Annotated in this window: 53 protein-coding genes, 2 pseudogenes and 1 riboswitch (2 of these 56 only partly in view); of the genes and pseudogenes, 30 read left to right on the top strand and 25 right to left on the bottom strand. The window is 70.6% G+C overall.

Annotated elements, in window-relative coordinates; all coding sequences use genetic code 11:
• A protein-coding gene (locus tag GA0074692_RS25460; protein ID WP_176738572.1) for a class I SAM-dependent methyltransferase crosses the window boundary here: on the bottom strand, positions 1 to 258 show its 5' portion. 357 nt of this gene lie to the left of the window's left edge; 258 of the gene's 615 nt are visible here — the first part of the coding sequence; the start codon lies at positions 256 to 258; its stop codon lies off the left edge, out of view.
• Between the two features lie 84 nt (positions 259 to 342).
• Here GA0074692_RS25460 and GA0074692_RS34975 point away from each other — a divergent pair, with 84 nt between their 5' ends.
• Together GA0074692_RS34975 and GA0074692_RS25450 are read left to right on the top strand one after the other, a co-directional pair.
• A complete protein-coding gene (locus GA0074692_RS34975) occupies positions 343 to 648 on the top strand; it encodes a GNAT family N-acetyltransferase (RefSeq protein WP_176738571.1) in 306 nt (101 codons plus the stop codon).
• 439 nt (positions 649 to 1,087) lie between these two features.
• On the top strand, positions 1,088 to 1,597 hold the full coding sequence (locus GA0074692_RS25450) for a hypothetical protein (protein ID WP_141725406.1): 510 nt from the start codon (positions 1,088 to 1,090) through the stop codon (positions 1,595 to 1,597).
• A gap of 109 nt (positions 1,598 to 1,706) precedes the next feature.
• Here the strand turns inward: GA0074692_RS25450 and GA0074692_RS25445 are convergent, their stop codons facing one another.
• The 5 genes and pseudogenes from GA0074692_RS25445 to GA0074692_RS25430 form a co-directional block, all read right to left on the bottom strand.
• Positions 1,707 to 1,898 (bottom strand): DUF397 domain-containing protein, encoded by a 192-nt coding sequence (locus tag GA0074692_RS25445; protein WP_091648347.1) that lies wholly within the window; start codon positions 1,896 to 1,898, stop codon positions 1,707 to 1,709.
• Positions 1,889 to 1,990: pseudogene (locus tag GA0074692_RS34245) on the bottom strand (XRE family transcriptional regulator); the annotation flags it as partial. The gene GA0074692_RS25445 and the pseudogene GA0074692_RS34245, both read right to left, overlap by 10 nt.
• An 84-nt stretch (positions 1,991 to 2,074) precedes the next feature.
• Positions 2,075 to 2,545 (bottom strand): GNAT family N-acetyltransferase, encoded by a 471-nt coding sequence (locus GA0074692_RS25440; RefSeq protein ID WP_245730748.1) that lies wholly within the window; start codon positions 2,543 to 2,545, stop codon positions 2,075 to 2,077.
• Between the two features lie 118 nt (positions 2,546 to 2,663).
• A complete protein-coding gene (locus GA0074692_RS25435; protein ID WP_091648342.1) occupies positions 2,664 to 2,858 on the bottom strand; it encodes a DUF397 domain-containing protein in 195 nt (64 codons plus the stop codon).
• Positions 2,849 to 3,643, bottom strand: coding sequence for a helix-turn-helix domain-containing protein (locus GA0074692_RS25430; RefSeq protein WP_091648340.1), 795 nt, complete (start codon positions 3,641 to 3,643; stop codon positions 2,849 to 2,851). The genes GA0074692_RS25435 and GA0074692_RS25430 overlap by 10 nt, the downstream gene beginning before the upstream one ends.
• Positions 3,644 to 4,200: 557 nt before the next feature.
• On the opposite strand from GA0074692_RS25430, the gene GA0074692_RS36185 reads away from it, so the two are divergent.
• Positions 4,201 to 4,524 (top strand): hypothetical protein, encoded by a 324-nt coding sequence (locus GA0074692_RS36185; RefSeq protein ID WP_245730450.1) that lies wholly within the window; start codon positions 4,201 to 4,203, stop codon positions 4,522 to 4,524.
• A 43-nt stretch (positions 4,525 to 4,567) separates the two neighbouring features.
• On the top strand, positions 4,568 to 5,050 hold the full coding sequence (locus GA0074692_RS25420; protein WP_141725405.1) for a hypothetical protein: 483 nt from the start codon (positions 4,568 to 4,570) through the stop codon (positions 5,048 to 5,050).
• Positions 5,051 to 5,088: 38 nt separating this feature from the next.
• Here the strand turns inward: GA0074692_RS25420 and GA0074692_RS25415 are convergent, their stop codons facing one another.
• On the bottom strand, positions 5,089 to 6,129 hold the full coding sequence (locus GA0074692_RS25415; protein WP_091654065.1) for a DUF4192 domain-containing protein: 1,041 nt from the start codon (positions 6,127 to 6,129) through the stop codon (positions 5,089 to 5,091).
• Between the two features lie 172 nt (positions 6,130 to 6,301).
• Here GA0074692_RS25415 and GA0074692_RS25410 point away from each other — a divergent pair, with 172 nt between their 5' ends.
• From GA0074692_RS25410 to GA0074692_RS25380, 7 genes are all read left to right on the top strand, one after another.
• On the top strand, positions 6,302 to 7,219 hold the full coding sequence (locus tag GA0074692_RS25410; protein WP_091648338.1) for a fructosamine kinase family protein: 918 nt from the start codon (positions 6,302 to 6,304) through the stop codon (positions 7,217 to 7,219).
• Positions 7,216 to 8,229 (top strand): GTP 3',8-cyclase MoaA, encoded by a 1,014-nt coding sequence (moaA, locus tag GA0074692_RS25405; protein WP_091648335.1) that lies wholly within the window; start codon positions 7,216 to 7,218, stop codon positions 8,227 to 8,229. Before GA0074692_RS25410 ends, moaA begins: the two co-directional genes overlap by 4 nt.
• Positions 8,230 to 8,251: 22 nt before the next feature.
• Positions 8,252 to 8,494 carry a MoaD/ThiS family protein gene (locus GA0074692_RS25400; RefSeq protein ID WP_091648333.1) on the top strand — a complete coding sequence of 81 codons (243 nt, stop codon included), beginning with the start codon at positions 8,252 to 8,254 and terminating at the stop codon, positions 8,492 to 8,494.
• Between the two features lie 12 nt (positions 8,495 to 8,506).
• Complete coding sequence (locus tag GA0074692_RS25395) at positions 8,507 to 9,754, top strand: metallophosphoesterase (protein WP_091648330.1); 1,248 nt, start codon at positions 8,507 to 8,509, stop codon at positions 9,752 to 9,754.
• 144 nt (positions 9,755 to 9,898) lie between these two features.
• Positions 9,899 to 13,093 carry a UvrD-helicase domain-containing protein gene (locus GA0074692_RS25390; protein WP_091648328.1) on the top strand — a complete coding sequence of 1,065 codons (3,195 nt, stop codon included), beginning with the start codon at positions 9,899 to 9,901 and terminating at the stop codon, positions 13,091 to 13,093.
• Between the two features lie 359 nt (positions 13,094 to 13,452).
• Positions 13,453 to 13,956, top strand: a complete 504-nt coding sequence (locus GA0074692_RS36740; protein WP_425413400.1) for an LppU/SCO3897 family protein — start codon at positions 13,453 to 13,455, stop codon at positions 13,954 to 13,956.
• Positions 13,957 to 14,181: 225 nt separating this feature from the next.
• Entirely contained in the window at positions 14,182 to 15,429 is a 1,248-nt protein-coding gene (locus GA0074692_RS25380; RefSeq protein ID WP_091648325.1) for an ATP-binding protein, read from the top strand.
• 65 nt (positions 15,430 to 15,494) lie between these two features.
• On the opposite strand, the gene GA0074692_RS25375 is transcribed toward GA0074692_RS25380, so the two are convergent.
• Positions 15,495 to 16,043, bottom strand: coding sequence for a GNAT family N-acetyltransferase (locus GA0074692_RS25375; protein WP_245730449.1), 549 nt, complete (start codon positions 16,041 to 16,043; stop codon positions 15,495 to 15,497).
• Positions 16,044 to 16,213: 170 nt separating this feature from the next.
• Here GA0074692_RS25375 and GA0074692_RS25370 point away from each other — a divergent pair, with 170 nt between their 5' ends.
• Positions 16,214 to 16,759: a DoxX family protein gene (locus tag GA0074692_RS25370; RefSeq protein WP_091648320.1), complete on the top strand. Its 546-nt coding sequence runs from the start codon at positions 16,214 to 16,216 to the stop codon at positions 16,757 to 16,759.
• Between the two features lie 261 nt (positions 16,760 to 17,020).
• Positions 17,021 to 18,463 (top strand): glycosyltransferase 87 family protein, encoded by a 1,443-nt coding sequence (locus tag GA0074692_RS25365; RefSeq protein ID WP_091648319.1) that lies wholly within the window; start codon positions 17,021 to 17,023, stop codon positions 18,461 to 18,463.
• Positions 18,464 to 18,529: 66 nt separating this feature from the next.
• On the opposite strand, the gene GA0074692_RS25360 is transcribed toward GA0074692_RS25365, so the two are convergent.
• The 4 genes from GA0074692_RS25360 to moaC all read right to left on the bottom strand — a co-directional run bounded on the left by GA0074692_RS25360 (position 18,530) and on the right by moaC (position 21,311).
• The gene (locus GA0074692_RS25360; RefSeq protein WP_176738570.1) at positions 18,530 to 18,970 is read right to left on the bottom strand and encodes a molybdenum cofactor biosynthesis protein MoaE; all 441 of its coding nucleotides are present in this window, start codon (positions 18,968 to 18,970) and stop codon (positions 18,530 to 18,532) included.
• Positions 18,967 to 20,250: a molybdopterin molybdotransferase MoeA gene (locus GA0074692_RS25355; protein WP_091648316.1), complete on the bottom strand. Its 1,284-nt coding sequence runs from the start codon at positions 20,248 to 20,250 to the stop codon at positions 18,967 to 18,969. The genes GA0074692_RS25360 and GA0074692_RS25355 overlap by 4 nt, the downstream gene beginning before the upstream one ends.
• Positions 20,251 to 20,352: 102 nt before the next feature.
• Positions 20,353 to 20,823 carry a MogA/MoaB family molybdenum cofactor biosynthesis protein gene (locus GA0074692_RS25350; protein WP_091648315.1) on the bottom strand — a complete coding sequence of 157 codons (471 nt, stop codon included), beginning with the start codon at positions 20,821 to 20,823 and terminating at the stop codon, positions 20,353 to 20,355.
• A complete protein-coding gene (moaC, locus tag GA0074692_RS25345) occupies positions 20,820 to 21,311 on the bottom strand; it encodes a cyclic pyranopterin monophosphate synthase MoaC (protein ID WP_091648312.1) in 492 nt (163 codons plus the stop codon). The genes GA0074692_RS25350 and moaC overlap by 4 nt, the downstream gene beginning before the upstream one ends.
• 815 nt (positions 21,312 to 22,126) lie before the next feature.
• Here moaC and GA0074692_RS25340 point away from each other — a divergent pair.
• The 6 genes from GA0074692_RS25340 to GA0074692_RS36560 all read left to right on the top strand — a co-directional run bounded on the left by GA0074692_RS25340 (position 22,127) and on the right by GA0074692_RS36560 (position 28,363).
• Entirely contained in the window at positions 22,127 to 24,631 is a 2,505-nt protein-coding gene (locus tag GA0074692_RS25340) for a putative bifunctional diguanylate cyclase/phosphodiesterase (protein WP_091648310.1), read from the top strand.
• 38 nt (positions 24,632 to 24,669) lie between these two features.
• Positions 24,670 to 26,157 carry a glycosyltransferase 87 family protein gene (locus GA0074692_RS25335; RefSeq protein ID WP_176738739.1) on the top strand — a complete coding sequence of 496 codons (1,488 nt, stop codon included), beginning with the start codon at positions 24,670 to 24,672 and terminating at the stop codon, positions 26,155 to 26,157.
• Positions 26,158 to 26,167: 10 nt separating this feature from the next.
• Positions 26,168 to 26,800 (top strand): phosphoribosyltransferase, encoded by a 633-nt coding sequence (locus GA0074692_RS25330; protein WP_091648308.1) that lies wholly within the window; start codon positions 26,168 to 26,170, stop codon positions 26,798 to 26,800.
• Positions 26,801 to 26,823: 23 nt separating this feature from the next.
• On the top strand, positions 26,824 to 27,249 hold the full coding sequence (locus GA0074692_RS25325; protein ID WP_091648306.1) for a TFIIB-type zinc ribbon-containing protein: 426 nt from the start codon (positions 26,824 to 26,826) through the stop codon (positions 27,247 to 27,249).
• A gap of 143 nt (positions 27,250 to 27,392) precedes the next feature.
• Positions 27,393 to 27,480, top strand: a riboswitch (ZMP/ZTP riboswitch).
• Positions 27,481 to 27,501: 21 nt separating this feature from the next.
• The gene (locus tag GA0074692_RS36565; protein ID WP_281199018.1) at positions 27,502 to 27,993 is read left to right on the top strand and encodes a tetrahydrofolate dehydrogenase/cyclohydrolase catalytic domain-containing protein; all 492 of its coding nucleotides are present in this window, start codon (positions 27,502 to 27,504) and stop codon (positions 27,991 to 27,993) included.
• The gene (locus GA0074692_RS36560) at positions 27,929 to 28,363 is read left to right on the top strand and encodes a Rossmann-fold NAD(P)-binding domain-containing protein (RefSeq protein WP_281199017.1); all 435 of its coding nucleotides are present in this window, start codon (positions 27,929 to 27,931) and stop codon (positions 28,361 to 28,363) included. The genes GA0074692_RS36565 and GA0074692_RS36560 overlap by 65 nt, the downstream gene beginning before the upstream one ends.
• 18 nt (positions 28,364 to 28,381) lie before the next feature.
• Here GA0074692_RS36560 and dnaB read toward each other — a convergent pair whose 3' ends face one another.
• Positions 28,382 to 29,770 carry a replicative DNA helicase gene (dnaB, locus tag GA0074692_RS25315; protein WP_425413358.1) on the bottom strand — a complete coding sequence of 463 codons (1,389 nt, stop codon included), beginning with the start codon at positions 29,768 to 29,770 and terminating at the stop codon, positions 28,382 to 28,384.
• A gap of 958 nt (positions 29,771 to 30,728) precedes the next feature.
• Between dnaB and GA0074692_RS25310 the strand changes: the two genes are divergently transcribed.
• Positions 30,729 to 31,157 carry a hypothetical protein gene (locus GA0074692_RS25310; protein WP_141725404.1) on the top strand — a complete coding sequence of 143 codons (429 nt, stop codon included), beginning with the start codon at positions 30,729 to 30,731 and terminating at the stop codon, positions 31,155 to 31,157.
• A gap of 84 nt (positions 31,158 to 31,241) precedes the next feature.
• Here the strand turns inward: GA0074692_RS25310 and rplI are convergent, their stop codons facing one another.
• From rplI to rpsF, 4 genes are all read right to left on the bottom strand, one after another.
• Entirely contained in the window at positions 31,242 to 31,691 is a 450-nt protein-coding gene (gene rplI, locus GA0074692_RS25305; protein WP_091648299.1) for a 50S ribosomal protein L9, read from the bottom strand.
• A 14-nt stretch (positions 31,692 to 31,705) separates the two neighbouring features.
• On the bottom strand, positions 31,706 to 31,945 hold the full coding sequence (rpsR, locus tag GA0074692_RS25300; RefSeq protein ID WP_013289355.1) for a 30S ribosomal protein S18: 240 nt from the start codon (positions 31,943 to 31,945) through the stop codon (positions 31,706 to 31,708).
• 41 nt (positions 31,946 to 31,986) lie between these two features.
• Complete coding sequence (locus GA0074692_RS25295) at positions 31,987 to 32,520, bottom strand: single-stranded DNA-binding protein (RefSeq protein WP_176738569.1); 534 nt, start codon at positions 32,518 to 32,520, stop codon at positions 31,987 to 31,989.
• Positions 32,521 to 32,600: 80 nt separating this feature from the next.
• Positions 32,601 to 32,891 (bottom strand): 30S ribosomal protein S6, encoded by a 291-nt coding sequence (gene rpsF, locus GA0074692_RS25290; RefSeq protein ID WP_091648296.1) that lies wholly within the window; start codon positions 32,889 to 32,891, stop codon positions 32,601 to 32,603.
• 634 nt (positions 32,892 to 33,525) lie between these two features.
• Between rpsF and GA0074692_RS25285 the strand changes: the two genes are divergently transcribed.
• Together GA0074692_RS25285 and GA0074692_RS25280 are read left to right on the top strand one after the other, a co-directional pair.
• The gene (locus GA0074692_RS25285; RefSeq protein ID WP_091648294.1) at positions 33,526 to 34,311 is read left to right on the top strand and encodes a deoxyribonuclease IV; all 786 of its coding nucleotides are present in this window, start codon (positions 33,526 to 33,528) and stop codon (positions 34,309 to 34,311) included.
• Positions 34,308 to 36,641, top strand: a complete 2,334-nt coding sequence (locus tag GA0074692_RS25280) for a hypothetical protein (RefSeq protein WP_245730448.1) — start codon at positions 34,308 to 34,310, stop codon at positions 36,639 to 36,641. The genes GA0074692_RS25285 and GA0074692_RS25280 overlap by 4 nt, the downstream gene beginning before the upstream one ends.
• A gap of 36 nt (positions 36,642 to 36,677) precedes the next feature.
• Here the strand turns inward: GA0074692_RS25280 and GA0074692_RS25275 are convergent, their stop codons facing one another.
• The 5 genes and pseudogenes from GA0074692_RS25275 to GA0074692_RS25255 form a co-directional block, all read right to left on the bottom strand.
• On the bottom strand, positions 36,678 to 38,861 hold the full coding sequence (locus GA0074692_RS25275; protein ID WP_091648292.1) for an ABC transporter permease family protein: 2,184 nt from the start codon (positions 38,859 to 38,861) through the stop codon (positions 36,678 to 36,680).
• Positions 38,855 to 39,526: an ABC transporter ATP-binding protein gene (locus GA0074692_RS25270; protein ID WP_245730447.1), complete on the bottom strand. Its 672-nt coding sequence runs from the start codon at positions 39,524 to 39,526 to the stop codon at positions 38,855 to 38,857. Before GA0074692_RS25270 ends, GA0074692_RS25275 begins: the two co-directional genes overlap by 7 nt.
• 72 nt (positions 39,527 to 39,598) lie before the next feature.
• On the bottom strand, positions 39,599 to 39,940 hold the full coding sequence (locus GA0074692_RS25265) for a hypothetical protein (protein ID WP_141725403.1): 342 nt from the start codon (positions 39,938 to 39,940) through the stop codon (positions 39,599 to 39,601).
• A 104-nt stretch (positions 39,941 to 40,044) separates the two neighbouring features.
• Positions 40,045 to 41,561: pseudogene (locus GA0074692_RS25260) on the bottom strand (glycosyltransferase family 87 protein).
• A gap of 144 nt (positions 41,562 to 41,705) precedes the next feature.
• The gene (locus GA0074692_RS25255; RefSeq protein WP_245730446.1) at positions 41,706 to 44,126 is read right to left on the bottom strand and encodes a transglycosylase domain-containing protein; all 2,421 of its coding nucleotides are present in this window, start codon (positions 44,124 to 44,126) and stop codon (positions 41,706 to 41,708) included.
• On the opposite strand from GA0074692_RS25255, the gene GA0074692_RS36180 reads away from it, so the two are divergent.
• A complete protein-coding gene (locus tag GA0074692_RS36180; protein ID WP_245730445.1) occupies positions 44,110 to 44,679 on the top strand; it encodes a hypothetical protein in 570 nt (189 codons plus the stop codon). The two genes, GA0074692_RS25255 and GA0074692_RS36180, sit on opposite strands and share 17 nt — an antisense overlap.
• Positions 44,680 to 44,815: 136 nt before the next feature.
• Here GA0074692_RS36180 and GA0074692_RS25250 read toward each other — a convergent pair whose 3' ends face one another.
• Positions 44,816 to 45,262 carry a DUF5318 domain-containing protein gene (locus GA0074692_RS25250; RefSeq protein ID WP_091648285.1) on the bottom strand — a complete coding sequence of 149 codons (447 nt, stop codon included), beginning with the start codon at positions 45,260 to 45,262 and terminating at the stop codon, positions 44,816 to 44,818.
• 176 nt (positions 45,263 to 45,438) lie between these two features.
• On the opposite strand from GA0074692_RS25250, the gene GA0074692_RS25245 reads away from it, so the two are divergent.
• A complete protein-coding gene (locus tag GA0074692_RS25245; protein ID WP_091648283.1) occupies positions 45,439 to 46,080 on the top strand; it encodes a PadR family transcriptional regulator in 642 nt (213 codons plus the stop codon).
• 23 nt (positions 46,081 to 46,103) lie between these two features.
• Positions 46,104 to 47,183 (top strand): inositol-3-phosphate synthase, encoded by a 1,080-nt coding sequence (locus tag GA0074692_RS25240; protein ID WP_091648281.1) that lies wholly within the window; start codon positions 46,104 to 46,106, stop codon positions 47,181 to 47,183.
• A gap of 127 nt (positions 47,184 to 47,310) precedes the next feature.
• Here the strand turns inward: GA0074692_RS25240 and GA0074692_RS25235 are convergent, their stop codons facing one another.
• Together GA0074692_RS25235 and GA0074692_RS25230 are read right to left on the bottom strand one after the other, a co-directional pair.
• On the bottom strand, positions 47,311 to 47,892 hold the full coding sequence (locus tag GA0074692_RS25235; protein WP_091648278.1) for a TetR/AcrR family transcriptional regulator: 582 nt from the start codon (positions 47,890 to 47,892) through the stop codon (positions 47,311 to 47,313).
• 88 nt (positions 47,893 to 47,980) lie between these two features.
• On the bottom strand, positions 47,981 to 50,434 hold the full coding sequence (locus tag GA0074692_RS25230; protein ID WP_091648275.1) for a PEP/pyruvate-binding domain-containing protein: 2,454 nt from the start codon (positions 50,432 to 50,434) through the stop codon (positions 47,981 to 47,983).
• Between the two features lie 221 nt (positions 50,435 to 50,655).
• On the opposite strand from GA0074692_RS25230, the gene mads2 reads away from it, so the two are divergent.
• The 5 genes in view from mads2 to mads6 are tightly spaced (at most 9 nt apart) and all read left to right on the top strand, a layout consistent with a single transcriptional unit that may run on beyond the window.
• A complete protein-coding gene (mads2, locus tag GA0074692_RS25225) occupies positions 50,656 to 52,734 on the top strand; it encodes a methylation-associated defense system DNA methyltransferase MAD2 (protein ID WP_091648272.1) in 2,079 nt (692 codons plus the stop codon).
• Positions 52,731 to 54,029, top strand: coding sequence for a methylation-associated defense system AAA family ATPase MAD3 (gene mads3, locus GA0074692_RS25220; protein WP_091648270.1), 1,299 nt, complete (start codon positions 52,731 to 52,733; stop codon positions 54,027 to 54,029). Before mads2 ends, mads3 begins: the two co-directional genes overlap by 4 nt.
• Positions 54,026 to 54,634, top strand: coding sequence for a methylation-associated defense system protein MAD4 (gene mads4 / locus GA0074692_RS25215; protein ID WP_091648268.1), 609 nt, complete (start codon positions 54,026 to 54,028; stop codon positions 54,632 to 54,634). Before mads3 ends, mads4 begins: the two co-directional genes overlap by 4 nt.
• 9 nt (positions 54,635 to 54,643) lie before the next feature.
• A complete protein-coding gene (gene mads5 / locus GA0074692_RS25210) occupies positions 54,644 to 56,068 on the top strand; it encodes a methylation-associated defense system restriction endonuclease subunit S MAD5 (RefSeq protein WP_091648266.1) in 1,425 nt (474 codons plus the stop codon).
• 3 nt (positions 56,069 to 56,071) lie between these two features.
• Positions 56,072 to 56,527, top strand: the 5' portion of a protein-coding gene (mads6, locus tag GA0074692_RS25205) for a methylation-associated defense system protein kinase MAD6 (protein WP_091648264.1). 2,472 nt of this gene lie beyond the right edge of the window; 456 of the gene's 2,928 nt are visible here — the first part of the coding sequence; its start codon is at positions 56,072 to 56,074; its stop codon lies off the right edge, out of view.

Below are 56,527 nucleotides of genomic sequence, written 5' to 3'. Positions count from 1 at the left end.
GTGTGGATGGGCAGCCTTCGCATGGGCGATGAACTCGGGGACCATGTCGATGCCCGTCGCGTCGACGCCCAGCGAGCGGAGGTAGTCGGTGATATGGCCGGGCCCGCAGCCCAGATCGAGCACCGCGCCAGCCCGGCTCGCCAGATGTCGCCCGATGAAGGCGAGGTCGTCGGCGTGTACCTGCTGCCTCGTACCGAACAGCTCGATGTAGAGCTGCGCGACGGACCCGTACGCCTGCCGGACCTGCTCCATCGTCACCGCGCGACTATACGAGCTCTCGGGTTGGCAGAGCAGGTCACGGCAGGGGTCCCGAGGAAGCTGCCTCGCCCTAGCTTCGGAAGGATGCACGAGGCGTGGCTGAGGATATTGAGGGCCTTGCGGCTCTCCAACCCGCCAGAGCATCAGATCCTGCGTCCTGAGTCTTCGGCGCAGGTGCACCCGGTTGTGCTGCCCGACGCCAGAGGGATGGGGGTGGGATCGGCGTTGCTGAAGGCCGCCCAACGGTGGGCAACCGACCAGGGGATCACGTACCTGTCGGCCGGCATCCACCACCGCAACGTTGACACGGTGCGCTTCTACAGCCGGCACGGCTACACCGATGCCGGCTTCTCTCGGGCAGGTGCCTGGTCAACGCGTGGAGGCGGGTGAGCGCACATCCGTTACCGCACCGGGCTGTGGCAGCTCAGCCACACGACACGCCGAGCGGATTACACCTCAGCCAGCCACAAAGCCTCAGACACCCCAGGGCGACATACCCTGCGGCTGCGGCATTGGCAGATCGGCTAGCTCCTGCGGGTCCTGACCGACAAGGCCACCCTCGCCGGTATCACCGTTCACCTCGTGGACGAGCGATGCAGGCTTCTGCCCCAGTTACCGGCGGCCGGACCGCTTGGCAAACAGTGCAACCAGGCCGACGACGAGCGCAGCGGTCACGACGACGCAGAGCAGAACGGCCATGTGCCACGGCTTCAATGCACCCATGCCCGGCACCGTACCGCCCACAGCCACTTGTCGGGTTGGGGCGATTCGGAAATACAACCCAAGCCGCCCCTTCCGGCCACGGCGGTCGAGTGGTCGAATACCGCCCATGATGGTTCTCTCATGGCGGGACGGAGTGAATGAACTGCGCCGACTGGTGGCAGCGGAGGGTGGCGACCCTGATCGCATCCAGGACGTACACCTCGCCTGGCGGGCCTTCCAGGCGTTCCTCGCGGTTCCCTTGGAGGGTCTCTTTGACCGCTGGGAAGGCGAGGTCGAGGCGGACACGCTGGTCATCGAGTCCGGCGTCTTCGAGTGGCCGGACGGCCCGCCTGGGCTGCTGCTAGCCCGGCGATTCGCCATCCCCGCCGTTGGATGGAGCGACGGTATGCCGGACGAACCGTCGGACGAGGACGATCCCAATCTCGCAGATACCGTCCAAATCGAGATGGAGTTGACATTCCCTCACGGCACGGCCGCAGAGGCTGACGACTTCTGGACGGCGGCACGCAGCGGCGAGTTCGACGCGGCGATGCTCGCCGAGGCCGGGGAACTCGTGACTGGGCTCCAGCTCGGTCGGCCGGTCCTCAGCAGGATCGCGTTGACGAACTGCAATTAGGGCATGGCCTGCCGGTGAGGCTTGCCCCGCGCTCGCCCCTGACCTGGTCGCGCCTGCAAGGCAAGCGCCCGATCCCAGCGTCAGGGACGGGCGCTTCGCGTGTCTGCGGTCAGACCCGCTCAGCAACCTGGGTGACGAAGGCACGCCACGCAGCGGGCGAGAAGGTCAGCGCCGGTCCGGTCGGGTCCTTCGAGTCTCGGACACCAACGAGGCCGGGGAGGTTGTCTGCCACCTCGACGCAGTCACCGCCGTTGCCGCCACTCTTGCTGCTCTTGCGCCAGCGTGCGCCAGTCAGATCCATGCTCTCGCCGCTTCTCTGAGGAGTTCCAGGGACCGCGCCCGGGGAAGCGCCTCGCCCCGTATGCGTTCCCACCGATGTTCCAGCGTAGCAACGGAATAGGAACAGACCATCCGAGATGCCACTTTTGTGCATTAAGACAGATTTTTACAAGCTAAGTACGGTCGAAGTCGCTTGGTTCACGTTGCTGTGGTGGTCGCAGGTCGTGCGTAGCTGTAGACGATGTAGCCCCGGTAGTTGGCCACCTTGTCGTACAGCGCGCGAGCGTCGGCGTCCACCTCGGTGTTCCAGTAGAGGCGTGGGGCGCCGTGCTCCTCGGCATCACGTGCTACCCACTGGATCATCGCCGTCGCGACACCTCGCCGCCGCACCTGCGGATCCACGAACAGGTCCGCCATATAACATCTCCCGGCCGACCAGACGCTGGCGTGGAACAGATAATGCGCAATGCCGACCATCTTGTCGTCGAGCCTCGCGGAGATGCCACGTATCTGGTCACCGTCGAGTAGGCGTTGCCATGTCTGTTCGTAGCCGTCATCGTTGACCTTGGTCTCGGGCCGACCCGGCCGGCCAGCGAAGTGCGCGTGGAAACTGCGGGCCAGACCTTCCCACTCATCCCGGTCGAACTCGGTCAGGGGGCCGATTTTCATCACGGTTGACATCCTCCCAACACTGCTTCCCTGTAGACCGAGCACTGCACGGCAGTTCCACTGGCAAGACAAAGCGCCCGCCCCCATAGGAGGGACGGGCGCTCGCGCGTGTCTGGGGTCAGGCCCGCTCGGCAACGTCCGTCACGAAGGCGCGCCACGATTCGCGGCTGAACGCCAGCACCGGGCCGGTTCCGTTGTCCTTCGTGTCGCGGACGTAGACCGCCACCGCGAGGTTGTCGGCGACTTCCACACACGTCCCGCCGTTGCCGCCTGACTTCGTGGACTTGTGCCACCGTGCGCCGGTCAGGTCCATGTCTTCGCCGCTTCCTTGATCAGGTCGAGGGATTGCCTGCGGGGGAGAGCTTCGCTGCGGACCGCCTCCCACGCTTTGCCCAGACTAGCAATGTCCGCAGGTCCTGAGACGATCTGAGCGTTGAGCTGGGTATCGACGTGCGCGACCCGCGAACCGTCCGGCATCTCGGCGAGAATAAAGGCACCGGCCTTTCCCAGGTACAGGCCAGCGGAGGCGGGCACGACGTGAAGCTGAACGGTAGGAAGCTCGGCGCTGTCCACGAGCCGCTGTAGCTGCGCATGCATGAGCCCAGGGCTGTCGGGGCCGCTTCGTAGCACGGCCTCATCGAGCACGAAGACAATGAGTGGCGCGGGCTCGCGGGAGAGCAGCGATTGCCGCTCAAGGCGGGACACGGTTCGCTGCTCGACTTCTTCCGGCGTGAACCGGCCGCCGGCCAGCGTCGCCCGGGCGTAGTCGGGTGTCTGGAGTGCGCCGGGCACGTAGGCGGGCTCGAACCACAGGAGGGACGCCGCCTCGCGTTCGATCTCGATCCACTCACGTAGCCACACCGGAGCGGCGTCGATCGTGAGCACCCTGCGGAGAAGGCGCGTGTAGATACCCCCCGTGCCGAGCGCCTCATCGACCTTTTCGACGTACTCCTTTGTGGGCGCGCGGTTGCCGCATTCGACCGCGCTCACATGCGACCCCGAGTAGTTGATCAGCCTGCCGAAATCGTCCTGGCTCAGCCCCCGTGCGGCCCGAGACTCCCGCAGCTCGCTGAGCAGGAAGTCCGCCATCTCACCCAACCGTCACCCACCCCTTGCCCAACTTTGCCGGGTGCACTGCCCATAACCGCCCATGCACCACGATGCCCACCCAACGCACATCAATGACTTCCGAGAGTAGTGGCCATGTCGTCAGGGTAAGGACATGCCACGATCACGACGCACCGCGTCCGTCTCGTTCGCCCCCGCGCACCGGCCCGTCCTGCGCCGTTGGCGCATCGCGTGTTCCTGTGGGCTGAAGTCCTGGCGGCGCTGCCCGGACCGGCGGATGCCGACGCCGCCAGGACCGCTCGCCCAGCCGCCCCGTCACCGCGCCGAGGACAAACCGGATCGCGAGCCCGAGCGAAAGCCGGCCCCGCGTCCGGCTCCGCCGCCGCCCCCGATCCCGTGGCCGCCGCTGAACCCGATCGGACCATTCAGCCTGCCAAGCCGGGCGGCCGTTCGAGGGCACGACGGCGCGACGCAGATCATCTGGACGAACGCCGCGATGTTCACGACCAGGGCGCAGGACGAGCGGGGGAACGGGGGCCGGCTGTCTCGGAAGGACGCCCGGACGGTGGCGTGGGAGGTGTGGCCGGATGGCCCGTACCCACCCCGGCCGTGACCATGTCGCCGCCCGGCCGTGCTGGCGGTGCCGGGCGTGCGGTGCCCCCTGGCCCTGCGCCCCGGCCAAGCTCGCCCTCCTGGACCAGTTCGCCGGCCACAGCGTGGCCCGCGCCTTCTTCATGGCTGCCCGTCTCGAAGAGGCCATAGCGGATGCCGTCGAACTCGGCCAGAAGCCCGACGTAGCCGCCCTCACCGAACGTTTCACCCAGTGGGTACGCGAGGCCCGCCGAGCCCGATCGGGCGGGGGCGATTCGGACGCGTCGAGCCAGCACACCGCCGCCCCGCGCCTAGATTGAAACCGCCGATGAGCTGCCCGAACACGAAGATCGGAGACGGCAGATGCAGGTCACCGAGGTGCTGGATGCCCTGGCAGCCCTGTATCGGGCATGCGACCACCCGGACGTGGTGGAGGTATCCCGATACGGCAGGGACACCAAGCCGGGTGGCCAGTCTCCGCCGGGTGTGAAGCTCACCTACCAGTCGGGATCCTCGGCGCTGCTCTCGGCCACATCTGAGCCGCGCCCGGTACCCGCGCCGGTATCGCTTCCGGCGGAGATGCCACCCCCTACGCGGCGAGCGATCCGGATGCTCGTCTTCACCACGCAACTTCTCGACTTCGCGCGCCCGCCCATCTTCAAGGGCTGGGAGACGTGCGACCTCCCCGGAGTGTGGTTGTCGCCGTCCGCACTGCGGATCAACTGCGCGGACGGCGCGACCGTCTACCTCCACGTAACCGTCGCGTCCGGTGCCAGCCGTGAGCCGGAGACCGACCCATACCCCGATTACCGGTTCCCGAAGGGGTCCGCACCTGGCCTCCGGTAGTCAGTGCTCAGGCTGCTGCGCCCGAGTAGGCGTCGTACTCAGCGGCCGCCCCGTCGGCGACGGCGACGGCTGGTGCGCTTGTCGTTGAGCATCGGCCAGTCGACGAGCCGGGACGGCGGTACGCCCCGCCGGAGCAGGTCCTCCAGGAGCAGGGCCATCGGGTAGGCGGGATAGCGGGCCAGCACCCGTTCCAGGGCCACCGCCGCCAGGGCGCCCTGCCCGGACCGGAACGCGGCGAAGGCCAGCAGGCAGCCCGGCGCGGCGATCAACTCGGGATCGCTGCGGCGGAACACGTCCGTCCAGAGGGCGAGGTGCTCGTCGTCGCCGTCGGTGCGCTCCCAGACGTCGTCCCGGGCCGGCACGAAGGTCAGCAGTAGGCCGAGCCAGGCGACCTGGTCGTCGGTGAGGCTTTCCCCACGCCGGGCCTGGTCGAGCGCTGCCCGGTGGGCCTTCCGGGTGATGCCGACCATTGGCCGGCCGGCGATCAGGTCCTCCGGGGTCACCCCGTCGAGCAGGTCACCGAGACGTTGGCGGGCGCGATTGGTCGCCTCCCGCATGGCGTCGGCGGCGGGACCGGTCACCGGGGCCACCTGGGCGGTCAACGCCGCCCGGTCGGGGAGGGCGACCTGCCCGGCGAAGACAGCGGCGGCGGTCAACTGGCTGGCCCGGGGGTCGTACGGGGTGCCCTCGGGCGGGCAGCATCCGGGGTCGGGGCAGAGGTAGGACCAGTAGCGGCCGTCCTCCACCCGCAGGGCGTCGAGCACGGTGAGACCGGCACCGTCCAGGTCCGGGCGGAGCACGTCCAGCGTGGCGGTGACCTGGGCGGCCGGGCCGTAGCCGATGACGGTGACCGCGTCGGCGTCCTGGCGGCCGAGCACGCCGGCGAGGTATCGGGAGACGGGTTTCGGGTCGCTGCCGGGTGCCGGCAGGTCGGCGCGTGCGGCAAAGATGATCTGTTTCCCCTGGAGCGCGACCAGCACCATGCTGTCGGCCGGGTGGAAGCCGAGCAGGTACGGCACGGCGGCGATGAGGTCGGCGGGGGAGCGGACGGCGAGCCGGGGCTGGTCGGTGGAGTTCATGTCGGCAGCCTGCGCGGCGGACGGGTCGGCGGGCAGTCCCTGTGGACGACACACGCCTTGTCCACAGGCCGTGGACAGGCTGGCCCAGGTCAGCGCAAACGTGCAGTCAGTGCAAGTCTCACCAGCGTCCCGTCCGTCACCATGCCGCCCACCGACCGGCTACCTTGCGCTCATGGACCTGGCCTACCTGCGGGCACACCCGGCGCACCTGCCGACCTTCCTGACCCACCAGCGGATCCGGGAGACGCCGGTGTCCGGGGGCAGCATCTGCGCCGCCTCCCGCCTCACCCTGGACGACGGCCACTCGATCTTCGCCAAGAGCTGGCCCGAAGGAAGCGGCCAGCCGGTGCCGACGGGTTTCTTCGCCGCCGAGGCGGCCGGGCTGCGGTGGCTACGCGAGGCGGACGCGGTGGCCGTACCGGAGGTGCTGGTGGCGCTGCCGGAGCTGCTGGCGCTCGACTGGATCGAGCCCGGCGAGCCGACGCCCGAGGCCGCCGAGCGGTTCGGCCGGGAGCTGGCCGCGCTGCACCGCTACGGCGCGCCGGCCCTCGGGGCCGACTGGCCCGGCTTCATCGGCGCGCTCCCCCAGGACAACACCCCCGACCCGGGCCCCTGGTCGGCCTGGTTCGCGCGGTGCCGGCTCCTGCCGTACCTGCGCCGGTCGGTCGACGGCGGCGCGCTGACCGGTACGGAGACCGCGCTGGTGGAGCGGGTGATCGACACCATCGGGGAGTACGGCGGCGACGAGCCGCCCGCCCGGATCCACGGCGACCTGTGGCCGGGGAACGTGATCTGGGGTCTGGACGGGCGGGTCTGGCTGGTGGACCCGGCCGCGCACGGCGGCCACCGGGAGACCGACCTGGCCCAGCTCGCGCTCTTTGGTGGCGCACCTCACCTGGACCGGATCCTGGCCGCCTACCGGGAGGCGTGGCCGCTGGCCGACGGCTGGCGGGAGCGGGTGCCGTTGCACCAGCTCCACCTGCTGCTGGTGCACGCCGCCATGTTCGGCGCGAGCTGGCGCGATGCGGTCGGCCGGGCCGCGCGACAGGTGGTCGAGGGAGCCTCCGGCCGCGCTACCGTCGAGCGATGAGCGCGGACCAGCCGAGCGTGGGCGGCCTCGTCGACCGGTACGGCCGCACCGCCCGGAGCCTGCGCGTGTCGTTGACCGACAAGTGCAACCTGCGCTGCACGTACTGCATGCCGGCGGAGGGGTTGCCCTGGCTGGCCGGGCCCGACCTGCTCACCGACGACGAGGTCGTCCGGCTGGTCGACGTGGCGGTCCGCCGGCTCGGTGTGACCGAGGTGCGGTTCACCGGCGGGGAGCCGCTGATCCGTCCCGGGCTCACCCGGCTCGTGGCCGCCGTGGCGGCGCTGGACCCGCGCCCCCGGATCTCGCTGACCACGAACGGGATCGGGCTGGACCGGGTCGCGCCCGCGCTGGCCGCCGCCGGGCTGGACCGGGTCAACGTCTCCCTGGACACCCTGGACGCCGACCGGTTCGTCCGGTTGACCCGGCGGCCCCGCCTCGCGGACGTGCTCGCCGGTCTGGCCGGGGCGGCGGCGGCCGGGCTCCGTCCCGTCAAGGTCAACGCGGTGCTGATGCGCGGCGTCAACGAGGACGAGGCACCCGCTCTGCTCCGGTTCGCCCTGGCGCACGGCTACGAGCTGCGGTTCATCGAGCAGATGCCGCTGGACGCCCAGCACGGCTGGGACCGCTCCGCCATGGTCACCGCCGACGAGATCCTCGCCACCCTGACCAGGGAGTTCGACCTGCGTCCCGACCCGACCGCCCGGGGCGCGGCCCCGGCGGAGAGCTGGCTGGTCGACGGTGGTCCGGCCCGGGTGGGGGTGATCGCCAGCGTCACCCGGCCGTTCTGCGGCGACTGCGACCGCACCCGGCTCACCGCCGACGGGCAGGTCCGGTCCTGCCTCTTCGCCACCCAGGAGTCCGACCTGCGCGGGGCGTTGCGCGCCGGGGCCGACGACGCCGAACTGGCCGACCGCTGGCGGCGGGCGATGTGGGGCAAAGCCGCCGGACACGGCATCGACGATCCGGCCTTCCTGCAACCGGCCCGGCCGATGTCGGCGATCGGAGGCTGAGGTGGGAGTGGACGCTGCGACAATGGTCACCATCCGTTACTTCGCCGGGGCTCGGGCCGCCGCCGGTCGCGCCGAGGAGCACACAGCCGCCGGGCGTACCCTCGACGAGGTCGTCGACGAGCTGGCCGCGCGGCACGGCGATCGGCTCGTCCGGGTGCTCCGGGCGGCAAGTTTCCTGGTCGACGGCGTGGCCTGTCATGATCGTCGTGCCCCGCTCCCGGCCGGGGCGACAATCGACGTCCTACCCCCGTTCGCCGGGGGCTGAGGGAGGCACGGCGTGTTGGCGGTCCTGGGCTTCGTGGGCACCCTGGCCCTGGTCACCGGTCTGATCCACCTCTACCTCTGGAAGCGGCTGGTTCGGGACGCCACCCGTCCCGGCCGCTGGCGGCGGATCGGCACGGTCAGCGCGGTGGTGCTGGCGGTGCTCGTACCGCTGACCATGGTCGGCACCCAGGCGGGCCTGTACTGGCTGGCCTGGCCCGGGTACCTGTGGCTGGCGGTGATGTTCTACCTGCTGGTCGTCCTGGTCGCCCTCGAGGTGCCGATGCTGGTGGGCCGGCTGGTGCTGCGCCGCCGGGTCGTCGCCGCCGAGCCGACCGCCGCCGCGCCCGAACCGGTCCTGGTGGGGGCCACCGGCTCCGCCGACCCGCCGGCCGCCGACGCAGTCGGGCAACCCGACCACGACCCGTCCCGCCGGCTGCTGCTGGCCCGGAGCGCGGCGATCTTCGCCGGCCTCACCGCGACCGGCGTGACCGGGTACGGCATCCGCACCGCACTCGGCCCACCCCAGCTCGACCGGGTGCAGATCCCGCTGGCGAAGCTCCCCCGCAGCATGGACGGCCTGCGGATCGCCACCGTCTCCGACATCCACCTCGGTCCGCTACGCGGCCGGGCGCACACCGAGCGGATCGTGGCCGCCATCAACCGGCTCGACGCCGACCTGGTCGCGGTCGTCGGCGACCTGGTCGACGGCAGCGTCGCCGAACTGGGCGAGGCCGCCGCGCCCCTGCGCGGCCTGCGTTCCCGCCATGGCAGCTACTTCGTCACTGGCAACCACGAGTACTACTCCGGGGTCGAGGAGTGGGTACGGGAGTTGGACCGGCTGGGCCTGCGGGTGCTCCAGAACGAGCGGCTGGAGATCGCCGCCCGGGGTGGTGTACTCGACCTGGCCGGGGTGAACGACCCGTCCGGCGAAGGCGGCACCGGCCTGGCCGCCGGGCCGGACTACGCGGCGACGCTCGGCGACCGGGACACCTCCCGGCCGGTGGTGCTCCTGGCCCACCAGCCGGTGGCCGCGATCGAGGCCGCGAAGTTCGGGGTCGACCTGCAACTGAGCGGGCACACCCACGGCGGGCAGATCGTGCCGTTCAACCTGGCCGTCAAGCTCCAGCAGCCGGTGGTCTCCGGCCTCGGCGAGGTGGACGGTACGAAGGTCTACGTGACCAACGGCGCGGGCTTCTGGGGTCCGCCGGTACGGGTCGGCGCCGAACCCCAGATCACCCTGGTCGAACTCCGCTCCCGCTGACCCGCCCGGTAACCGGTCCGCCGCGTCCCGGCCCGGTCGTGGGATTGACCGGTCCACCACGTCCCGGCCCGGTCGTGGGATTACCCACGTCACCGCAGAGCGTGGCGGGAAGCGGGCGTCCAGCCGGGCGTGACAGGATGCGGCGTGTCTCCGTTCAGCGCCGTACCCTCCGGTGGCCCCTCGCCGTTCGTCGCGGACCTGCACATCCACTCGAAGTACTCGCGGGCGTGCAGCCGCGACCTGACCCTTCCCAACCTGGGCTGGTGGGCCCGGCGTAAGGGCATCGGCGTGCTCGGCACCGGCGACTTCACCCACCCGGCCTGGTACGACCACCTGCGGGACACCCTGCACCCGGCGGAGCCCGGCCTGTACCGGCTCAGTCCAGAGGCCGAACGGGACATCGCCCGCCGGCTCCCGCCCCGGCTGGCCGACGCGGCCGAGGCGGACCCGGTCCGGTTCATGCTCAGCGTGGAGATCTCGACGATCTACAAGCGAGGCGACCGGACCCGCAAGGTGCACCACCTGATCTACCTGCCCGACCTGGAGGCGGTGGGCCGCTTCAACGCCGCCCTCGGCCGGATCGGCAACCTCGGCTCGGACGGTCGACCCATCCTCGGACTCGACTCCCGGGACCTCCTGGAGATCACCCTCGAGGCGAGCCCGGATGGCTACCTCGTTCCCGCGCACATCTGGACGCCGTGGTTCTCCGCGCTCGGCTCGAAGTCCGGCTTCGACGCGATCGCCGACTGCTACGCCGATCTGGCCGACCACATCTTCGCGGTGGAGACCGGGCTCTCCTCCGACCCGGCGATGAACTGGCGGGTGGCCAGCCTCGACGCGTACCGGCTGGTGTCCAACTCGGACGCGCACTCGCCGCCCGCGCTGGCCCGGGAGGCGACGGTCTTCGCCACCGGGCGGGACTACTTCGCGATCCGGGACGCGTTGCGGACCGGCGACGGGCTGGCCGGGACGATCGAGTTCTTCCCGGAGGAGGGGAAGTACCACGCCGACGGGCACCGGCTCTGCGGGGTGAACTGGTCACCCGAGCAGACCCGGGCCGCCGCCGGGCGCTGCCCGGAGTGCGGCAAGCCGCTCACCGTAGGCGTACTCAGCCGGGTCGAGGAGCTGGCGAACCGGCCGGACGGGCACCGTCCGGAGCGGGCCCGCGACGTCACCCACCTGGTGCCGCTCGCCGAGGTCCTCGGCGAGATCAACAAGGTCGGTCCCCGGTCGAAGAAGGTCGAGGGGAAGCTCAACGACCTGGTCGCCGCGCTCGGCCCGGAACTGGAGATCCTCACCACCGCGCCGCTCGACGAGATCCACCGGGTGGGTGGAGAACTACTCGCCGAGGGGATCGGTCGACTGCGTCGGGGCGAGGTGCGCCGGGTGCCGGGCTTCGACGGCGAGTACGGGGTGATCACCCTCTTCGACCCCGCCGAGCTGGGTTCCGGCGGTTCGGCCGGGCAGGAGACGCTGTTCGACGTACCGGTGCCGAAGCAGCGGTCACCGAAGGAGCCGGCAGCCGCGCCCCGGGCCAAGAGCCCGGCGAAGGCCGAACCGAAGCGGCGGCCGACGCGCGATACTCCGCCGCCCGCGCCGCCGATCGTGCCAGCGCCCTCGCCGCACGAGCCGTTCGAGCCGATGCTCGCCGGCATGGAGGAGGTCGGCACCGGCCTGCTGGACCGGCTGGACGCGATGCAGCGGGTGGCCGCCTCCGCACCGGGCGGTCCGCTGTTGATCGTCGCCGGGCCGGGCACCGGCAAGACCCGGACGCTGACCCACCGGATCGCGTACCTCTGCGCCGAGCTGAACGTCTTCCCGGAGACCTGCCTGGCGATCACCTTCACCCGGCGGGCCGCCGAGGAGCTGCGGCACCGCCTCGACGGGCTGCTCGGCCCGGTCGCCGAGGACGTCACCGTCGGCACGTTCCACTCGCTCGGGCTGACCATCCTGCGGGAGAACGCCGAGGCGGTCGGTCTGCCCCCGGACTTCCGGATCGCCGACGACGCCGACCGGACGGCGGCCCGCGCCGAGGCCGGCGAGGACCTGGCCGCCTACACCAACCTGCTGCGCAAACAGCAACTCGTCGACCTCGACGAGTTGCTCACCCTCCCGGTCGAGCTGCTGCGCGGCGACCGGAAGCTGACGCAGCGGTACCGGGAGCGGTGGCGGTGGATCTTCGTGGACGAGTACCAGGACGTCGACGCGGTCCAGTACGAGCTGCTGCGGCTGCTCAGCCCGCCGGACGGGAACCTCTGCGCGATCGGTGACCCGGACCAGGCGATCTACTCGTTCCGGGGCGCGGACGTCGGCTACTTCCTCCGTTTCTCCGAGGACTTCACCGACGCGCGGCTGGTCCGGCTGAACCGCAACTACCGTTCGTCGGCGCCGATCCTGGCCGCCGCGGTGCAGGCCATCGCGCCGTCCTCGCTGGTCCGGGGCCGCCGGCTGGACCCGGCCCGACTCGACCCGGAGGCGCCGCTGGTCGGCCGCTACCCGGCGGCCACCGTCGCCGACGAGGCCGACTTCGTGGTACGCACCATCGACGGGCTGGTCGGTGGTCTGTCCCACCGGTCGCTCGACTCCGGACGCATCGACGGGCGGGGTTCGAACGTCTCGTTCTCCGACATCGCCGTGCTGTACCGCACTGACGCCCAGGCCGCCCCGATCCTGGATGCCCTGGCCCGGGCGAACATCCCGGTGCAGAAGCGCTCGCACGACCGGCTGCGGGACCGCCCCGGCGTGGCGGCCATCGCCCGCGAGCTGCGGCACGCCGACGGGCTCGACGGCGGCCTGCCGGCCCGGGTACGCCTGGTCGGGCAACTCCTCGCCGACCGGTTCGCCACGCCCACCCTGGACTCCACCGCCTCGGTCCGCCCCGAGGACGTCCGGACGGCGGTCGACCTGCTCACCCCGCTGGCCCGGCGCTGCGGCGACGATCTGCCGCTGTTCCTCTCCCAGCTCGCCACCGGCGCGGAGGTGGACGCCCTCGACCCGCGCGCCGAGGCGGTCACCCTGCTCACCCTGCACGCCGCGAAGGGCCTGGAGTTCCCGGTGGTGTTCCTGGTCGGCTGCGAGGACGGACTGCTGCCGCTGCGCTGGCCCGGTTCGACGCCGGACGAGGACGACATCGCCGAGGAGCGACGGCTCTTCTTCGTCGGGCTGACCCGCGCCCAGGACCGGCTCTACGTCAGCCACGCCGCCCGGCGGGCCCGGCACGGAGCCGAACGCGACTGCCGCCCCACGCCCTTCCTCGACGTGATCGATCCCGGCCTCTTCGAGCGGCTCGGCGGAGAGGAGCCGGCCCGGCCGAAGAGCCGTCAACTCCGGCTGATGTGAACGCCGGGTTTCCGGCCGTCCCACCCGGACGGCCGGAACCGGTTGGACGACGCACCCGGGTGCGGCGATGCCCACGCGGGGCACCAGGGAATCGGGTCGCCACGCTACCGTGACCAGGGCGGCGGCGTCCTGTGCGCGGGTTCCGGCCGCCGACCGATCGCGCCCGGGAGGCGAGCATGGCGAACTACGGACCACCGGGTGCTAACCGGCCGGAGCCGTGGCAGGAGCAACCGCCGAACGGGGCGCACCCCTGGCGCGGTCGACCGGCGGACGAAACGGGTCCGTGGCACGGGCACGGGGCGTACCCGCCGGGCGAGGCGTACCTGTCGGGGCCGTACCCGGCCGAGGAGCCGGCCTACCTGGGGGGCGAGCCGGGCCGGCATCCGGCGCCGCCGACGGACGAACCGAGGTCTGCCGGCGGGCGGGGCCGGCTGGTCGCGGTGCTCGCCGTGCTGGCGTTGCTGGTGCTCGGCGGTGGCGCGGCGCTGTTCTACCTCGCGCGCACCGACACCGACCCGCCGGCCACCGCGCTGCCCTCGGCCACCGCCGACTCGTCCGAGCAACCCGCCACCCAGCCGGACGTCCCGCCGAGCGCCCTCGCGCCCGAGTCGTCGGCCGATCCGCGCTTCGCCGCCGTGGGGGAGTGCGTCCGCAATGAGGGGCCGGCCGGTGGACGGCCGAAACTGCTGGTCACCGAGTGCGTGCCAAAGACCTACGAGGTGCTGCGCCGGTTCGACGGAGCGACCAGCGGCGAGAAGGACGCCGAGGCGAAGTGCGCCGAGGTCGACGGGTACACCGACTGGTACTTCTACAACAGCGAGCTGGACACCCTCGACTTCGTGCTCTGCCTGAAGCTGCGCTGACGCTGCTCCCGGCGGCAGGGCCGACCGCCGGCGGCGTGACGCCGGGCTGGTCAAGGCCGACGTGCCGTCCGCCGCCCGACATCCGCTATCCGAATCTAGGGCTGTCTGGCGTGGACGCTAGACAGCCCTAGATTTCGCTCGATCCCCCGGCCCGGCGAGACACGCCGATGGCGTCCTCTACGCACGTCTAGCTGCGGCGCTAGACGGCCCGATACGGTGCGAGACGTGGATCCGGTCCGCAACCCGTACGCCCCGGGCGCGGGGCAGCGTCCCCCCGAGCTGGCTGGCCGGGGGCGGGAACTGGACGTGTTCGACGTCGTGCTGGAGCGGATCGCCCGGGGCCGCCCGGAACGCAGTCTCATGCTCACCGGACTACGCGGGGTCGGCAAGACGGTCCTGCTCAACACCCTGCGCTCGCAGGCGATCGGCCGACTCTGGGGCACCGGCAAGATCGAGGCCCGGCCGGACCAGTCGGTGCGCCGCCCGGTGGCGGCGGCCCTGCACATGGCGGTCCGGGAACTCGCGCCACGACACCGCGCCCCCGAGCGGATCGACGCCTTCCTCGGTGTGCTCAAGGCGTTCGCCCAGCGGGGCGCGGCCACTCCCACCGGCCGCCGGGGCACCGCCGCGCCGCGCCTGCGGGACCGCTGGCAGCCGGGGATCGACGTGCCGGCCAGCAGTGGCCGGGCCGACTCCGGGGACATCGAGATCGACCTGGTCGAGTTGTTCACCGACGCGGCGAGCGTGGCCGCCGACGTCGGCACCGGCATCGCGGTCTTCATCGACGAGATGCAGGACGTCGGCCCGGAGGACGTCAGCGCGCTCTGCGCCGCCTGTCATGAGCTGTCCCAGATCGGTGCGCCGCTGATCGTGGTCGGTGCCGGGCTGCCGCACCTGCCGGCGGTGCTCAGTGCCGCCAAGTCCTACTCGGAACGGCTCTACCGGTACCAGCGGATCGACCGGCTCGACCGGCTCGCCGCCGACCAGGCGCTCTGCGCGCCGGCCGCGCGCGAGGAGGTCGAGTACGAGCCGAAGGCGCTGGACCTGCTCTACGAGTCCTCCGGCGGCTACCCCTACTTCGTGCAGGCGTACGGGAAGGCCACCTGGGATCACGCGCCCCGGTCGCCGATCACCGCCGCCGACGTCCGGGTGGCCGCCCCCGAGGCCGAGGCGGAGCTGGCGGTGGGCTTCTTCGGATCCCGGTTCGAGCGGGCGACCCCGGCCGAGCGGGAGTACATGCGGGCGATGGCGACGCTGTCCCGGGTCGACGGTGATCCGGCCGAGTCCCGGGACGACATGGACGCGGCGGTGCCGACCGCCGAGATCGCCCGGTCCCTGGAGCGGAAGCCGGCCAGCCTCTCCCCGGCCCGGGACGCCCTGATCAAGAAGGGGCTGATCTACTCCGGGGAGCGGGGCACGGTGGCGTTCACCGTCCCGCACTTCGGCCGCTACCTGCGTACCCAACCAGGCTGACGGTCACCCGAACTGCCGGCGTGGACCCCGCCGAAGCCGGGCGCGGCGCGGGAGCCGTTGACGGGTCAGACCCGGGACCAGGGAGGCGGGAAGACCACCTCGCCCCGGGGCACCCCGGCCTCCCCGCTGGCGCTCGGCGGCAGCACCAGGGCCTGCCACGGCTCGCCCAGCCCGGACCACGGGCTGGACAGTCCCAGCCGGTCCGCCCGGTCGAACCCGAACCGCCGGTAGTACGCCGGATCACCGAGCACCACCACCAGCCGCTCACCGAGTTCCGTGGCCGCCTCGATGGCGGCCTGCACGACGGAGCCGCCGAGGCCGATCCGCTGCCGGTGCGGGGCCACTGCCACCGGCCCGAGCACCAGGGCGGGAAACTGGCCGGGGTCGACGCGTACCCGGGTGAGCAGGGCGTAGCCGACGACCTCGCCGCCGTACTCGGCGACCATGGCCAGTTCCGGAAGCCAGGCGTCGCTGCCGCGCAGCTCGTCGACCAGCCCCACCTCGGGCGGGACCGGCACGTCGGGGCGGGCGAAGGCTCCGGCGAGCACCCGGCGGACCGGGTCGACGTCGGCGGGGCCCTCGGGTCGCAGCCGCAGCGTGGTCACCCAGGGCACGTTACCCGGCCCCGGGCAGGTCCACCCGGGACCGACCGGACGATCGGCGTGGCGGGTCCGGCCTGGTCGCCGACGGCCGGTGACGCGGCCCGACGGCCCGGGACCGCCCGTTGGGGTCAGATCGACGGTTGACGCCATGATCGTGGCCGGCACGGGGTATGACTAAGGCCATGAAACCCGTACGCTCCCTCGCCCGTGTTCTGATGAGCGGCATCTTCGTGGCCAGCGGGATCCGGCAGTTACGCAACCCGGAGCACTTCACCGAGCACGCCAAGCCCGTCACCGACCACATCACCAGCCTGCTTGAGCGGACCGGCGGTCCGGTGCCTGGCAACGCCGAGACGTTGGTCCGGACCAACGGCGCGGTGCACGTGGTCGGCGGGTTGCTGCTCGCCACCGGGCACCTCACCCGCCCCGCCTCGCTGATGCTGGCCGCCTCGCTGGTGCCGACCACTGCCGCCGGGCATCCCTTCTGGACCTACGACGACCCGGCGGCGCGCACCAACCACCAGGTGCACTTCATGAAGAACCTCGGGTTGATCGGTGGGCTGTTGCTCGCCGCGGCGGACACCCAGGGCCGGCCGAGCCTGCGTTGGCGCGCTGGGCACCGGATCGGCCACTCCCGACGCTCGGTGCAGCGGGCGGTCCGGACCGCCCGGCGCGAGACCCGACTGGCCGTACGGACGGCGGCAGCGGCCCGTCGGCTCCCCGGCTGACGGGTCACCCCACTGCGACGAACGACGGGCCACCGCCCGGCTGACCTGGCCGGGCACTCCCTCGTCAAGGGCCTCACCCCCGCTCCAAGGCCGCTAATCACCTGAACCCCCCGCGAGGCGTTAACGCGGTTGAAATGTCAAAAACTGGTGTGGGATCGGACACGGTCGCATAACGCGGGAGGCATCAACGTGAGGCACCGTTCTAGGCTCCGTGCGGGACCTGGACGGACAGGACGAAATTGGTACGGGGGTGGCCACACCATGCCGGCGACCGTCGGGAGACGGACGGACCGTCTTGCCTCCATCCGTCGCGCGGTCCGTGGGGTCGATCGCCGCACGGCCGTACGTCTGGGCATCGTGGCCGCCACGATCTATGCCGCCTGGATCGCGATCGGCTCGTTCGGCCGGCCGTACAACTTCTTCGACATGAAGATCTACCACGGCGCGATGGTGTGGTGGGTCAACGGCAGCGAGCTGTACGACTTCATCGCGCCCGACACCACCCTCGGTTTCACCTACCCGCCCTTCGGCGCGCTGGTCATGGCGCCGATGGCGCATCTGCCGGTCGCGGTCGCCGGGTGGGTCAACGCGCTCGGCAGCACCGCCGCGCTGGCGGTCGTCCTGACCGCGCTGCTCCGGCCGGTCGTCGATCGGCTCGGCCAGCCGCTCTGGTTCGTGGTCGCGGTCGCGGTGCCGCTCGCCGCCGCCCTCGAGCCGGTCCGCGAGACGCTCGGCTACGGCCAGGTCAACCTGCTGCTCTTCGGGCTGGTCATGGCCGACCTGATCGGCCTGCGCTGGCGGTCTCGCCGGGGCACCCGGTACCGCCGGGACGACGGCCCGCTGCGCCGGTTCGTGTTCAGCGGCGTCTGGGCCGGCGTGGGAATCGGGCTGGCCACCTCGATCAAGCTCACCCCGGCGCTGTTCATCGTCTACCTGCTGATCACCCGGCAGTGGCGGGCGGCGGCCACCGCGATCGGTACCGCGGCCGGCGTCACGCTGGGCATGTTCTCGGTGGCCGGCACGGAGTCCCGCGCCTACTTCATCCGGGTGCTGTGGCAGACCGAGCGGGTCGGCGCGGCCGACATGACCCCCAACCAGTCACTGGCCGGACTGCTGGCCCGGCTCTACGACTCGATCGAGACGCCCGGGTTGCTCTGGCTGTCGTTCGCGGTGCTGGTGCTCGCCCTCGGTCTCTCCCGGGCGTCCACCGCCCGCGCGGAGGGCGACGAACTGACCGCGTTCACCCTGGTCGGGCTCACCACGAACGTGATCAGCCCGATCTCCTGGACGCATCACCTGGTGTGGGTGATCCCGGCGATCGTCGTCCTGGCCGACGCCGCGGTACGGCGGCGGGAGGCGAGCCGGGGCCTGACGCAGCGCTCCGCGCCGGCATCGTCGTACGGCGGCCCGCCCGGGGTCAACGGCCTCCGCCCGCCGATCTGGTACCCGACCATGACCGGGTTCCGGCACGGGGCCGCCGCCGTCCTGCTCTACCTCGTCTTCCTGGTCTCACCCATCTGGCCGTACGAGCACCAACTCCCCGAGGTGTCGCACTACGCCGACGGCCTCTTCGGCGCGTTGATGGAGAACTCGCTGGCCCTGGCGCTGATCGTGCTGGTGGCTGCCCTGCCGTGGCGGCCGGGTGCCGAGCCGGCGTTCTACGCCGACCGGCTGGGCCGGCCCGACCTGGTCGCCCGCCGCTGACCGTCGCCCCGGCGGCGAGATCCTGCTCGTAGTCCCGTTCGCCAAGCCGGCGGCCAACCGACGCGGTCAGGGGCAGTTGACCCATTCTTCGGTGCCGTCGGCGAAGACCTGCCGCTTCCAGATCGGCAGCCGCGCCTTCACCTCGTCCACCAGCCGGGCGCAGGCGGCGAAGGCGGCAGCCCGGTGGGCGGTGCTCACCGCCACGACCAGGGCCGCCTCTCCGATCTCCAACGGCCCGATCCGGTGCGACACGGCGACCGCGTACACGTCCGGGTCGGCGGCCACCTCGGCGGCCACCGTACGGAGCACCTCGGCGGCACCGGGATGCCCCTCGTACTCCAGCGCGCGTACCGATCGGCCGTGGTCGTGGTCGCGGACCACCCCCTGGAAGGTGACCACGGCGCCGGCCCGCCGGTCGACGACCGCCGCCTCGTGCGCGGCGACATCCAGCGGCGCGGTGGTGACCTCGGCGATCACCGTACGGTCGGCGGTCGGCTGGACGGTCACGACGTACGCTCCCCGGGCAGCAGTGGCAACGGCACGACCGGTACCCGCGCCCCGGTCTCCCCGGTGGTGTCCGGCCGGATCACCGCGAACCCGTCGGCGCCGGCCAGTCCGCGCAGCATCGCCGAGCCGACGTGCCGTACCGGGTGGGCGGTGCCGGTGGTGGCGTCCAGCCGGACCAGGGCCAGGTGGGTGTAGGAGCCCCGGCCTCGGATCGGCGCGGCCAGGGTGGCGTACGGCAGCACCGGCATCGGTCGGCCCTGGAGGCCGGCGAGCAGCGGAGCCACCAGCGAGACCAGCGCGACGATCGCCGACTGCGGGTTGCCGGGCAGCCCGGCGACGAAGCGGGCCCGGCCGTCGTCGCCGACCAGCCGGGCCAGAAGCATCGGGAAGCCGGGCCGGACCGCCACGGTGTTGACCACGTAGTCGGCGCCTAGGGCCTGGAGGGCGGGGTGCAGGTGGTCCACCGGTCCGTGCATCGTCCCGCCGGTGGTGCAGACCAGGTCGGCCCCTGTCGGATCGGCGCCGGTCAGGGCTGCCCCGGTCGGATCGGTCCCGGTCAGGGCGGCGCGCAGGGCGGCCACGTGGGCCGGGAGCGTGTCGGCGACCGGGCCGACCACGTCGGCGGGACGCACCTGGCAGCCGTACCGCCGCAGCCAGGCCGGCACGGCCGGGCCGAGCGCGTCGCGGACCCGGCCGGCACCGGGTGGGCCGGCGGTGAGCAGTTCGTCGCCGAAGACGATCAACCCGGCCCGGGGTGGCCGGCGCAGAGGTAGGGAATCGTGGCCGCAGGAGGCGGCCAGCCCGATCAGTCCCGGGTCGACCGGGGTGCCGGCGGGCAGGAGTTCCTCCCCGGCCCGCGCCTCCTCGCCGGTCGGACGCCACTCGGGGGCCGGCCGGGGCGTCCCGGCCACCCGACCGTCGGCGGTACGCGTGGACTCCTCGATCCGCAGGATGGCGGAGGTGCCCTCGGGCACCATCGCGCCGGTCGCGATCTCGACCGTCGTGCCGTCCCCGGTCAACGGCTCCGGGGTGCTGCCGGCGAGCACCCGGCCGACGATCCGCCACGGTCCGGGGCCGCGTACCGCCCAGCCGTCCACGCTGGAGGTCGGAAAGGCGGGCAGGTCGGTACGGGGGGTCAGCGGCTCGGCGAGGGTGTGCCCGTCGGCCTCGGCGAGCGGTCGGGTGACCACGGAAAGCGCGGCGTCCCGGCCGGCCGCGTAGACCCGGGCGCGGGCTTCCTCCCAGCCGACCGGCAAGGTCGCGCCGGCCGGGTCCTCCACGGCGGCAGCGGTCCCGCTCGGCTCACGTGTCGCGCTCACACGGACCACCCTATCGGGGCCGTGGGGTGCGCTTTTCCCGCCTTGGCCCGGCTGCCGGGCCGGTCAGTGGTCGCCGCCGCGCAGTTGGTCGACGGTGTGGGCGAGGATCGGGCCGAGCACGGCCAGCCCGTCGCGGGCCCCACCGGTGGAGCCGGGGAGGTTCACCACCAGGGTCCGCCCGGCCACCCCGGCGAGGCCCCGGGAGAGCACCGAGGTGGGTACGGTGCCCCTGCTGTACGCCCGGATCGCCTCCGCGATCCCGGGAATCTCGTAGTCGAGCACAGCGCGGGTGACGTCCGGGGTCCGGTCGGTGGGGGTGACGCCGGTGCCGCCGCTGGTCAGCACCACATCCAGCCCGTCGGCGACCGCGCTGCGCAACGCCTGCCCGACCGGTTCGCCGTCGGGCACCACCACCGGGTCGTCGACCGCGCAGCCGAGTTCGCGCAGGCCGCCGACGAGGATCGGGCCACTGGTGTCGGCGTACACCCCGGCGGCGGCCCGGTTGGACGCCACGATCACGCGGGCCCGGATCACGGTCGGTCCGCCGGCCGCAGCCAGTCGCCGGTCTTGCCGCCTTCTTTGCGGAGTACGCGTACCGCATCCACGGAGGCCGCCGGGTCGACGGCCTTGACCATGTCGACCAGGGCGAGCCCGGCGGTGGCGACCGCGGTGAGCGCCTCCATCTCGACGCCGGTCCGGTCTGCGGTCCGCGCGGTCGCGGTGATCTCCACCGTGTCGTCGGTCAGCTCGAAGTCCACGGTCACCCCGTGCAGGGCGATCGGGTGGCAGAGCGGGATCAGCTCCGGGGTGCGCTTGGCGCCCATGATGCCGGCGAGGCGACCCACGGCGAGCGCGTCGCCCTTGGGTAGTCCGTCCCGGCGGAGCAGCCCGATCACCTCGGGGGTGGTCCGCAGCCGTCCGGCGGCGACGGCCCGGCGGCCGGAGACCGGCTTGGCGGAGACGTCGACCATGCGGGCCGCGCCCGCCGGGTCGAGGTGCGTGAGCTGGGCGGGTTCGGTCACGCCCGTGAGCCTATCCCCGGTACGACGTCCCGGTGCGGCCCGGCAGACCCGTCCCGGGCTCCGGCATCGGCCGGCCAGGGTGGGACTGCGTCGGCCTGGCCTGGATGGTCCGGTGGCGGCCTGGCCTGGATGGTCCGGTGGCGGCCTGGCCTGGATGGTCCGGTGGCGGCCTGGCCCGGGTGGGACGGTGGCGGCAGTGGAGAGGGTCACTCTCGTCGCTCTTTCCCGATACCGGGTTATTGGCCGAAGATACACGGCAACAGGTGTCCCGAACCGGGTCGCTGTGACCGTCCGCCCACTCCACACGATGACCGTACTGGCGATTACTCTCCGCTTCCCGGGCAATTCCGGAGGATCATGGAGTATCCCGCAATGACCGCCATTGACGAGTTGGGTCGACGCTTCTCTGGCCCTCAGTGTCCGGACGGTTACCGATGGTCCGCCACAAGGTGCGGCGCACTCACCCGACCCGCCGGTGTGCATTCGGCAGCATCGGGCGACAGTTTGTATGCGGAGCGAAAGCGGGCGGCCCCGCTCCGCTCAGGGCAGATGGACAGAAAGTAACAAAAGGCCAGACTCTTAACTAATGTTGCATATAGCGACATTTATCGTACCTAACTTGCCATACCCTCCCCTAAGCTGCTGGTAGAGCAGGCAGAGCCGGCACCCCACCAGGGGCCGGAGGGCAGAAAGGGTCGGAGCCATGCGTGGCAGCGAGTGGGAGTGAATTAGACCCGGGAAGCGAAGATTCCCTGCGGTACGCTGCACAGGCCAGCGAACCCCGGGGAAGTACTGTGGCTGTTCTCAGGCGACACATGAATGAGACCGATCGGCAGCTTCGACTGCTTGTCGGTCTCGTCGTCGTGCTGGCGGCAGGGACCGAGGTGGCGGCGGTCTGGGTCGCCGTGCTCACCCGACTCCCGACGACAGCCGGTGACGTCGCGATGCTGGCGATGCTGACCGTGCTGATCTTCCTCAGCGCGTCGACGAAGGCACGAATTCGTATCCGGTCGACCACCCATTCGATCAGTTGGAACGAAATGGCAATCATCATCGGTGTGGCGGTCGCCCCCACACCGTGGGTGATTCTCTGCACCGGTCTCGGCGTCGCCCTGGGTTCCCGCAAGCTGCCCGCCATCAAGATGGCCTTCGGCATCGGCAAGAACGTGCTGGTCGCCGGGACCGCCGGCCTCGTCCTCGTCGCGTTCGACTGGTCCTGGCCCCCGGCCGGGGTCGCCGGCCTCGTCGTCCCGGTGGCCGTCGCCTACCTCGCCGCCGCCCTCGTGGACGACCTGCTCGCCATCCCGGTCATCGCGCTCGCCTCCCGCACCCGCATCTCCCGCCAGTTCCGCAGCAACCTCGACCTGCGCCTCGTCGGCTTCGCGGTGCGATTCGCAGTCGCCCTCTGCACCCTGGTCATCCTCCAGGCCGACACCCGGCTGCTGCTGGCCGTACCGCCGCTCGTCCTCAGCCTGCACCTGGCCTACTCACACCGCATCCAGACCCGCACCGAGCAGCAGGCCTGGCAACGGCTCGCCCGCACCACCGACGCGCTCAACTCGGTGGACCTCGACCGGGTGCTCACCACCGCGGTCACCCAGGCCGCCGAACTCTTCTCCGCCGACGAAGTGGAGGTCGAACTGCACGACGGCCCGCGCAGCGTCCGCGGCAACAGCCACACGATCACCCACGACGGACCGATCGGCGAACCCACCACCGTCGACGGCGCGGTCGTCCCCATCCCCCTCGAAGGACACGAGCGAGGCCTCGAGGTCGGCGTCCTGCGGCTACGCTTCCGCGGCCCGGTACGCCTCACCGAACGCGAGCAGTACACCCTGCGCACCTTCGCCTCGGCCCTGTGCACGGCCGTCCGCAACGCCCAGGCGTACGCCGAACTGGCCCGCGCCGCCGCCGACCACGCCTACGCCGCCACCCACGACGCCCTCACCGGCCTGGCCAACCGACGACACCTGCTCGACCAGGGCAGCGCCCAGCTCAACGGACGCCACGCCGACGGCGTCACCGCCCTCGCGCTGATCGACCTGAACCACTTCAAGGAGATCAACGACACCCTCGGCCACGCCGCCGGCGACCGGATCCTGGTGCAGGTGGCCGCCCGACTGCGCGAGGCGACCCGGGACGACGACCTGGTGGCCCGGCTCGGCGGCGACGAGTTCGCCGTCCTCCTACGCGGCCTGCCCGCCCCGGCGATGGCCGCCCACCGCACCGAGGCCCTGCTCACCGCCCTGCACGAACCCTTCGACCTCGACGGCATGCGGATCAGCGTCGAGGCCAGCGGCGGCATCGCCGCCGCACCCAGCACCGGCGGCATGGCCGAACTGCTCCGCCGCGCCGACGTCGCCATGTACCAGGCCAAACGCAACGGCCAACGAATCGCCAGCTACACCCCGGCCCGGGACACCGCCGACCTCGGTCGGCTCGCCCTCGGCGGCGACCTGCCCCGGGCCGTCGCCGACCACGAGTTCGCGGTCAACTTCCAACCCATCGTCGACCTCGCCACCGGCGAGGTGGTCGGCGCCGAGGCGCTCGCCCGCTGGCACCACCCCACCAACGGCACCGTCGACCCGGCCCGCTTCATCGAAGCCGTGGAACGCTCCGGTCTCCTTCCCGCCTTCGCCGAGGCCGTCCTCGACCAGGCCCTCCTCGCCCTGGTGAGCTGGCGGGAAGCCGGCTTCGACATCCCGGTCGCGGTCAACGTCTCCCCACGCAGCCTGCTCGACGCCCGTTTCCCCGGCTCGGTCCTCGCCCGGCTACGCGCCCACGACCTCCCCCCCGACCGGCTGATGCTGGAACTGACCGAGAACCTCACGCTCAGCCAACTCGACATCGTCGACCGGGTCCTCGGCCGGCTCCGCGACGAGGGCGTCCGCCTCGCCCTGGACGACTTCGGCACCGGCTACTCGTCGCTCTCCCTGCTCTCCCGGATCCCGGTCCACGAAATCAAGATCGACCGGACCTTCGTCACCGACATGGAGAGCTCCGCCGAGGCGACCGCCGTCATCCGTTCCACCCTCGACCTCGGCCGCAGCCTCGACCTCACCGTCGTCGCCGAGGGCGTGGAGAGCGAACCGCAGCGCCGCGCACTCTGGGAACTCGGCTGCCTCGCCGGCCAGGGCCACCTCTTCGCCCGTCCGATGCCCGCCAGCCGATTCCTCGCCGCCCTGCACCGGGGGGCCGGCGGCCGCCCCGGCACCCTCGCCCCACCCCTGCACGACGCCGGCGCGGTGATCCGCCTCGCCCCCGGCCGCCGAGCGAACGGACGGAACCGGACGGACCGTCTGCCACACTCACCCGCGTGACCAGTCGGCCCGTACCCCGCAGCAGCCCGGTGCCCACCATCGGGCCGCCACCGCCGCCCGCCCCACGCGCCCGACGGACCTGGCAGACGATCGACGGCGTGGCCGGCGGACTCCCCCTCGACCTCGGCTTCTACGCCGTCTCGGCCGCCTTCGCCGGAATCACCGCCGTCACCTCCACCCTCTCGCCCCACCGGGCCTGGGGCGCGGTAGCCGGCATCGGCTACCTGGTCGCGGCCCTCCTCGCGGCCGGCCAGCTCCTCGCCCGCCGACGCCACCCCGACAGCCCCCTGGCCGGTACCTCCGCCCGCGCGGCCCTCACCGCCCTCACCTGGACGACCACCACCCTCCTCCCACTCGGCTGGCAGGCCGTGCAACGAGCAGCCGGCCGGACCGACCGGGCCCAGGAAGAGGTCGTCGTCGTCGAACACTCCGGCGCCCGGCTGGTCCACGAGGGCACCCCCTACCTCGGCCACGACGCCATCGCCGCCCTGCCCCCCGGGGAACAACTACTCGGCTACACCCCGTACCAGCCCGGCATGGCCGTATTCGGGCTGCCCCGGGCCGCCCTCGACGTCTGGTGGACCGACGCTCGACTCTGGTTCGCCCTGGCCACCGCGCTCACCCTCGCCCTCGCCGTCCGCGCCCTCCGCACCAGCGCCTCAACCGGCGGCGGACTCGCCGGTAGTGGCACCCTCGCCGGCGGCGGCGCATTCACCAGCGGCGGTACCGGGCACCGCGCCACCCGCCTGACCCGCCCGCGCCTCGATCTCCGCCTCGACCCCGCTCTGCTCCGCGCCGTCCAGGCCGCCACCGTCCTACCGGTCTGCGCCCTCACCCTCGCCACCGGCGGCGACGACCTACCCGTACTCGCGCTCTGCCTGCTCGCCCTCGCCTACGCCGCCACCGGCCGACCGGGCGCCGCCGGCCTCGCCGTCGGCCTCGCCGGGGCACTCAAGCTGCTCGCCTGGCCGGTCGCCCTCGTCCTGCTCTTCTGGGCCGCCACCCACCGCGCCACCGGACGCTTCGCGGCCGGCGCGTTCGGCTTGCCCGCCGCCGCCCTCCTACCCGCCCTCCTCGTCGACCGGGACGCCCTGGTCGAGAACGTGCTGCGCTTCCCCCTCGGCCACGGCCTCGTCACCAGCCCGGCCGCCTCCCCGTTCCCGGGCTATCTCATCGCCAACGCCTTCCCCTCCGGCCGGGCCGTCGCCGCCATCCTGCTCGTCGCGGCCGGACTGGCCATCGCCGTCCACCTGCTGCGTCACCCACCCCGCACTGCCGCCACCAGCGCCCTCGTCTGCGGGTACGGGCTACTCGCCGCGATCGCCCTGATGCCGGCCACCCGCTTCGGATACCTGCTCTACCCGCTCGCCCTCCTGGTCTGGGCACCCGCCCTCCGACTCGCCATTGCCGACGACGCCTCGTCCCTCCGACCCACCACGACCAACGGCGCCTCTTCTCTCCGACCCACCACGACCAACGGCGCCTCTTCCCCCGACTCCGCTGCGAAAACGACCAACAAGGCGTAAACCTGAGGGTATGACCACATACCGCGACCGCACCGAGGCAGGCGAAGCGATCGCCGACCGGCTCGGCGGGCTCGTCGGCCAACCGGACGTCACCGTGCTCGGGCTCGTCCGAGGCGGCGTCCCGGTCGCCCAGCAGGTCGCCACCCGGCTCGGCGCGCCCCTGGACGTCCTGGTGGTCCGCAAACTCGGCATGCCCTGGGCACCTGAGGTGGCATTCGGCGCCCTCGGCCCCGGCGGCGTCCGCGTCCTCAACGAACCGATCGCCGGCCGCCTCGCCCCCGACGACGTCACCGAAGTCGTCCGCCGCGAACAGGCCGAACTGGACCGCCGGGAACAGCTCTACCGAGCCGGCCGCGCACCCGTCGACCTCACCGGCCGTACCGCCGTCGTCGTCGACGACGGCCTGGCCACCGGCGCGACCGCCCGCGCCGCCGTCCAGGTCGCCCGCCACCTCGGTGCCCGCCGCGTCGTGGTCGCCGTCCCGGTCGGCTCCGAAGAGGCGTACGAAATGCTCGCCACCGAGGCCGACCAGGTGGTCTGCATTCAACGGCCCCCCGACTTCGGCGCGGTCAGCCGCTACTACGACGACTTCCACGAGGTCTCCGACGAAGAAGTGACCGAAGCGCTCGCCACGGCTTCCTGACATTCACCAGGTACCGTCGAAACATGCAGCTCACCTGTCCCAAGTGCCACGGAGACATGCGCCAGTACGAGCGCAGCGGAGTCATCGTCGATCAGTGCGGCGAGTGCCGGGGAATCTTCCTCGATCGCGGCGAACTCGAAAAGCTGTTCGAGGCGGAGGCCAACTGGAACAAGCAGCAGGCCGCCGCCCCAGCCGCGCCGACGCCCCCCGGCCAGGCCCCGGGGCACGCCCCCGGCCAGCCCGGCGGGTACGTCCCCCCGCCGCCGCCCCCGCCCGGTGCCGCCCCGCACCAGCCCGGGTACGGCACCGTGCCCCCGCCGCCCCCGCCGCCCGGCTACCCGGCCGCGCCCGCACCCGCCTACGGCAGCCACGGCCACCAGCACCACGGCTACCACGGGCACTACCGCCGCAAGAAGCAGCACGGCTTCCTCGGCGACTTCTTCGGCTGATCCACCCGGCACTCCTCCGCCGAACCGGCCTCCGGCCAGCCCGAACTCCCTCGGGCTGGCCGGACCGGTGCGCCCCCGCCCCCAAGCCGCCCCCGGCCGGTTGGCTGGACAGGGCTGGAGCCAGTCCACGGCGACTACACTGTGGATCGGGCCGCGACTGGCGTTGAGGTGGAGCACCACCGGGGAACGGCCCGGCACCTGCCGTCGATGCCGTACGCCTGGGCAATCCTCCACGTGAACTCGGAGTGACCCATGGCCCAGACGCGTCCAGCTCGGCTGATGGACGGCCGTGACATCGCCCGTCGCATCGTCGACACCAGCTCCGCCGCAGCCGCCGACCTCCAGCGGCGCACCGGCACCGCACCCTGCCTGGCGACCGTGCTGGTCGGCGAGGATCCCGCCTCCGTGACCTACGTCCGGATGAAGCGCAACCGCTGCGAGCAGGCCGGCATCTGCTCCCGGCACGTCGCCCTGCCCGCCTCGACCACCACGGACACCCTCGTCGAGACGATCAGTGCACTGTCCCGGGATCCCGAGGTACACGGCATCCTGCTCCAACACCCGGTCGGGGCACACATCGACGAGCGCGCCGCGTTCGAAGCGATCGCTCCGGAGAAGGACGTGGACGGCGTCACCATGCGCTCCTTCGCCGCGATGTCGTTCGGGCTACCCCGGCTTCGTGTCCTGCACGCCCGGCGGCATTCTCCGGCTGCTCGACGAGTACCAGGTCGACCTGGCCGGTAAGCACGCCGTGGTGGTGGGCCGGAGCGCCATCCTGGGCAGGCCGGTTGGGCTGCTCCTGTTGGCACGGGACGCCACGGTCACCTACTGCCACTCCCGTACGGTCGACCTCCCCGCGATCACCCGGAAGGCCGATGTCCTGGTCGCGGCGGTCGGTCGGCCGCGTTTCCTCACCGGCGCGGACATCAAGCCCGGTGCGGTGGTGATCGACGCCGGATACAACCCGGGGAACGTCGGTGATGTCGACTTCGCGTCCGCCCGAGAGCGGGCCAGCCTGATCACCCCGGTCCCGGGCGGGGTCGGGCCGATGACCATCGCGGTCCTGCTGGCCCAGACGGTGGACGCGGCGACGCGTCAGCTCGCCGTGCGCTGACCGGACGAGCCCAATCCGTCAGACGATGGCCATGTCCACGAACCGCGACAGGTGCAGTTGTGCGGCCACGGTGACGGTGTCGGTCGGTCCATTCCGATGCTTAGCAACAATAAAATCCGCCTCCCCGGCCCGGGGGGACTCCTTGTCGTAGTAATCATCTCGGTGCAAAAGGATTACTACGTCAGCATCCTGTTCAATTGACCCAGATTCGCGCAAATCGGACAGCTGTGGGCGCTTGTCCGTACGCTGCTCGGGGCCACGGTTCAGCTGGCTCACCGCGATGACCGGGCACTCGACCTCCTTGGCGAGGAGCTTGAGCCCTCGGGACAGGTCGGCGACCTCCTGCTGCCGGCTCTCCGTACGCTTCGGCGAGGTCATGAGCTGGAGGTAGTCCACCACGATCATCTTGAGATCGTGCCTCTGCTTGAGCCGCCGCGCCTTCGACCTGATCTCCATCAGGTTCATGCTCGGGGTGTCGTCGACGAAGAGCGGCGCCTCGCTGATCTCGCCCATGCAGCGGGCCAGTTTGGTCCAGTCGTCGTCGGAGAGCTGCCCGCTCCGCAGCACGTGCAGCGGTACCCGCGCCTCGGCCGAGAGCAGTCGCATGACGATCTCGACCTTGCTCATTTCCAGCGAGAAGATGGCGGCAGCCTGATTTGCCCGAATTGCCGCATTTCGGGCAAAATCCATACTTGCTGTTGATTTGCCCAAACCAGGTCTTCCAGCAACGATGACGAGTTGCCCCGGGTGCAGGCCGTTGAGCAGGCGGTCCAGGTCGGAGAAGCCGGTCGGTACGCCGGTCATCACGCCGCCCTGCGCGCCCACCGCCTCGATCTCGTCGAGGGTGGGCTGAAGCATGTCGGCGAGGATGGCGAAGTCCTCGCTGACCCGCTTCTCGGTGACGTCGTAGACGGCCTGCTGGGCGAGGTCGACGATGTCGTCCACGTCGCGGCTGCCGCCCTGGGCGGTGCCGTAGCCGAGCTGGACGATCCGGGTACCGGCCTCGACCAGTCGCCGGAGCACGGCCCGCTCGCCGACGATCCGGGCGTAGTAGGCGGCATTGGCGGCCGTCGGCACGCTCGCGATCAGGGTGTGCAGGTAGGGCGCGCCGCCGATGCGGACCAGGTCGCCGGAGTCGGCGAGGGCTGCGGCGACGGTGATCGAGTCGGCCGGTTCGCCGCGCCCGTAGATCTCCAGGATGGTGTCGAAGATGGTGGCGTGGATGGGCCGGTAGAAGTCGGGCGACTTCAGGATCTCCACCACGTCGGCGATGGCGTCCTTGGACAGCAGCATTCCGCCCAGGACGCACTGCTCGGCGGCGACATCCTGGGGTGGCGTCTTCTCGAACTGTCCGTCCCGCTGGGCCGGAGCGGGTTGTTGCCCGTTGGCCCGTGGTTCCGTTCGCATGTCGTCGGTGACCGACACCGGCTCCCCCCTCCGCTGCGTCGGATCGCGTCCGGCCCGCCGCTGTGACGGCTCGCCGCCGACCGGTCCGGCGATCGGGGGCCATCGCGGGCCGGTCGGGGGCCAACCATACGGAACCCGAGGTGACGGGCTCAAGCAACCCGGTGGACGATCCTCGGGACAACCTGTGGACAGTCGACCCCAGGGTGTGTGCAGCTTGTGCACAACCTGTGGATAACTAGCGGGCAATCCGCGCCGCGACGGCTCTGAGCTGCGTAAACGCTGCCCACAGCTTGTGGAGGAAGATTTTCCTGGCGATTCGGGGCGCGTGTCGTGCCGTACTATCGCGAGCATCGGCTCCGGCTGGCATCGGAGCGCATCGCACTTCGGTGGGGAGGGTCACGCTCCGGCCGTGAGTAACCGGGATTGGGCGCACGAGGAGGTCGGCTGGCGCGAGCGTGCGTCGAGTTCCCGGTGGGTTGGTCCGGTCGAGCCGGGTTCGCCCGCTTTCATGGGCCACCGTACGGGCAGCCGACGCGGCGCCGTGGAGCCCGACCAGCCGGTGCCGGGCGGCGACCGTGTGCCCCGGTGGACGCGGGACCGGGCATCGGACTCGGGTGGTGGTGGTCGGCACCGGCACGAGGCGGCGCATGACGACCGTGTCCTGCTCGGGGCTGACCTCGGCTGGCAAAGCAGTGGGCGTGGGGGCACCGAGGTGACGGGTTGGCCCGGCCCGGTGGGCGGGGAGGTGTCGGCTCCGACACCGACACGGCGCCGTCGACCGCCGTCGCCTGGCCCAGGTCGCCATTCGTTCCACAACCAGCCTCGGGAGGCGGACCCGCACCGACCGGCGGGGCGGGTGTCCGCGCCGTCGCCGCACCCCGTTCCCGTACCGTCGCCGTATCCCAGTTCCGTACCGTCGCCGCGTCCCGCCCCTGGGTCGTCGCCGCATCCTGTTCCGGTGTCGCGGCGGCGCGCGGACCGAATGGGGACGGTGGCGCCGGCCGGGTGGCCCCGAGCAATCGAGGAGGACCTGCGCGACGGGGATCCGGACGGTGGGATCCGTCCGCTGCTCTACACGGTTGCCTGTTACGTGCTGCCGGCGCTGGCGGTTTTCGTCTGGCTGCTGACGTTCAGCGGTCACGTGCCGGCCGACTGCGTCACCGGGTTCACCGGTTGCGATTCGCCGAGGGCGCAGGCGATCGACTCGTTCGTCTCCGGGGCGCCACGGTTCGGGCTGGCGCTGGCGACGAGTCTGCTGGTGGCGGTGGTGCTGCGGGGAATCGGGACGACGTGGCGAACGACGGCGCTGGCGTTGGCGTCGTCGGTGGTGGGTGGTGGTCTCTCCACTGTCCTGATCAGCGTGGTGACGGGCGAGCCGATCGGTTGATCCGACCGCCGTCGGGGCACGTGGTCCGGATGCGGCGAGGGGCCCGCACCTGTCGGTGCGGGCCCCTCGGCGTTGGTGCCGTGGTTACTTGCTCTGGGTCACGTTCAGGTCGAACTTGGCCGTGACCTCGGGGTGCAGCTTGATCCGCACCGGGTACGAGCCGAGCGACTTGATGTGGCCCGGCAGTTCCAGCCGACGCCGGTCGAGGGCCGGGCCGCCGGCCGCCTTGACGGCGTCGACGATCTCGGCCGGGGTGACCGAGCCGAAGAGGCGGCCGCCGTCACCGGCGCGGGCCTTCAGGTTGACCTTCAGGCCCTCGAGCTGCTGCTTCACCTCGTTGGCGTGGCCGAGGTCGCGGATCTCGCGGGCCGAGCGGGCCCGCTTGATGACCGTGACCTGCTTCTCCGCACCCTTGGTCCAGGCGATCGCGAAGCCCTGCGGGAGCAGGTAGTTCCGGCCGTAGCCGTCCTTGACCTCGATGATGTCGCCCGGGGCACCGAGACCGGACACTTCCTGAGTCAGGATGATCTTCATTTCGGTGCCTCCTCTCAGCGGGTGGTGGCCGTGTACGGCAGGAGCGCCATCTCACGGGCGTTCTTGACCGCACGGGCGATCTGGCGCTGCTGCTGCGAGGTGACGCCGGTCACCCGCCGAGCGCGGATCTTGCCGCGGTCGGAGATGAACTTCCGCAGCAGCGCGGTGTCCTTGTAGTCGATATAGGTGATCCCGTCCTTGTCGAGCGGGTTCACCTTCTTCTTCGGCTTGCGCAGTGCCGCAGCCTTGGCCATTGCTCGTGCTCCTGGTTTGCGATCGCGGGCGCTCGGCGCCATTAGAACGGGGGCTCCTCGTCGAAGTTGCCGCCCGAACCGCCGCGGGAGGGGGCCGGGGCAGCCGAGGCCCAGGGGTCGTCGAAGTTGCCTCCGCCGCCACCCTGGCCACCACCACCACCGCCGCCGAAGCCGCCGCCACCGCCACCGGAGCGGGACATCTTCTGCACCTTCGCCGTGGCGTAGCGCAGCGACGGGCCGATCTCGTCGACCTCCAGCTCGATGACGGTGCGCTTCTCGCCCTCACGGGTCTCGTACGTCCGCTGCCGCAGCCGGCCGGACACGATCACCCGACTGCCCCGCTGGAGCGACTCGGCGACGTGCTCGGCGACCTGCCGCCAGACGGTGCACGAGAGGAACAACGGCTCGCCGTCCTTCCACTCGCCGGAGGCCTTCTCCAGGAACCGGGGCGTCGAAGCGACCCGGAACTTGGCGACCGCCGCGCCGGAGGGGGTGAAACGCAGCTCAGGGTCATCGGTCAGGTTGCCGATGACCGTGATGGTGGTGTCTCCTGCCATGACCTTCTCCTCGCACACTCGTCAGTTCCCGTACAGGCTCACAGAGCCGTATGACAGAGAGCCGACGAGTTCGATCCGGGCGAACCGGGGCTGAATGCTTAGCGCATCTCCGGCCGGATGACCTTGGTGCGCAGCACGGACTCGTTGAGCCGCAGCTGACGGTCCAGCTCGGCCACCGCGGCAGGCGTCGCCTGCAGGTCGACGACGGCGTAGATGCCCTCGGTCTTTTTGTTGATCTCGTACGCGAGGCGCCGGCGGCCCCACACGTCGGTCTTCTCCACCGAGCCACCCGCGGTCCGGATCACGTTCAGGTACGTGTCGAGCGACGGGGCGACGGTGCGTTCCTCGAGGCTGGGGTCGAGGATCACCATGACTTCGTAGTGACGCAAGACGTGCTCACCTCCTGTGGGCTAGGCGGCCACGGTCCTTCCGTGGCAGGAGGTCGTGCGTCGTGCCCGGTCCGGTCTGAGGGAACCCAGCCGGCTGCGGGCAACCGGGCAAGGATACCCGGTCCCGACGATCATGCCGGCGACGCCCGGACCGGCCGCGTGGCGCGGACCCGGGAACGGAACCAGGGCCCTCTCCCGCTCGTCGCACACGACGGGAGAGGGCCCTGGTTCACCGGGCCGCGGGGCGCTCCGTCCGCATTCCTTGGGTGGGACCTGGGGAGGAACGACCACACCGACGAGGTTGGACTGGGAGCGCCCCGCGGAGCTATATCGTGTTGTTACCTGACGTTACATCAGTTCCTGTCACCTGTTGAGGTAAATGCCCTTATTGCCGAGCCGGGTCCAGTGGCTCCGAAGCCGGGTGGTCCCGCCATCCCGGCGGGTCACGTGACGGAGGGCGCCCCGGCCCGCTGCCCGCTGCCCCGTCGGCGGTTCATCGACTCTCACCAGGTCAACGACCACTTTGGGGCGGGGTAACGCGACCCGGTCCGGCCCCGGGACGGCCGGGGAACCAGCGCGACAACGCCCCCTTGCCGACACCCGACGGCGACGACCGCCACGTAGGCTCGCCTGCATGCGTATCGGAGCCCACGTCGACTCGGCCGACCCGCTCGCGGAGGCGGCGTCCCGAGCCGCCGACGCCGTGCAGTTCTTCCTCTCCGACCCGCAGGGGTGGAAGGCACCCAAGCCGAGGGAGGACGCCGACCGCCTGCGTGCCGCAGAGGTCGACCTCTTCGTCCACGCGCCGTACGTCGTCAACGTCGCCACGACCAACAACCGGATTCGGATCCCGAGCCGGAAACTGCTGCTCGGGCACGCGGCCGGCGCCGTCGAGATTGGCGCGAAGGGGCTGATCGTGCACGGTGGCCACGTCAACGCGGGCGACGACCTGGCCATCGGCTTCGACAACTGGCGTAAGACCTTCGCGTACGCCGCCGAGCACGGCGGGTTCGGCGTCCCGGTCCTGATCGAGAACACCGCCGGCGGGGAGAACGCCTGTGCCCGGCGGTTGGACGCGTTGGCCCGACTCTGGGACGCGGTGGGCGAGTACGACGTCGGGTTCTGCCTGGACACCTGCCACGCCCATGCCGGTGGCGAGGAACTGCTCGACCTGGTGGACCGGGTCAAGGCGGTCACCGGCCGGATCGACCTGATCCACGCCAACAACTCGAAGGACGCCTTCGACTCCGGCCGGGACCGGCACGACAACCTGACCGGCGGCACCATCGACCCGGAGTTGCTGGTGGCGATCATTCGGGCAGCCGACGCACCGGTCATCGTGGAGACTCCGGGCGGCGTCGACGGGCAGGGCGCCGACATCACCTTCCTGCGGGAACATCTCGGCGGTACGAAGGCATGAGCAGCGGAACGTCCGACACGACCCGAACCGGCCCCGGGCCGGAGACCGACGGCGACCAGGTCACGGGCGGCGCAGCCGACGGCGTCCAGGTCACGGGCGATGCGAGCGGCGGAGACCGGGCTACGAGCGACGGCGACCGGGCTACGAGCGGCGCGACCGGCGCGACCGGCGCGACCGGCGCGGAGCCGACGGCCACCGGAGCGACCGGGTCCACTGCCGGTGTGACGTCCCCGGAGGCGGGAGAGCCCTCCGCTGCGGCGTCCGGCGAGATGGACAAGACCACGGACGCCCCCGATGGCGGCGGGAAGCCCACAGACGCCACTGACGGCGGCCAAAAGTCCACGGACTCCGCCAAGGGTGGCGGCGGGAAGCCCACGGAGGGCACGGCCACCGGAGACAGTGACGGAGCGGCAGCCGACGCGGGTGGCAGCACCGCAGGTCGGACCGGCCCCGACGACGCGACGAAGAGCCGCAGCAGGTGGACCAGGTTCGGCCGGAGGAGCAAGGGCAGCGCGGCAGAGCCCAAGCCGGCCAGCACCGCCGACGGTGAGGTGGCGGACCCGTTCGAGGCGTTCGGCCCCGCGCCGGAGCACAAGCCCGGACGGCTCGGACGGGTGATCCGCGCGGTCGGCCGGTTCCTGGTCCACGAGTGGACCCTGGCCACCGTCGGCTCACTCGTGCTGGCCGTCCTGTTGACCTGGCCCACGCTGCGCTACCCGCTCTACACGATCCCGCAGGACTACTACGACCCGGCGCTCCAGGCCTGGCAGGTTGCCTGGTCGGGGCACATCCTGCTGACCGACCCCGCCCAGTTGTGGCAGGCGAACACGTTCTACCCGGAGTCGTGGAGCTTCGCCTTCTCCGACACCCTTCTCGGGTACGCCCCGGCCGGGATGATCGGCACCGGGCCCGAGGCCGCGTTGCTCCGCTACAACATCCTCTTCGTACTCGCGCACGCGCTGGCCACGCTGGGGGCGTACGCGTTGGCCCGGCAGCTCGGGGCGGGGCGGATCGGCGCGGCGGTGGCCGGGGTGAGCTTCGCGTACGCGCCGTGGCTGCTGTCGCAGGCCGGCCACCTGCACGTCATCTCCAACGGTGGTATCCCGCTGGCGCTGGCGATGCTGGCCCGGGGACACGGCTGGTCGCTGCGGTACGGCTACCGACCCAGGCGGCGGCACGCCGGGTGGGCGCTGGCCGGCTGGCTGGTCGCCGCCTGGCAGCTCAGCCTGGGCTTCGGCATCGGGCTGCCGTTCGCGTACGTGCTGGGCGGGATCGTGCTGGTCGCGACGCTCACCTGGTACCTGCGGCGGTACTGGATCCGGCCGGTCAAACACCCGTTCGGCTGGCGGCTGCTCGTGACCGACGTGGTCGGTGGCCTGGTCTTCGCGGCGACCGGCGCGCTGCTGGCCATCCCGTACTTCATCGTGGCGGAACGGCATCCGAACGCCCGGCGCAGCATCGGCGACCTCGACATCTACTCCCCGCCGGCCTCCGGTTTCCTGACCGCGCCGGCCGAGTCGCGGATCTGGGGTGGCCTGCACGAGGGAGCACGGGGGGCGCTGACCCAGGTTCCCGAGATGACCCTGCTGCCGGGCTTCGTGCTGTACGCGCTCGCCCTCGGCGGGTTGTTCTTCTCGGTGTGGCGGCTGCGCCACCGGCTGCTGCTGCTCGCCGGGGTGCTGGTCAGCATGGTGCTGTCGATGGGCACCCAGTTCTTCGACGGCACCTTCAGCTACGTCCTGCTCTTCGAGCACCTGCCCGGCTGGGACGGCATCCGGACGCCGGGCCGGCTGACGATCTGGACCACCCTGCTGCTCGGGCTGCTCGCGGCCGGCACGCTCACCGCCTTCGCCATGCGGGTACGCGAGATCGCCGCCCAGCGCGTCCCGCCCTGGCCCGGCCCGTGGCTGCGGACGGCGACCCTGCTGCCGCTGCTGCTGGTGATCGTGGAAGGGCTGAACGCCACGCCGCACCCGGTGGTGCCGGCGCAGCCGGCGGCGATGCGGAGCGTAACGGGACCGGTGCTGGTGCTGCCGAGCGGGATGAGCCTGGACCAGCCGGCGATGCTCTGGTCGACCAGCAGGTTCCAGGACCTGGTCAACGGCGGCAGCGGGTTCACCCCGCTGAAGCTGACCGAGACGCGGGAGGCGACGCAGACCTTCCCGGACCCGACCAGCGTCGACTACCTGCGCCGGCTCGGGGTGCGGACCGTCGTCGTCCCTCGTGGCCACGTGGCGGGCACTCCGTTGGAGACCAACATCGAACTGCCGGTCGACGCGCTCGGCCTCCGGCGGGAGGAGATCGGCGACACCGTGGTCTACCACTTCTGAGGTTGGGCGGGTGACTGACCCGGGCTGTCGCTCAGATCAGTCACCCGTGGGCCGCCACCGCCGGGCCGACCCAACGGCCACGGCAGCAGCAATCAGGCCGGCGCCAATCCCCGCCGACGTAACCAGGAGCACCGCTGCGAGAAGCAGTCCGGCGGCGAACGAACCGGACCCCCCGAGGCGGATCAACAGACCACCCAGTACGGCTGCGGTGACTGCGGCGAGTATCCCCACCACAACCGTTGGCAGCGTCAGATTCCACCAGGTCACCCGGACCAGGAAGTTGTAGCGCCCGGTGTACGAGGCGAGGGCCCCGACACCGTGCGCCTGGTTGACGAAGGAGCCAGCGGCACCCAACCCGGCCGCTGCGGCGAGAAGCAGCAGAGCCAGCAGGCCGAAGTCGTAGATCCACCAGGAGAGCCGAGCGCGGCTGGCCAGACCGCCCAGGATGCCCTCCGCCGGGGTCCGTACGATTGGCATCCCCGTCGTGGCCTGTGCCACACGCTTGATTTCCTCCACGCCCGCCCGACCAGACGGATTCAAGACGAAGAAGCCCTGCAGTTCCCCCTCGGGTCTGACAGTGGAAAGGAAGAGCGACCCCGGCGAAACCGCTGTTCCATGCGCTAGGACGGCCCCCGCTGCGGTCAGCGGTGACCCTTCGGTGGACGTTGTCGTTAACCCGCACCGGCCATCCTGGGTGAGCTGTGCGAGGGCCACGCAGTCCCCCACAGCAACGAACCGGCCGTCGTGCGTCGCCCAGCCCTCGACGACTCGCTGCGGACCAAACGCGTTGCGCAACCTTCCGCCGTCCTCGATCCCACCAGTGCTTCTGACCAGGACGGCACTGTCGTCCATCCGGCCGGCCTGTGCCTGTGCGGCCCGCTCCACGCCGGTGAGCTGGGTGGTGAGGATCTGTGCCTGCACCAGCAGACCGAAGCCGATCAGGACGGCGGCCGTGACCCTGGCGAGGGTTCCCGGTCGGGCCGCCAGCCAACGACCACCGACGAGCGCAGACGGCCACCCCCGGCTGTCGCCGAGCCCGGCGATACGGTTGCCCAGCATGGTGGCGACGCGGGTGGCTACCGCAGGCGTGCCGGCGAGTGTCGCCAGCAGGCCGAGGGTGTACGCCCACCGTCCCCAGTCACCACGGACCGTGCTGCCATACACCGCGAGGAGCAGGCCCACCAGGAACACCGAGACGAAGATCGGACGGCGGACATCGACCCGCCCACGCCGCAGTCTCTGGCTGGTGGCAGGGGTGCCTACCGGGCGCAGGCTCGCAGCGATCGCCGACAGCGACACCACAACCAGCAGACTGGCCAGTGCCAACGCGGGTAACCAGCCCCGCCTCGTCGCCAAGTCGTCGGCGGCTATCACGTACCCGGTGGCCGGCAGGCGTAGGTCGACCACGGTGGTGGTCAGAGCGAGCGCGCCTCCGACCAGCACGCCGGCGAGGGTCGACAGGAGTGCCTCGCCAAGGATCACCATGGCCCGCGCCCGCCGGCCGGCACCGAGGACATCCAGAGTTGCCACCCGACGGTCGCGTCCCTCCGCCGCGCCCGTTCCCGCCACCAGAATCAGCGCCACGAGCGGCAGGATCCCAAAGAAGACCAACAGTAGGTATGCGTCGGAGACGGGTCGGCCGCCCGGCAGCACGGTGCGCGACCGTGCTCCGTCAGCTCCGAAGCCGCTGACCAGGGTGGTACGTCGCTCGACGTTCCCGAGAGCGTCGGTAAGTGCGGGTCGGGCGTACACGAGCAGTTCGTTCGGGCTGCGTAGACCCGACGGAGCAATCTCCCCACCGAACGTCCCGTACCGGTTCGCGACCGCCCCGGAGGGGTCCAGCCGCAGCAGCCCGGGGGAGAGAAACGCCTCTCCGCGCTCGGGCCAGCGGGGCAGGCCCGGTGGTGGCGGTGCTTCCGGCTGGATCGGCGCGACGTAGAGCACCAGGTACTGATATGTGTCGACGGTGTCGGGCCGCTCGACCCAGCGGGCCGTGGCCGCCGTGCTGTCCGTGGTGAACACCGGGGCCCGCCCGGCGACCCGTTCCTCACCGCGTTCCTGCAGGGCGTCGATGCCGACGATCAACCAGGTGACGAGGACCAGCGCGGTCGCGCTGAGAAACAGGCCGATCCGATGCACGCCGCCGCGCCAGCCGTCTCGTCGGCCGACCCGGTGGCCGAGAGCGATCAGAATTCCGGTACGCGTGACCATGGTCAGCACGCCACTTCGGTGAGCGTGCCGTCGCTCAGGCTGAGGCAACGTTTCGCGCGACGGGCGACGGCAGTGTTGTGGGTGACCAGCACCAGGGCACAGCCGAAGTCCACCGGCAGGGAGAAGAGCAGATCGGCCACCGAATCTACGTACGCCGGGTCGAGCGCCCCCGTCGGTTCGTCGGCGAGCAGCAGAGCCGGCTCGTTGATCAGCGCACGGGCGACTGCCGTCCGCTGTCGTTCCCCACCGGAGAGGACCGCTGCGGACCGGTCGGCCAGCCCGGCGAGGTCGAGGCGGTCGAGCAGGGTGGTGGCCCGGTCCCGCGCCGAGGCGCGGGGCCGCCCGGCCAGCAGCGCCGGCAGGAGGACGTTCTCCAGGACCGTGAGTTCCGGAAGGAGCTCACCGAACTGGTAGACGAAGCCAACGGCGGAGAGCCGGATTTCGGCCCGCCGCTTCTTGGGCACCGACGTCACCGGCTGGCCGGCCACGGACACCTCGCCAGAGTCTGGCTCGACGAGCCCGGCGAGACAGGAGAGCAGCGTGGTCTTGCCCGAGCCGCTCGGGCCGATGACGGCGACCGACTCACCGGCCTGGACGGTCAGGTCGACTTCGTCCAGCACCGTCTGGTTGCCCATGGCGAGCCGGAGGCCGCGGGCGGTAAGAATTGAGGACATCCCCCGAAACTCCTCAGAAAAAGGGTGTTCCCTCTGCCAACGGCAGAGGGAACACTCATCGACAACTGCCGGTCACCACTCCCACTGGGAGCAGATGTCGGGGCGAAGGCTCAGATCCTGGCAGGCCCGGTAGTCGTTCACCAGGTTGGAGTGGTTGGTGCCGCTGTAGGCGGTGGTGCCGCAGCCCGTGGTGTCCCATCGGCTGTAGGTGCCGCTCTCCCGGTGCAGCTCGCCGTAGCCGACGTTGCCGTCGCAGTCACCGTCGTAGGTCTTGGCCCCGTCCCAGCCGCTGTAGAGGCTGGTGCAGGTGTTGTAGATGCATGCGGGATCGGCTGCCTGCGCGATCCCCGGAGCGGCGAAACCACCCACAGCCAGTAGACCTGCGATCGCCAGTAGGCGAGTTCGCTTGATCATGATTCCTCCCGTGATAGCCGTTGGGGTTCGCCAGCGCGCTGACCAACCCTTGCCACGGGGGACCATATCGATGACCACCACAGTTACGCAACATCACTTCTCGGTTATCGAGAGTAATCACTGGTTGTGGTGGGAAAATTTTTTCGCTGGACGAGCGACCGCCGTAACCGCGCGGCCCAGGATGCGTCCGGGGCCCCGTCGAGCGGGCCGCCGTCCGGGTCGTCCGGGTAGGTGGCCCGGACCGGGTCACGCTCGGGGTGCAGTACGTCCCGGACGACCAGGACGCAGAGCAGCACCACCGTGGCCAGCCGGAGCGTCGCGGCCAGCACGAAGACGCCCTCCGGGAAGACCGGACGGCTGGTCGCCGAGCCGAGCAGCTCACCGTAGAAGGCGGCGAAGTAGCAGATCTCGGCGGCCTGCCAGGCCAGGAACGCCCCCCAGCGGGGCCGGGCCAGCACGGCCAGGGGCAGCAGCCAGAGCACGAACTGCTGGGACCAGACCTTGCTGAAGATCAGGAAGGCGGCCACCACCAGGAAGGCGAGCTGGGCCAGGCGGGGTCGGCGTGGAGCCAGCAGCGCCAGCCAGGCCACCCCGAGGCAGGCCAGCGCGAAGAGGGCGTACGAGAGGTAGTTCAGGGTGGGGATGTTGACGTTCAACCACTCGAACGGCCCCTGTCCGGTCGGGCTGCCCAGGTTGATCTTCCCGTCCAGGTACCGGCCGATGTACCAGAGCGTGCCCCAGTCGATGGGCCGGGTGCTGTTCAGCTCGAAGAAGCGGTCCCAGTTCTCCCGGTACGGCACGGCCGCCGGCAGGTTCACCGCGACCACGGTCAGGACCGCCGTGCCGAGCGCGGTGAGGGCGGCGCGCATCTTGCCGGCCCGGAGGGCGAGCACCAGGATCGGCCCAAGGACGAAGAGCGGCCACATCTTGGCCGCGCCGGCCAGGCCGAGCAGCACACCGGCGAGGGCCGGCCGGGTACGGGCCCAGGCCAGCAGCCCCAACGCGCCGAGGCCGATGGCGAGCAGGTCCCAGTTGACGGTGGCGGTGAGCAGCAGGGCCGGGGCGAGTGCGAAGAGCGCGGCGTCCCACGGTCGTCGACGGCGCAGCGCGAGGATGACGGCGACCGTGACGACCGCGAGCGCGCCGAGCACCAGCACGTTCAGGTTGTAGAACCACATGCCCTGGTTGATGTTCGGGTTGTCCGTGCCGAGGGCGTGCACCGGCAGGCCGAGCGCCCCATGAAGTATCCGGTCAGTACCGGGTACTCGACCGGGTGGTCCCGGTAGGGGACCTTGCCCTCGTTCAGGCCCTCCGCGTAGTAGAGGGCGAGCACGTCGGTGTAGCAGAACCGGGTGTACTGGATGTTGTTCTGCCAGGCGCCGTCCTGGCAGGGCGACTTCTGCACCCAGTGCAGGGCCAGGGTGAGGCAGGTCAGGGCGAGCACGATCCGGACCGCTGTCCAGAAGCGCCGCTCCGAGCCGGCGGGCCGGTCCAGGGCGGTCGCATGGTCGCCGAGGGGCCCGCCGATGAGCTGGGATGTGCCCCGGACGAACCCGTCGGACCGGGACGGATGGTCGCTGCGCTCGGCGTCGTCGATGCCAGCGGTCGCCTGCGTGCTCATAACCAGGCATCCTGCCGTACCCGGTGGTTCCCCGTCCCGCTCATCCGGGGCGTCGTCCCGACCGGCGGAAAACGCTCACGGCGGCCGGACTCCGTCCGGCCGCCGTGAGCGGTGTGCTGTTTCAGTTGTCAGCGGGTTGCTGTCTCACTCGTTGTCGCTGTACCGGGTTGGTGGCGTGGTCCGTTCGCCGCCACCACCGTCCGGAGGGGGCGGGTTACCCGGTCCGCCAGGGGTGCCCGGTCCGCCGGGGTTACCGCCCCCGGGGTTCTGGCAGAGGACGTTGAACGGGTCGAAGCAGGGTTGGCCGGGCTGTGGGGTGGTCGGCGGCGGCGGGGGCGGCGGCTCGATACCGTTGCCCTTGTTCGGGTCGCCGAGGCCGGTGACGTCGGGCAGGGCGCGCTTGTTCATGCTCTTCGTCGCGGCGTTCATGAACCGCTCCCAGATCTCGCCGGGGAGTCCGCTACCGCCGACGTCCTTGCCGGTCTTGTCGCGGATCTGCGGCTTCTCCGAGTCCCGGCTGCCGACCCAGACGGCGGTGGCGATGTCCGGGGTGTAGCCGACCATCCAGGCGTGCGCGTTGTCCTTGCTGTCGTACTCCCAGGTACCGGTCTTGCCGGCCGCCTGCCGGCCGCCGTCGAGCCCTCGGCTGTTCTTGCCCGGGATCTCCTTGAGCACCGCGGTGACCTCCCGGGCCACCTCCTGCTTGATCAGCTGCTGGCCGCCGGACTTGTTCAGCTTCTCACCGGTGCCGGTAACCTTCTCCCACTTGCCGGTCGCCTCGTTCTGCTTCTCCACCGAGATCACGAAGTGGGCCTTGTTGTACCTGCCCTCGTTGGCCAGGGTGGCGAGGCCGTTGGCGTGGTCGAGCACGGTCACCGGGTACTGGCCGTAGCCGACCACGTGGAAGAAGGGGCTCGGCGCGATCTCCTCCGGCTTCTCCTTGGTCAGGTCGATCGGCTTCGCCGGGTTGTCGGAGGTGGTCCACATCGTGGTGACGCCGGCCCGCCGGGCGATGTCGACGATCTTGTCGGGGCCGATCTCGCTGCTCACGTGGTAGAAGGGCACGTTGTACGACTCGACGGTCGACTCCTGCAACGTGCACCACCGGTTGCAGCGTCCGTTGGCGCTGACGTCCCGGCCGGCGTTCTGCACCGGGTTGTCGAAGCCCTCTGGCTTGAACGGCTTGGCGTCCCAGTGCGACTTCACCGAGACGCCGGCGTCCACCGCGGCGGCCAGGGTGTAGACCTTGAACGACGAGCCCGGGGGGTGCCCGCCGGTCAACACGCCGTTGAGCGTGTTCTTGCCCGCGTAGTCGAAGCCGGTGCCGTCGTCACCGCCGTAGTAGGCGAGGACCCGACCGGTCTTCGGCTCCACCGCGACCGCGGCGCCCATCAGGTTCTTCGGCTGGCCGTTGAGGACCGAGCCCTTCACCTCCTGCCGGATGACCTTCTCCAGCGAGGCCTGCATACCGCTGTTGATCGTGGTCTTGATCCGGTAGCCCTCGGAACGGAGGAGGCTGGCGCAGGTCGGCTTGGGGCCGACCGGCTCGGGGGTGTCGGTGCAGAGGCCCCACTGGTCCAGTTCCGCCCGGACGTAGTTGACCACGTTGCCCTTGGGCGTCTTCACACTGAAGGAATTGTCAATCTTCTCTGGCAGCATCTTCGGGAACTCGGTGGGGCGATCGGCGGGCTTCAGCCAACCCTTCTCCACCATGCCGTCGAGCACGTAGTTCCACCGGCCCAGGGCGGCCTCGGCTGCCTCGGCGCCCTTGGTCGGGTCGTATCCGGGGTGGCCGCCACCGGCGACCGGTTGTCTGATGACGCCGGCGAGCGCTGCGCCCTCCCCCGGGGTCAGTTTGTTCACCGGCTTGTTGAAGTACGCCTTCGCCGCCGCCTGGATGCCGTACGCGTTCCGCCCGAAGTAGATCGTGTTCAGGTAGTGCTGCATGATCGTCGGCTTGTCGTACTTCTCGTTGAGCTTGGAGGCGAGGATCGCCTCCTTCACCTTCCGGGCGTACGTGTCGTCCTTCAGGCTCTCGTAGGCGTTACGGGCGTACTGCTGGGTGATGGTCGAGGCACCCTGCTTGTCGCCGCCGGTGAAGTTGTTCCAGGCGGCCCGCGCGATGCCCTTGTAGTCGACGCCGGAGTGCTCGTAGAAGTTGCGGTCCTCGGCGGCCGCGACCGCCCGCTGGACGTGCTCCGGAATGTCGTTGATGGTGACGAACTCGCGGTTCTGGTTACCGAGCCGCGCCACCACGGTCTTCATGTCGCTGGTGTAGACGGTGGTCGCCAGCGGCATCGGAAGCTGGTCCGGGACCGGGACGTTGGTCGAGTAGTAGGTGAAGCCGACCACGCCGCCACCCGCGAGCATGATCAGGACCGCGAAGCTGGCGATCAGGATGTTCGCCCGCTTGCGCTTCTTCGCCCGCCGCGTGGCGTCCGGGTCCTGGTTGCGGCTGCGGCTGCGCCGGCCGGGACCGGTCGGTCCGCCGGGGCCGCCCAGGTCCGGGCCGGATCCGCCCGACGGGGAGACGCTGGCCCGGGCGACGGTGGCCCGGCCGGCCATCCCGCCGACTGCCGCACCACCGACGGCGGCCGAGCCGACCGAGGCCCGGCCACTGGAGGCGGGGCTCACCGGGCGGGCGGACCCGACCGAGGCCCGACCGCTGGAGCCGTTCCCCACCGAGGCCCGACCGGCCGGGGCGGACCCGGAAGCCGGGGACACCGACGCCCGGCCGGCACCGTGGCGGCCGACCGAGGCCGAGCCGGACGGCGGCGGGCTGACCGGAGGGGCCATGCCACCACGGGGTACGGAGGCGCCACCACGGGCCACCGAGGCGGAGCCGGACACCGACGCCCGCCCGCTCGGCCCGGCCGCCCGCGCTGTCGGGGTGGCCCGGCCGCTGGGTGTCGTCCCGTCGTGTCCGGAAGACCAGCCGGTTCCCCGGGCCTCCGCACCGGGACGGCGGTACGTGTCGTCCACCCCCGGGTCGGGGTCACCGTTCGGGCCCGGAATCCGGGCCCGCCCATGTGGGGAACTGGGATCGCCGTACGAGTTCATTCCTCACACCCTGCCGGTCGCGGTGGTACGCGGGTGCGTCACCACCGGTTTGCCGTGAGCTGTGCCACGCGGTCTCGTCACCCAAACACCTCGGAACGCGAGCCGCGGCATCTGTACCGACCGGGGCAATCCGGCCAAATAGCTGCCGACTGCCCCGTTCGTCGTCATTGTCGGCGGCCGCCGAGGCGTTGGGTTCACCGTTGCGCCTCTCGCCTCCGCCATACGGCCGGGCCGCCGACCGCGTCCTTTTCCTGCCCGTCGTCCACACCCACGACCAGTCCGTCCCGACCGAGCAGGAACTGCTCGACGAGATGGTTCCAGTCGCAACCGAGGCACACCTCCACCACGAAGACCTGGAACTCACGCAGCGTTATCGCCAGGGCGGGCAGTTCGGCCCGCGTGCGCGCCTGGCCGGCGGACTGCTTCAGTTCGTCCCCGTAAATGTAATGGACGTGGGTCAGGTTCTCCCGTCGGCAGATCGGGCACCGCTGCTCGGTCGGTTCGCCATGAAACCGAGCCGCATTCTTCAGGTACGGCGACGCGTCGCAGACGTCGTACGTGCCGACCCGACCGGAGAGAACCTCACGCAGCACCGCCCGCCTCTGGAGCGAGTAGTCGACCACCTGGCGCTGCGTACGCATGCGGCAAAGGGTACGCGCTCCGACCGGACGGGGCGACCGCGCTCACTTTCCGTCACGACACGAATCCGCGAGCGGGGTTTGCCCTGATAGGGGTCAACCGCTAACGTGCGATGTATCGGTCCGATACATCGCGTCGACGATCCGGTCCGCGGCCACGGGGAAAGAGAGGATGGTCGGTGCTCGAGTTCGCCATCCTCGGCCTGCTTCAGGAGTCCCCGATGCACGGCTACGAGCTCCGCAAGGAGCTCACCGCCAAGCTGGGCGCGATCCGGGCGGCGATCAGCTACGGCTCGCTCTACCCCACCCTGCGGCGGTTGCAGGCAGCGGGGTGGATCACCGAAGCCGACGAGGCACCGCCGACGGCGGAGGAGGTGCCCGCGCTGACCAGCCGACGCGGTCGGGTGGTCTACAAGATCACCGCTGAGGGCAAGGAACGCTTCGCACAACTGATCGCCCAGGCCGGTCCGGAGACGTACGACGACACCGGTTTCGGCGTGCACTTCGCGTTCTTCGCCCGCACCGACCAGGCCACCCGCCTGCGGATCCTGGAAGGTCGGCGCCGAAAGATCGAGGAGCGTCGCGAGGGTCTGCGCGACGTGCTGGCCCGGGCGGCCGAGCGTCTCGACGCGTACACCCTGGAACTCCAACGCCACGGCCTCGACGCCTGTGAGCGGGAGGTCCGCTGGCTGGAGGAGCTCATCGCCAACGAGCGCTCCGGCCGGGCCCCGACCGGCCCCGACAGGGGGACGGCCGCCGGCCCACGAGAAGACACCAGCCCGCCTCCACCTGGAGAGTCCAGGAAAGAAGAGCGGCCGTGATGAGGAAGAAGGAGGCAGACGCTATGGGCTCCGTCCGCGTCGCCATCGTCGGTGTGGGTAACTGCGCCTCGTCCCTGGTACAGGGCGTGGAGTACTACCGGAACGCCGACCCGAACGATCGCGTCCCGGGTCTCATGCACGTCACCTTCGGCGACTACCACGTCTCGGACGTGCAGTTCGTCGCGGCGTTCGACGTGGACGCCAAGAAGGTGGGCATGGACCTCGCCGAGGCGATCGTGGCCAGCGAGAACAACACCATCAAGCTGTGCGACGTGCCGCCGACCGGCGTCACCGTGCAGCGCGGCCCGACCTTCGACGGTCTGGGCCAGTACTACCGCGAGATCATCGAGGAGTCCGACGTCCAGCCGGTCGACGTGGCGCAGGCGCTGCGGGACGCGCAGGTCGACGTGGTCGTCTCCTACCTGCCGGTCGGCTCCGAGCAGGCCGACAAGTTCTACGCCCAGGCGGCTATCGACGCCGGCTGTGCGTTCGTCAACGCCCTGCCGGTCTTCATCGCCTCCGACCCGGAGTGGGCGAAGAAGTTCGAGGACGCGGGTCTGCCGATCGTCGGTGACGACATCAAGAGCCAGGTCGGCGCCACCATCGTGCACCGCGCGCTGGCGAAGCTGTTCGAGGACCGTGGGGTCGAGCTGCTGCGCACGTACCAGCTCAACTTCGGCGGCAACATGGACTTCATGAACATGCTGGAGCGCAACCGGCTGGTCTCGAAGAAGATCTCGAAGACCCAGTCGGTCACCTCCCAGGTGCCGCACGAGATGGCCAAGAGCGACGTGCACATCGGCCCGTCCGACCACGTGCCGTGGCTCGACGACCGCAAGTGGGCGTACATCCGCCTGGAGGGCCGTTCCTTCGGTGACACCCCGCTCAACGCCGAGCTGAAGCTCGAGGTGTGGGACTCGCCGAACTCGGCCGGTGTCATCATCGACGCCGTCCGGGCCGCGAAGATCGCGCTGGACCGGAAGATCGGTGGCCCGATCCTGTCGGCCTCGTCGTACTTCATGAAGTCCCCGCCCGTGCAGTACGCCGACCACGACGCGCACGCCTCCGTCGAGGCGTTCATCAAGGGCGAGATCGAGCGCTGACGCGTCGACCACCGCACACCGTCGAGGGCCGGGTCCAGCTGGACCCGGCCCTCGGGTCTGTCGTCACCGCCCAGACACGCGTCGCCGGATCAGATCCGCGTCGCTGGCTCAGATCCGCGTCGCTGGCTCAGGCTGGCGTCGACGGGCCGAAGAGCAGGTCGAGGTGGGCGTCCAGCACCCGGATGGCCTGCTCGCCGGTGTAGTGCCCGCCCAGCAGGTAGACGCCCAGCCCCTCCATCAGCGCCAACAGGCCGGCAGCGGCCTCGGCGGCGTTCGGGCCGGGCAGGACACCGGCCAGGAAACCGACCATCTGCGCGGTGTCCTCGCGCAGGCTGGCGGCGGCCGCCGGGCGTACCGCGGTGTAGGCGAGGAACGCCAGGGCGACCCGTCCGTCGTCGCGGGTCTGCGCGTCGAGCGGCAGCAGCGCCGTGATCATCGTCCGCAGCAGCAGCCGTGGGGACGGATCGGCACCGAGCCGGGCGACCGCGTCGGTGACCCGGACCTGGTTACGGTCACGGACGACGGCCAGCGCGAACGCCATCATCTCGTCCTTGGTACGGAAGTAGTGCTGCACCATCCCCGCCGAGACGCCGGCCTCCGCCGCCACGTGGCGCAGGCTGACCGCCTCCAGGCCACGATCCGCCGCAACCCGCATCAACGCGTCCGCGATCAGCGCGCGTCGCTCCTGGTGGTCGACCTTCCTGGGCACGACACCGATGGTTCCACAGTGCAGTCGCACTGACGTGCGCGGATCGACCCGGCGGTTGCCCCCACCAGCGGGGGCCTGGCTGTCCCGCTCAGTCGAGGGTGACGGTTCCGGCCGCGCCGTCCACCGTGACGATCTGCCCGGTGGAGATCCGCCGGGTGGCCTCGGGCACGCAGATGACGGCGGGGATGCCGTACTCCCGGGCCACGGTGGGGCCGTGGGCCATCACCGCGCCGGTCTCGGTGACCAGGGCACCGGCGGTGAGGAAGAGCGGGGTCCAGCCGGGGTCGGTGGTCGCGGTGACCAGGATCTCGCCGGGTTCGACACGCGCGGTGCCCGGATCGTGGACCACCCGCGCGGGCCCCGTCACCCGTCCCGCCGCCGCGCCCACGCCGGTGAGCGTGCCCTCCGCCGGGGGTGCCGACAGGACGGCCTCGACGTCGGTGCCGTCGGAGAGCAGCGCCACCGGTACGTGCCCCCGGGTCAGCTCCCTGCGGTGCACCGCCACGCGGGCGACGACCGTGTTCCGGTGGTCGTCGTTGCGGTGGACGGCGCCGTGCACCTCGTCGAGGGTCAGGAACATGATGTCGTCGGGCTGGTCCAGCAGCCCGGCGTCGGTCAGATCGGCGCCGACGAGCAGCAGTTGCCGGCGCATCTCCCGCAGCCGGTACAGGCCGGCGAACTTGCCCGCCTCGCGCAGCCCGGCCAGCGACCGGGCCCGACGGAGCAGGAAGCCGGCGAGCCGGCCGCGCACCGGCCGGCGGCGACGGGCCCGTACGACGAGTTCCCGCAGGGTGTCCTCGGCGGTGGCGGCGGCGCGCTCGAACCGTAGGTCGGGTGCCTGCTCCGGGTCGGTGACCCGCAGATAGTTGGCGATCATGGCGAAGACCGGCGCGGGATCCTCGGCCCAGCGCGGCACGCCGAGGTCGACCTCGGCCACGCCGCGATGACCGTAGGCGTCCAGGAACGCTGCCAGCCCGATGTCCGGGAGCGTCCCCCGCAGGTACCGCCCGGCCAGTTCGTCGGGTGGGGTGTCGAGCAGCAGTCGACGATGTTCACCGACGCGTCGGGCGAGCCGCCACAGCGCCAGGTTCATCTCGATGGTGACGTTGTGCGGCATCCCGCCCAGCACGGCGTGGATCTCGCCGGGGCCGGCGACGCCCTTGAGGAGCTGGGCCGGCAGCGCGGCGGCGAGCATGCCGGCCACGATCGGCCAGACGATGTCGTCCGGGCTCTCGTTCGTCTCAAGTTCCCGCACGAAGCTCAGCCGTTCCGCTGCGGTTGTCAGGTCGGGCGCGACCGAGGCGAACCGGAGCCGTTCGACGGCGTCGAACAGCCGGGTCCGCGCCGCGTCGGGTCGGGCCAGCGACCGGACGATCCCGGCCACCGCCCGCGCCGCCGTCCGCAGCGGTGCGCCGTCGGTTCCGCGTACGGTGCTGCCGTCGGCTCCGGGTGCGCGCTGCCGGTCCGCCTGCTGCGGGGTAAAGCGGGGGTCGGTCAACACGTGCCGCATGGCCGCCTGGGCCCGTGGGCCGAAGTCCACCGCCAGCAGTTTGACCAGTCGTCGGCGTCCGGATCTGCTCCGGGCCATGTCCGTCAGGTCGCCGTAGAGGCGGCCACCGATGTCGACGATCTCGGCCCGTACGCCGAGCGGGGCGAGCATCGCCGCCACCAGCGCTTTCAGCGTGGACATCCCCATCGGGGTGACCGGCTGCCGCATCCCCTGCACGTGGCCGAACTCGAGGTAGACCCGGGGAAGGGGCCGGCTGGGGGCCGGGGGCAGAGGAAACAGTGTGGTGATCGGCCGGGACTGCACCAACCACAGGGTGCCCTGCCGGTCGACCACCCACTCCACGTCCTGCGGGCAGCCGAACTGGCCCTGGAGCCGCTCACCCGTGGCCCGCAGCTCCGCCAGGCGGGCCGCCGTCAGGCACCCCGCCCGCTGCTGGTCGGACCCGTCAAGCACGTAGTGGTCCACCGCGCTGGCACCGTCGAGCACGTAGTGGTCCACCGCGCCGACGCCGTCCACCACGGCCGGGCCGGGACCGGGGGCGGCGTCGACCACCATCTCGGTACGGCAGCCGGTCACCGGGTTGGCGGTGAACAGCACCCCCGCCACCTCGGCGGGAACCATCCGTTGCACGATGACGGCCATCCGTACCGCCGCGCCGTCGAGGCCGTGGGCGTCGCGGTAGGCGACCGCCCGGTCGCCGTGCAGCGAGTCCCAGCACCGCGCGATGGCGGCGATCAGGCCGGTGGTGCCGGTGACGTCGAGGATCGTGTCGTACTGCCCGGCGAAGCTCGCTCCGGGCAGGTCTTCGGCGGTCGCGCTGGACCGTACCGCCACCGGACCCGCGCCGAGCCGCTCGTACGCGTCGACGATCTCCGCCTCGGGAATGACGCCGAGCCGGTGTGCCTCGGTGGTGACGCAGAACCCGTCCGGTACCCGTTCGCCCTGCCGGATCAGCTCACCCAGGCCGACCGCCTTGCCGCCCACCAGCTCGACGAGGTCGGCCGTCGCCTCGGACAACGCGATCACCTGCATGGGCGGTCTCCAACCTTTTGCAATACGACTGCATCGCAACAACCGTAGCCGCTTGACAAGACGACTGCAATGTAAAAACCGCAGTGTTCCTTGACCTGGCACCGCTTGCCCTCCTAACGGACCCGACACTGCCTGCTCGTTGGGCGTCGGCTGCCGTAGATGTCTGTCGCTGGCCGTAGGATGCGAGGCCGATGAGGCAGGCGACCGGCGAGGAGCGATACATGGGTCAGGCAGCGGTAGGTAACGGCGACGAGCAGGTCCCGATCGTCGACGGCCGACTGCCCGAGGACGTGCTCATCGACCTGATCACCGGCGAAGCGGTCAAGGAGACCGAGAAGGAGAAGGTCCGGCAGGAGCTCATCCGGGGTCTCTGGCGGGAGTACCGTATTCCCCTGGCCGACATGGCCCGTGACTTTCCGGTGCCGACCCTGACCGAGGATGGCCGCCGCCGCATCCGCCGCGCGGACATCGCGATCTTCCGGCCAGGCAGCGCGCACACCGCTGACAACGTGCAACGGGTGGTGATCTGCAAGCCGCGCCCGAAGAACGGCAAGGTCACCAAGATCCGCACGCATGAGCAGGCCCGACGCGACCTGGAAGAGTTGGAAGTCCTGATGGGCTACGACCTGGCGCTCCAGATCGAGTATGGGATGTGGGCCAACGGCGTCGACTACTTCTTCCTACACAAAGAGCAGGGGCGGTTCGGGGTCACCTACCACCCGATGACCAGTTGGCCGCTGGTCGACGACAGTCTCGCCGATCCCAACAGCCTGGTCTCCGCGGCGAAGTTGCGTCGGGGCGAAGCGGGCATGCTCAAGACTGCCTTCCGGCGCTGCCACAACTACATTCACGGCAACGAGGGCATGTCCAAGGACGCCGCCTTCTGGCAGTTCCTCTACCTGCTCTTCGCCAAGGTCCACGACGAGCAGGTGAGCAAGGGCGATCCGAACGCCCGTCGCTTCTACGCCCTGCCCGAGGAGCCCTACGGCGACGAGGGCCGGCGAAAGATCCGACGGCGGGTGCTCGACCTGTTCACCGAGGTGAAGCAGGAATATCCCGACTTCACCGCCCGGGACGAGATCACTCTCTCCGACCGGGCGCTCGCCTTCATCGTCAGCGAGCTCGGGGCCTACGACCTCGACGACACCGAGATCGACGTCAAGGGGCTCGCCTACCAGGAGTTGGTCGGCACCAACCTGCGTGGCGACCGGGGACAGTACTTCACCCCCCGGGGAGCCGTGCAGTTGATGGTCGAGATCCTCGACCCGCAGGCGGACGAGACGGTCTTCGACCCGGCCTGCGGGACGGGCGGTTTCCTCCGCGAGACGCTTCGCCACCGGCTGGTCAGTTGGCAGGTCGCCGAGGACACCGCCCACCGGTCCAAGACGCCCCAGCAGCTCGCCGCCTACCGCAGCCGGCTGCGCGGCTACGCCGAGAAGCACCTCTTCGGGGCCGACTTCGACCCGTCCCTGGTGCGCGCCACCAACCTCAACGTCATGCTGCTCACCGGCGGGCCGGGCAACATCTACCACATGGACTCGCTCGCCTTCCCGGTCGGGCATCTGGACGGGCTCGCCGAGGCGCGCAGTCGCATCCCGCTCAACAGCGTCGACGTTCTGATGACCAACCCGCCCTTCGGCACGGACATCAAGGTCGTCGACGGTGACGTGCTGCGCCACTACCGCGACGGGGTGGCGAAGTCGTGGTCGCGCGACCGCGAGACGGGCCAGCTCAACGCCGCAGACCGGGATTCGGCCCCGCCGATGGCCCCCGAGCAGCTCTTCATCCAACGCGCGGTCGAGTGGGTCAAGCCTGGTGGGCGGATCGGCATCGTCCTGCCGAACGGCATCCTGTCGAATCCCGGCCCGGCGGACGAGGCGATCCGGCGCTGGATCCTGGCGAACTGCTGGGTGTTGGCCAGCGTCGAACTGCCGGTCGAGACGTTCATCGTCGAGGCGAACGTCAACATCCTGACCACCCTGCTCTTCCTCAAGAAGAAGACCGCGGAGGAACGGATGGATCAGTCTCTCGGAGTGCAGCAGGATTACCCGGTCTTCATGGCGGTCGCGGAGAAGGTGGGCGTCGACCGTCGTGGCAACGAGGTCTACGAGCGGAAGCCGAACGGCGACATCGTCTACACGACGTACGTCACGACCGAGGAGGTGCTGAATTCTGACGGCAGCACCGAGACCCGGGTGATCCAGCGACGACAGAAGGTCATCGACAACGACCTGCCGAAGATCGCTGAGGCGTACCATGCCTTCCGTCGCCAGCATCCCGAACCGGGCAAATCGCGATGATCACGCGGATCGAGGCGTACAACTATCGGTGTTTTTCGACGCTCAGCGTCGACCTCGACCGCTACCACGTTTTGGCCGGCGCCAACGGTGCCGGCAAGACCACCCTGCTCGACCTGTTGCCGCTCCTCGGCGACATGCTGCACGAGCGGCGGATCACCACCGCCTTCCTGCAACGGCTCGACTCGCGACGGTCGGCTCGCGCCAGCACCCCCACCGAGCTGCTGCACCACGGCACCGGTGACCACATCGCCTTCGCCGTCGAAGCTCAGCTCCCGTCGGAGGTCACCGACGTGCTGGCCGGCTCCAGCCTCGCGCGGTTGGACCGCCCCACCCCCACCCACCTCCGCTACGAGTTGGGCCTGGAGGTCTCGCGGTACGGCATCGAAGTCGCCGAGGAGCACCTGTTTCTCTTCGCCGCCGACGGCAACCGCCCGGTGCCTGGAGAGATGGGGCAGGGGCGACCCGGCCGGGATCACGACGGCGAGCTACGGCACCCCGACTGGCAGTCGGTCATCACCCGGGAGGGCCGGGGCACCACGCGGTTGACCGCCGAGACCACCGCGAGCGAAACCGAGCTCCCGCAGATCCGGGTGCCGCCCGCCCAGCTCGCCCTGGCCACCGTGTTACCCGACCCGGGTCTCTTTCCGGCCGCGCTCTGGCTCGCCCAGTTGATCGGGGAGGGGGTCGTCTTCTTCGACCCGGAGTGGGATCTGCTGCGACAGCCGGCTCCGCCTGGCGATCCGCTGCGCCTGATGCCCTCCGGCCGCAACACCCCATGGCTCGCGCTGTATCTGCACCGCCAGGATCCGGAACGCTTCGCCTCCTGGATCGACCACGTGCGGACCGCACTCCCGCAGGTCGAGAGCATCCGCCCGGTCGAGCGGGAGGAAGACCGGTACGCCTACTTCGCCGTCCGCTACAGCGGTGGCTACGAGGTCACCTCGTCCGGGCTCTCCGATGGCACGCTGCGCGTCCTGGCGTTGACCCTGCTGCCGTACCTGCCCGCCGACGCGGTACCGGCGTTGATTGTCACCGAGGAACCGGAGAACGGCATCCACCCCCGCGCGATCGAAACCGTGATGCAGTCGCTGAGCTCGCTCTACGAGGCACAGGTCTGGGTCTCGACCCACTCACCGATCGCCCTGGCCCACACCGACCTCGCCGATGTCCTCGTCGCCCGCCTCAACACCGACGACGGGGTCAGCGTGGTACGCGGCAACCGGCATCCCCGCCTGGTCGACTGGCGCGGGTCGTTGGACGTGGGCAGCCTCTTCGCCGCCGGGGTGCTGGCATGAAACGGGACGTCGTCTTCCTCGTCGCCGACGCCGCCATGGATCAGATGCTGCGCGGTTTCCTCGGGCGGCCACAGTGCCATCGCAGCATCGGTTGCAACCCCTTTCGCTTCGACCCGCGCGAAGACCTCATCGTGGCGCCGTTCCGTGACCCCGATGTCTACGGCCGAGCGGCCGAGCTGCTCCAACCCTACGAGCGGTCGCACCGGCATGCGGTCGCCATGCTCGATCTGGCCTGGGAGGGGAGCCCCACCCCCGAGCAGATCCGGGAGCACATTGGGACGAAGCTTAAGCCCGCCTGGTCCCACTCGGCGGTGATCGTCATCGAGCCGGAGCTGGAAGCCTGGGTGTGGCAGGAGAATCCACACGTCGCCGAGGCACTCAAGTGCGGCGCAGACTTCCGTGACGTGCTGCGGCGCAGCGGCCACTGGCCGGACGGTGCCAGTAAGCCACCCGATCCCAAGGCCGCGCTGGAGTTCCTCCGCCGGCACCACCGGGCCGACCGGTCCAACGCCGCCTTCGGCCGCCTGGCCCAGAAGATCTCCGTACGGCACTGCCAGGATCGCGCCTTCTGTCAACTTCGCGACACCCTACGCGAATGGTTTTAAGGAAGCTTCTTGAAGCTCGTCAATGCTGACAACCCGGTCCGTTCCTCCTGGCTCTCCGAGCAGGGCTTCCGCCTCGACCCATCACCCTTCCTCTCCGGCGCCTACGAGGCCAAAAAACTCCTCGAACGCCTAGCCGTTCGTAAAGATCCGTTGCACAGCCTGACCCATGGCTACCAAGGTGGCATCTACAATGGCCCTAAGTTTCGTCGGGTTTACTTGACCGACCCCAAGCACGGCGTTCCGTTTATCGGCAGCACCGACATGCTGGAGGCAGACTTCAGCTGGCTGCCACTACTTCGCAGAAGCGACGCGGAGAAGCTTTCCTTTCTTCGGGTAGATCCCGGCACCACCCTGATCTCCTGTTCCGGCACCATTGGCCGGATGACCTACGTTAGGCCAGACATGGCCGATATCTGGTCGTCCCAGCACATCATGAAGGTGCGCCCCCACCCGGAAAAGATCCATCCCGGATACCTCAACGCCTTCCTGCAAAGCAGATACGGTGTACCGATCATCACCAGTGCCGCCTACGGGGCGATCATTCAGCACATCGAACCGCACCACATCGCCGGGCTTCCTGTTCCGCGATTCGACGCGGAAGTCGAGAATCAAATCCACCACCTCATCGAGCAGGCCGCTGAGCTGCGCGCGAGCTTCCAAGCCGGCGTACGCGAAGCCACCCGTGACCTATTCACCAGCGCTGGTCTCTCAGAGCTGGTCGACTACTCCTGGCACAAGCAGCCAGGGGCAACCGGATTCGCCGTCCGCGACCTCAGCAGCACCTCTCTCCGCGCACTGAACTATGACGGCCGCATCCAAGCATTAAGGCGGAGAACAAAGCAGCTCGACCACGAAAGCCTAGGAAACATTTGCGATGATGGCGAGCTCTCTCGCGGCAACAGATTCAAGAGGGTGGACGCAGACGAGGGCAGCGGCTTCGAACTCGTCGGCCAGGAGCAAGTATTCTGGAGCCGGCCAGAACCTCGACACATCGCCCTACGAGATGCAGAGGCTGCTCGTTTGCGCTCCGATCCAGAGACGACACTGATAGCATCACAAGGCCTACTAACGGATAGATCACTGATCGGTAGAGCTGCTTTCATTTCCCCAGAGTGGCAAAAGCGATACGTATTTTCTGAGCATCTCCTTAGGGTGCGACCTGGCCCTCAAAGCATAAGCGGGGCATACCTCTTCGCGTACCTCCGCTCCGAAGCAGCCTTTCGAACGATGCGTTCACTTTGCGCGGGAACCGGACCACAAGACATTAACTCGACGCTGCGGAGGAGGATTCCCGTACCGCTGTGTACGTCCGCAGATCGGGAGCGGATTGCGGAGACGGTGCGGCAGGCCTACCGGGATCGGGACGAGGCTGATAGAAGGGAGGATCAAGCTCTGACTCTGCTCGATCAAGCGGTCCGAGAGGCGGCTGGCTAGCTCATGGCACAAATCGTCGGTGGCGGTCCCCCGGTCAACGACGCAGAACGCAAGGTCGTCGCCCTGCTGCGGGATCACGCCCCCGACGATTGGTCCGTCCTGCACAACATCGAGGTGCGTGGCCGAGCCGGCATCTTCGAGATCGACCTGGTGGTGATCACGCCGCACGCAGTCTGGCTGGTTGACGTCAAGGGCACCGCCGGCCGAATCGAGGTGGCCGGCGCGCGATGGTATCCGTCCGGTCGGGACGCCTTCGGCTCCCCCGCGGCCAAGCTGCGGCAGCACGCCCGGGTGGTCGCCGACCTGCTGCGCCGGCAACACGCCGCACTCAACCGGGTCTACGTCGGCGCGCTCGTGGTGTTGACCGCCGACAACGCGAAGCTGATCGACCAGGTCGGCAACGACGCCGAGGACACCGTCACCCTGCCCGACCTGGTCGACGCCCTGGGCGACCCGACC

Source organism: Micromonospora pallida (assembly GCF_900090325.1).
GTDB classification, from domain to species: domain Bacteria; phylum Actinomycetota; class Actinomycetes; order Mycobacteriales; family Micromonosporaceae; genus Micromonospora; species Micromonospora pallida.
The sequence above is the reverse complement of the archived record's forward strand: the minus strand, read 5'-3'. Positions and strand labels throughout refer to the sequence as shown.

Bases quoted from the DNA above. Each gene is read 5' to 3' on its own strand.
- GA0074692_RS25285 (WP_091648294.1), top strand. From the start codon at position 33,526: ATGCGTATCGGAGCCCACGTCGACTCGGCCGACCCGCTCGCGGAGGCG.
- GA0074692_RS25450 (WP_141725406.1), top strand. From the start codon at position 1,088: ATGATGGTTCTCTCATGGCGGGACGGAGTGAATGAACTGCGCCGACTG.
- GA0074692_RS25365 (WP_091648319.1), top strand. From the start codon at position 17,021: ATGCCGGCGACCGTCGGGAGACGGACGGACCGTCTTGCCTCCATCCGT.
- GA0074692_RS25325 (WP_091648306.1), top strand. From the start codon at position 26,824: ATGCAGCTCACCTGTCCCAAGTGCCACGGAGACATGCGCCAGTACGAG.
- mads3 (WP_091648270.1), top strand. From the start codon at position 52,731: ATGATCACGCGGATCGAGGCGTACAACTATCGGTGTTTTTCGACGCTC.
- dnaB (WP_425413358.1), bottom strand. From the start codon at position 29,770: ATGCGAACGGAACCACGGGCCAACGGGCAACAACCCGCTCCGGCCCAG.
- GA0074692_RS25435 (WP_091648342.1), bottom strand. From the start codon at position 2,858: ATGGACCTGACCGGCGCACGGTGGCACAAGTCCACGAAGTCAGGCGGC.
- mads4 (WP_091648268.1), top strand. From the start codon at position 54,026: ATGAAACGGGACGTCGTCTTCCTCGTCGCCGACGCCGCCATGGATCAG.
- GA0074692_RS25230 (WP_091648275.1), bottom strand. From the start codon at position 50,434: ATGCAGGTGATCGCGTTGTCCGAGGCGACGGCCGACCTCGTCGAGCTG.
- GA0074692_RS25265 (WP_141725403.1), bottom strand. From the start codon at position 39,940: ATGATCAAGCGAACTCGCCTACTGGCGATCGCAGGTCTACTGGCTGTG.
- GA0074692_RS25420 (WP_141725405.1), top strand. From the start codon at position 4,568: ATGCAGGTCACCGAGGTGCTGGATGCCCTGGCAGCCCTGTATCGGGCA.
- GA0074692_RS25240 (WP_091648281.1), top strand. From the start codon at position 46,104: ATGGGCTCCGTCCGCGTCGCCATCGTCGGTGTGGGTAACTGCGCCTCG.
- GA0074692_RS25270 (WP_245730447.1), bottom strand. From the start codon at position 39,526: ATGTCCTCAATTCTTACCGCCCGCGGCCTCCGGCTCGCCATGGGCAAC.
- GA0074692_RS34975 (WP_176738571.1), top strand. From the start codon at position 343: ATGCACGAGGCGTGGCTGAGGATATTGAGGGCCTTGCGGCTCTCCAAC.
- GA0074692_RS25370 (WP_091648320.1), top strand. From the start codon at position 16,214: ATGAAACCCGTACGCTCCCTCGCCCGTGTTCTGATGAGCGGCATCTTC.
- rplI (WP_091648299.1), bottom strand. From the start codon at position 31,691: ATGAAGATCATCCTGACTCAGGAAGTGTCCGGTCTCGGTGCCCCGGGC.
- GA0074692_RS25340 (WP_091648310.1), top strand. From the start codon at position 22,127: ATGAATGAGACCGATCGGCAGCTTCGACTGCTTGTCGGTCTCGTCGTC.
- GA0074692_RS25410 (WP_091648338.1), top strand. From the start codon at position 6,302: ATGGACCTGGCCTACCTGCGGGCACACCCGGCGCACCTGCCGACCTTC.
- GA0074692_RS25330 (WP_091648308.1), top strand. From the start codon at position 26,168: ATGACCACATACCGCGACCGCACCGAGGCAGGCGAAGCGATCGCCGAC.
- GA0074692_RS25250 (WP_091648285.1), bottom strand. From the start codon at position 45,262: ATGCGTACGCAGCGCCAGGTGGTCGACTACTCGCTCCAGAGGCGGGCG.
- GA0074692_RS25280 (WP_245730448.1), top strand. From the start codon at position 34,308: ATGAGCAGCGGAACGTCCGACACGACCCGAACCGGCCCCGGGCCGGAG.
- mads2 (WP_091648272.1), top strand. From the start codon at position 50,656: ATGGGTCAGGCAGCGGTAGGTAACGGCGACGAGCAGGTCCCGATCGTC.
- GA0074692_RS25415 (WP_091654065.1), bottom strand. From the start codon at position 6,129: ATGAACTCCACCGACCAGCCCCGGCTCGCCGTCCGCTCCCCCGCCGAC.
- GA0074692_RS25440 (WP_245730748.1), bottom strand. From the start codon at position 2,545: ATGAAAATCGGCCCCCTGACCGAGTTCGACCGGGATGAGTGGGAAGGT.
- rpsR (WP_013289355.1), bottom strand. From the start codon at position 31,945: ATGGCCAAGGCTGCGGCACTGCGCAAGCCGAAGAAGAAGGTGAACCCG.
- GA0074692_RS36565 (WP_281199018.1), top strand. From the start codon at position 27,502: ATGGCCCAGACGCGTCCAGCTCGGCTGATGGACGGCCGTGACATCGCC.
- GA0074692_RS25445 (WP_091648347.1), bottom strand. From the start codon at position 1,898: ATGGATCTGACTGGCGCACGCTGGCGCAAGAGCAGCAAGAGTGGCGGC.
- moaA (WP_091648335.1), top strand. From the start codon at position 7,216: ATGAGCGCGGACCAGCCGAGCGTGGGCGGCCTCGTCGACCGGTACGGC.
- GA0074692_RS25255 (WP_245730446.1), bottom strand. From the start codon at position 44,126: ATGGCCGGCCGGGCCACCGTCGCCCGGGCCAGCGTCTCCCCGTCGGGC.
- GA0074692_RS25400 (WP_091648333.1), top strand. From the start codon at position 8,252: ATGGTCACCATCCGTTACTTCGCCGGGGCTCGGGCCGCCGCCGGTCGC.
- GA0074692_RS36185 (WP_245730450.1), top strand. From the start codon at position 4,201: ATGGCCCGTACCCACCCCGGCCGTGACCATGTCGCCGCCCGGCCGTGC.